The sequence below is a fragment of the Achromobacter sp. ACM01 genome, assembly GCF_014851745.1.
GTDB lineage: Bacteria > Pseudomonadota > Gammaproteobacteria > Burkholderiales > Burkholderiaceae_B > Achromobacter > Achromobacter aegrifaciens.
In genome coordinates this window covers 1-54,337 of record NZ_JACVAF010000009.1, presented here as the reverse complement: position 1 = coordinate 54,337, position 54,337 = coordinate 1, and the positions used below count along the sequence as shown (strand labels likewise).

The window sequence follows — 54,337 nt, the reverse complement described above, 5'->3', positions numbered from 1 at the left end:
TGGAAGCCGCCACCGGCAATGCCGTGATCTGCCTGGACGCCGATCTGCAGCATCCCCCTGCTTTGATCGAACAGATGCTGGCGCGCTGGGCCGCCGGCGCCGAAATGGTCTACGCGGTGCGCGAGACCCGCGCCGACGAATCCTGGGCCAAGCGCACCGGCGCGCGCTGGTTCTACAAGCTGTTGAGCGGCGCGCGCGGCGTGGATGTGCCGGCGCACGCGGGCGACTTCCGCCTGATGGACCGCAGCGTGGTGGACGCGCTGATCGCGCTGCCCGAACGCACCCGTTTCATGAAGGGCCTGTACGCCTGGGTCGGCTTCAAGGGCGAGGCCCTGGCCTATACCCCCGAGGAACGCATGCACGGCGACAGCCGCTTCGGCAGCATGCGCTTATTCCGGCTGGCGCTGGATGGCCTGACCGCCTTCACCACCTGGCCGCTGCGTCTGGTCAGCCTGGTCGGCGTGGCCTTCGCCATGCTGGCGCTGAGCTACGCGGCCTATCTGGTCGGCGAGTACCTGTTCTTCGGCAACCAGGTCTCCGGTTGGACGACCATCGTGACGGCGGTGCTGTTCTTTGCCGGCGTAAATTTGATTTCCTTGGGCGTGGTGGGCGAGTACGTGTCCCGCATCTTCGATGAAGTGAAGGGACGGCCGCTCTTCGTCGTGCGCCGCCGGCAGGGCCAGGCTTCCCGGCCGGGCAAAGGCCTGGGCTGACATGTCCGCCACGACTTTCTGGCGGCGTTCCGACTGGACCCCGCCGGCAGGACGCTTCCTGCTTGCGATAGGCGCGTGGCTTGCCTTCCTGGCCTGGATCAGGCCCCTGACCCTGCCCGATGAAGGGCGCTATGCAGGCGTGGCCTGGGACATGCTGCGCAGCGGCTCGCATGCGGTGCCCTTGCTGGACGGCATGCCGTACTTCCACAAGCCGCCGCTCTATTACTGGCTGACCGAGCTGTCCTTCTCGGTGTTCGGCGTGCACCCCTGGGCGGCGCGGGTGCCTTCCTGGCTGGCCGCGTGGGGCGCCGTGGCGGCCCTGTATTGCTTCGTGCGGCGCTACCGAGATACCGAGACCGCCGCATTGACGGTGCTGGTCCTCGCCACCATGCCGTTCTTCTATGGCGGCGCGCAGTTCGCAAATCTGGACATGCTGGTTGCCGGCCTGATCACGCTATGCGTGCTGGCCGCCGTGGACACGGCGCTGCGCGTCGAGCGCGGGCAGGCATGGCGCGCGATGGCGGTGGCGGCCGGCGTGCTGGCGGCGTTGGCGGTCTTGGCCAAGGGCTTGATCGGCCTGGCGCTGCCGGGCGCGATCCTGCTGGTCTGGCTGCTGTGGGAGCGGCGCTGGCGCGGCCTGGCCGCGCTGTGCTGGCCGCCCGCGCTGCTGGCGTTCATCGCCGTGGCGGCGCCGTGGTTCTTGCTGATGCAGCTGCGCTATCCCGGTTTTTACGACTACTTCTTCGTCTATCAGCACTTCCAGCGTTTCGCGGCCAGCGGCTTCAACAATGCGCAGCCGTTCTGGTTTTATCTGCCGGTGATTGTCGGGCTCAGCCTGCCCTGGTCGCTGTGGGGCGGCGGCATATTGCGCCAGGCGTTCTGGGTGGGCCCTACCCGCAGCCTGCGGCGCCTGGCTTTGGTGTGGTTTGCCGTCGTGCTCGTGTTTTTTTCGCTGCCGCAGTCCAAGCTCGTGGGCTATGTCCTGCCGGCGCTGGCGCCGCTGGCTTTTCTGCTGGCTGAAGTGATCCAGGGGGCCAGGCGCGCCGATGCCGAGGGTGCAACTCGCCTGGTGCGCCTGAGCGCGGTCCTGGCGGCGGGCATCTGCGTCATCGCGGTGGGCATTGCGGCGAACAACGCGCGCGGCAGCGCGGAGCCGCTGGCCAGGGTGGTGCGGGAACAGGCGCGGCCGGACGATACGTTCGTCTCGCTGCACACCTATCCCTTCGATCTGGCGCTCTACGCAAGGGCGGCGCGTCCTGCGTGGGTGGTGGACGACTGGCGCAACCCGGAGGTCCCCGTGCGCGACAACTGGCGCAAGGAGTTGTACGACGCCGCCCAGTTCGATCCCGAGACGGGCGGAGAGGTATTGCTCAGTCCCGCGGAGTTCACCGCGCGTCTGTGCCAGGCGGAGCAAGGCGCGCGTTTCTGGGTGTGGGGCACTGCGGCCGACAACCCCACCTATCCGCCGCTGCAGGGGCTGGCGCCGGTGGTGAGCAGCGTGAAGTACGTGATGTGGCGCGTCGACGTGGGCGCGGCGTTCAGGCAGCGGGTTTGTGGCGGAATGCCCAGAACCGGCTGACGATGAAAGTCGCCACGGCAAGCCCGAGCAGGATCAGCGCCAGCAGGATGTCGTAGCGGATGGCAGTGTTGTGCAGTAGCCAGGCGTAGGTGGCTTCGTTGATGAGAAAGCCTGCGGCTGACACAAAGAAGAAACGGCGCGCTGCTACCGTCCAGGGAGTTTTGGAATGTCGGAATGTAAGCCGGTAATGGCCGGCGAAGGACACTGCGAAGGCGATCAGCCAGCCCACGAGGTTGGCGGCCAGGGGCGGCAGGCGGAAGAGTTCGACGCAGCCCACGGCGACAGCCCAATGGGTGGCTGCGGCCGCGCATCCGACAGCAATGAAAGTGCTTACTTGTTGCAGCAGGGCGCGCATGAAAGCCGTGAAGATAAGGAAGTCAGAGGTATAGCGATGAGCAAACGTATCGTTGTCTGCGGGGACGATTTTGGCATGAATGCCGACATCGATGAAGGCATGATTGCGCTGGCCGGCATGGGCCGCCTGAGCGCGGTCAGCTGCCTCGCGCTGGGCCCTTCGTTTGCGGTCAATGCGAGGCGGCTGGCGCCGCTGAACGTGGATATCGGCCTGCATGTGAACTTCACCGAATCGCTCATGCCCGGCGCCGAGCCCATGCCGACGCTGAGCCGGCTGATCCTCAATGCCTACACGGGCAGGCTGGACGGAGAGTGGATCGAGGCGCAGCTGGAGCGTCAGTTCGACGCCTTCGAGGCCGCGTTCGGCCGCGCGCCCGACTATGTCGACGGTCACCAGCACGTGCATCAACTGCCCGGCATTCGCGAGCGCCTGCTGCAACTGCTCAAGCGCCGTTACGGCACCCGTATGCCATGGCTGCGCCAGACGGCGCCGGGCATGCAGTTCGGCATTCCCATGAAGGAGGCCATCAAGGCGCGTGTCATCGGCGCGCTGGGCGCCGCGGCGTTGGCGCGCCAAGCGCGCCAGGATGGCATGCGCACCAACCGCCGGCTGCTGGGCGTCTATGGTTTCGCAGGCGGCAAGCGCCGCTATGCGGATCTGCTGCAGAACTGGCTGTTCAATGCGCGCGACTGCGACCTGCTCATGTGCCATCCGGCCATGGGCAACCAGGACGGCTGCGCCATGTCACGCCAGCGCCGCGCGGAATTCGACGTGCTGGCCAGCCCCAAGCTGGGCGACTGGCTCAACGCCAACGGGGTGCATATCTCGCGCTTGCCGGCCACGGCGCGCTGATCGGCTGCAAGGTCGTTGCGGCGCGGGCTGGCTCTAGCCGCCCGTCAGGCTCTGCAGCAGCCAGGCGCCCGCAGGTCCCAGCGCGCGCCGCCGTGACCAGACCGCATCGACGCGGATGTGGCGCGGCCAGCCCGGCGACTTCAACTCCACCAGCTGATCCTGGCCGAAGCGCTGGATCATCCAGCGCGGCAGCTCGGTCCAGCCGAATCCGCGGCTGGCCATTTCCAGCAGCATCAGATAGCCGGGCGCCGACCAGGTCGCATAGGCAGGCTCGGCGTCCTTGTCGCCCAGCTCGTAAGTGCTCAGGCGTAGCGCGCGTTCGGACTTCAGCTGGTCTTGCGTGACCTGCGGCAGCTGGGCTAGCGGATGCCCGCGGCCCACGCACAGGACGATCTCAGACAGCTCCGCCAGCGTCGCGTGCGCCACGTCGGGCGGGTAGCTGTCCTGGGCGGCCATCAGTCCCAGGTGCGCGCGGCCCTGCTGCACCAGCGCCACCACGTCCTCGTATTCCGCGATCAGGCATTCGAAGCGCAGCGCCGGATAGCGCTGATCGATCTGGCTGAGCATGGTGTCGAAGGTCTCGGACTGGAATGTGTCGGACAGCACCACAGTCAGCCGGGGCTCCAGGCCCTCGGCCAGCTGGCTGGCGCTGCGGTTCAGCCGATCATTGGCAGCCAGCACTTGCAGGGCCTGGCCCAGCAGGACCTGGCCGGCTTCGGTCAGCGCGGGCTGGCGCTGGCTGCGGTCGAACAATGTCACGTTCAGGTCCACTTCCAGGTTGGCGATGGTTTCACTGACCGTGGACTGGCTTTTCCCGAGCTTGCGGGCGGCAGCCGAAAACGTGCCTTCGGAGGCGACCTGGGCGAACGCCGCCAGGGATTCCAGGGAGTGGCGCATGGGTGGGATGTCCGGTGTTATCGGTTTTTCCGATGAAATCTATCTTTATGGTAACGGAAATATCGTCGAGAATCCCTGCCACTGAGTATCAACCGACCGCAGGTGGGTCATGACGCAAGCCAAGAAATCCATTAAAGAACGTTTCCTCCACGCCTTTCTGTTCGAAATCATCGCCATCGGCCTGTGCGCCCCGGCGGCCGCCTGGGCCATGGGCAAGTCCCTGTTCGAAATGGGCGTGCTGACGGCAGTGATCGCCTGGATCGCGCTGGTCTGGAACATGATCTACAACGCCGGCTTTGACCGCATCGAGAACCGCATGGGCTGGACCCGCACGCTGCGGCTGCGCGTGGTGCATGCTTTCGGCTTCGAGCTGGGCCTGATCCTGATCGTGATCCCGCTGGCGGCCTGGTGGCTAGACATCAGCCTGTGGCAGGCCTTTGTGCTGGATATCGCGCTGGTGCTGTTCTATCTGCCCTACGCCTTCCTCTACAACCTGGCCTATGACCGCTCGCGGCCACGGGTCCTGCAGTGGCTGGCCCGCCGCAAAGGGCAGGCCGCGCCGGCCGTCACGCGTCAATCACCTTGCGCGTGAACATCTCCAGGTAGTCCATCAGCGAGTCCGCGCCCTTGATGGCCGCGGACTCGTTGCCGGTGGCAATGCCCTCGGCCATCAGCATGTGGCGGCGAGCGCCCTCGGCGATGTCGCCCTCGTGCTGGTAGGCGTACCAGAAGCGGCGGCACTGGATGATCAAAGGGGCCACCGCATTCACGGCCGAGGCGTTGCGGCAGGCCTGGTGGCAGACGTGGTCCAGCATCTGGTCGGCATGCATGTAGTTGTCGAGATTGCCGCCTTCCGCCGCCTGGATCATCTGCGCCGCGCAATCCACGATCTGGCTGCGCTGCGCCGGGGTGGCGCGGCGCGCGGCGCTGGCCGCGATCAGCTGCTCCAGCGCCCGGCGGGTCTGGATCAGATCCATGTGATCCGCCAGCTGGATCATGGACACGCGCAGGCCGCGCCGCGGTTCCTGGCGTATCAGCCCGGCGGCCACCATGCGCAGCAGCGCCTCGCGCAGCGGCGTGCGTCCCAGACCGGTCATTTCCACCAGATCCGCTTCTACGACCGCGCTGCCCGGCTGCAATTGCAGCGTGGCGATCATGCTTTCGATCTGGTCGTAGGCGACATCGGCGGCGCGCCGTTTGGATTCTGCTGCTGCCATCAACTGTTGTTTTCCTTCGTTTTGCGCCACTGCGTGTAGGCCAGCCATTCGCCGACGAATCCGCGCCGGAAGAACGACACGCACAACACGAAAATCAGTCCGATGACGATGGTGACGATGTCGCCCAGGGTGGCAAGATAGTTCTGCAAGCTGACGACCAGCGTCGCGCCCACCACCGGCCCCCATACCGTGCCGATGCCGCCCAGGAGCGTCATCAGCAGCACCTCGGTGGAGGTGGCGAGCGAAACGTCGTTCAATGCAACCAGCTGGAGCACCAGCGCCTTCAGCGAACCGGCCAGGCCGGCGACCGAGGCCGACAGCACGAAGGCCAGCAGCTTGCACCGGTCTGTATCGTAACCTAGCGATATGGCGCGCGGCGCGTTGTCCCGGATGGTCTTGAGCACCTGGCCGAAGGGCGAATGGATCACCCGGTAGACGAACAGAAAGCCCAGCAGGAAGACCCCAAGCGTGAAGTAATACATGTTGGCGTCCACGCTCAGGTCCACCAGGCCCAGGAACTTTCCGCGCGGGATGCCCTGCATGCCGTCCTCGCCGCGCGTCCAGCCCACCTGCACCGCCATGAAGTACGCCACTTGCGACAGCGCCAGCGTGATCATCGCGAAATAGATGCCGGTGCGCCGGATCGCCAGCCAGCCGATGGCCCAGCCGATGGCCGCGGCCATGGCCACGCCGCAAGCGATGGCGATTTCGGGCGGCAGGCCGCGGGCGCCGAACAGGATCATCATTTCGCCGGCCGCGTAGCCGGCCCAGCCGAAGAACGCGGCATGGCCGAACGACACCAGGCCGGTAAAACCGGTCAGCAGGTTGAAGGCCAGCGCGAACAGCGCAAAGCACAGCACCTTCATGACGAACACGGGATAGACGATCTGCGGGAAAAGCGGCACCAGCAGGGCCGGCACCAGCAGCAGCGCCAGGATGCGGATCGAGGAGGGTATGCGCTGCACCTTATTTCTCCTTGCCGAACAGGCCGGCGGGGCGCGTCAGCAGAACGATCGCCATGACGATGAAGACGACCACCGTCGAGGCTTCGGGATAGAACACTTTGGTCAGCCCTTCCAGCAGGCCCAGCGTCAGCCCGGTGACGATGGCGCCCATGATGGAGCCCAGCCCGCCGATCACGACCACGGCGAACACGATGTTCAACAGGTTCGAGCCCATCAGCGGGTTGATCTGCATGACGGGTGCGGCCAGCACCCCGGCCACGCCGGCCAGCGCCACGCCGAAGCCGTAGGTCAGGGTGATCATCACTGGCACGTTCACGCCGAAAGCCTGCAGCAGCCTGGGGTTCTCGGTGCCGGCGCGCAGCATGGCGCCCAGGCGGGTGCGTTCGAACAGATACCAGGTGGCCAGGCACAGCACCAGGGACGCCACCACCACGAACGCGCGATAGGCCGGCAGGAACATGAAGCCCAGGTCGAAGCCGCCCTGCAGAACCTCGGGCGGCTCATAGCCCACCCCTGAAATGCCGTAGAAGTAGCGAAAGCCGCCTTCCATCATCAGCGCGATGCCGAAGGTCAGCAAGAGGCCGTACAGGTGGTCCAGGTGGTACAGGCGCTTGAGCAGCGTCTTCTCGATCACGACCCCCACCAGCCCCACCAGCAGGGGAGCCAGGATCAGCGCGGCCCAGAAGTTGATCTGCACGCCCGGCCCAAGCAACTGCGGCAGCTGCGTGAAGCCGATCCAGGCCAGGAACGCCGCCATCATGAACTGGGCGCCGTGCGTGAAATTGACGATGTTGAGCAGGCCGAAGATGATGGCCAGCCCCATGCTGAGGATGGCGTAGAAGCAGCCGTTGATCAGGCCCACCAGCAGTTGGGCGAGCAAGGCGGAAAGCGAGATGTCGAACATGGTAGGCGGCGGGCGGAAAGGTGTCGCGTCGATTTCCGGGAAGCGCGCGGCGGTGCGCCGCGGCCATGGCAGCCGGCGCCGCACGCTGTGCGTGCGGCGCGTGGCGGCATCAGGTCTTGTTCAACGAGCACGCGGCCTGGGGCTTGGGGAACACGTCCTCGCCCTTGAGCACCGACTTCACGTTGTAGTAGTCCCACGGCGCCTTGGACTCCTTGGGCGTCTTGACCTGCAGCAGCAGCATGTCGTGCACCAGCGCGCCGTCGGCGCGCAGCTTGCCGTTGCGGATCACGGCGTCGTTGATGGTCATTTCGCGCAGCTTGGCCATCACGGCGGGTGCGTCGTCGGTGCCGGCGGCTTCGATCGCCTTCAGGTACGACAGCGTGGCCGAATACACGCCGGCCTGCGAGGCGGTCGGCATCTTCTTGGCCTTTTCAAAGAACTTCTGGGCCCAGGCGCGCGAAGCGTCGTCATAGTCCCAATAGAAGGCTTCGGTCAGGTACATGCCCTGCGCCTTGGCCAGGCCCATGCTGTGCACGTCCGAGATGTAGGTGAGCAGCGGCGCCACGATCTGCTTCTTGTTGATGCCGAACTCGTTGGCCTGCTTGACCGCGTTGACCGTGTCGTTGCCGGCGTTGGCCAGCGCGATCACGTCGGCCTTGGAGGCCTGCGCCTTCAGCAGGAACGAAGAGAAGTCGTTGCCGGGAAAGGGATGGCGCGACACGCCCACCACATTGCCGCCGTTCTCCTGGATGACTTCGGTGCCGTCCTTTTCGAGCGAGTGGCCGAAGGTGTAGTCGGCGGTGATGAAGTACCAGCTCTTCTTGCCTTCCTTGACCAGCGCGCGCGCGGTGCCGGCGGCCAGGGCGTAGGTGTTGGTGGTCCATTGGGCGTTCAACGGCGAGCACTTTTCGCCCAGGATCGCGGTGGACAGGCCCGCCGACGGCATGGTCACGCGGTTCTTCTGCTTGGCGATTTCCATCACCGCCAGCGCGGTGGACGCGGTGGGGAAGTCGGTGATCATGTCGACCTTGCCCTGGTCGAACCATTCGCGGGCCAGGTTGGCCGCGACGTCGGGCTTGTTCTGGTGGTCGGCGGAAACCACTTCCACCGGCTTGCCCAGCACCTTGTTGCCCATTTCCTCGGCGGCCATGCGGGCCGCGATCACAGAGCCGTTGCCGGCCAGGTCGGAATAGACGCCGGACAGGTCGGTCAGGACGCCGATCTTGACCACGTCATCGCTGACCTTGGTCTGGGCCTGGGCGGCGCCGATCATGCCGATGGCGAACAGCGCTGCTGAGATTCGATTCAATTTCATCTGACTACGCTCCGTGTAGGAAGGGGACTGCGGTCGGAAGGAATGCGTCTGGAAAACTCAAATGCCGAGCAGGGCGTTCAACCTGTCCTGCGATTGCTGGACTTCGGCGCGGCCTATCACCGCAACCACCTGGCCGTGCTCGATGACGTAATGGCGGTCGGCCAGGTGCTGGGCAAAGCGGAAGTTCTGCTCGACCAGCACGGTGGTGTAGCCGCGCTCTTTCAATTGCCGGATCACGCGACCCAGGGACTGCACGATGACGGGGGCCAGGCCTTCCGTGATTTCATCCAGCAATAGCAGGCGGGCGCCGGTGCGCAGGATGCGCGCCATCGCCAGCATCTGCTGTTCGCCGCCCGACAGGCGCGTGCCGGGGCTGTGCGCGCGTTCTTTCAGGTTGGGGAACATGTCGTAGATCTCTGCCACCGACATGCCGTCCGGCCCCACCGAGGGCAGCAGCATGAGGTTTTCCTCGGCGGTCAAGGATGCATAGATGCCGCGCTCTTCAGGGCAATAGCCGATGCCGCGGCGCGCGATCTTGTGGGGCGGCAGGCCGACGGTCTCCTGGCCCTGGATCCTGATCGAGCCGCTGCGCCGGCCCACCAGGCCCAGGATGGACTTCAGCGTGGAGCTGCGGCCCGCGCCGTTCCTGCCCAGCAGGGTCACGCATTCGCCGGGCTTCACGTCCAGATCGATGCCGTGCAGGATGTGCGATTCGCCGTACCAGGCGTGCAGGTTGCGGATCTCCAGCATGCTGGAGGCTGCGGCGGCTTCATTCATCTTCGGCTCCCATGTAGGCTTCGCGCACCGCCGGGTTTTCCGATACGGTCGCGTAGGGGCCTTCGGCCAGGATCTCGCCCCGCTGCAGCACGGTGATGGTGTCGGAGATGTCCGCCACCACTTTCATGTTGTGTTCGACCATGAGGATGGTGCGGCCCGCGCTGACCTGCTTGATCAGATGCTTGACCCGGTCCACGTCCTCGTGGCCCATGCCTTGCGTTGGTTCGTCCAGCAGCAGCAGCTCGGGTTCGAGCGCCAGGGTGGTCGCGATTTCCAGCGTGCGCTTGCGGCCATAGGGCAGGTCGCCCGCGGCCACGTCCAGGTGCGTGCGCAGGCCGACCTGATCCAGCAGTTCCTCGACGCGGTGGTGCAGGCTTTCCAGCGTGCGTTCCGACCGCCAGAAGCAATAGTCCACGCCCAGCTTGCGCTGCAGGGCCACGCGCACGTTCTCGCGCACCGACAGCTGCGGAAAGACGGCGGAAATCTGGAACGAGCGTACGATGCCTCGACGCGCGGTCTGCGCGGGGCGTTCCTGCGTGATGTCCACGCCGTCGTACAGGATCTCGCCGCGCGTCGGGATGTGGAACTTGGTCAGCAGATTGAAGAAGGTGGTCTTGCCCGCGCCGTTGGGGCCGATGAGCGCGTGGATGGCGCCGCGGCGCACGCTCATGTCGACGTTGTTGACGGCCACGAAGCCGCGGAATTCCTTGCTCAGGCCCCGTGTCTGAAGAATGATGTCGCTTTGCATGATGTCCGTTGGGCTTGCTGGGGACAGGCCCTGGCGCGTCGCGGTCCCGCCACGCGCCAGGAGGTTCGTGCTTCTTCCGGAGCCCGGCCTTACTTCGACTGGTACTGCGCGGGGCGCTTGGCCAGAGAGGCCTGGATGATGGCGGCGCAGCGTTCGCGTTCGGCGCCGGCCAGCGGCAGGCGCGGGCGGCGCACGTGCTCATTGCCCACGCCGGCCAGGGTCTCGGCCAGCTTGATGTTCTGCACCAGCTTGGTCGAGACATCCAGGTGCAACAGCGGCGTGAACCACTGGTACAGCACCAGCGCTTCCTGCCACTTGCCGGCCTTCATCAGGTCGTACAGGGCCACGGTTTCGCGCGGGAAGGCGGTGACCAGCCCGGCGAGCAGGCCGTCCGCGCCCAGCGCCAGCGCCTCGAACGACAGGTCGTCCACGCCGATGAACAGCTGATAGCGCGTGCCTAGCGCGTTGCGCAGGTCGGTCAGGCGGCGCACGTCGTCGCTGCTTTCCTTGATGGCGACCAGCCACTTGCAGTCGGCCAGTTCGGCCATGTGCTCGGGCTTGAGATCCACGCGGTACGCGACCGGGTTGTTGTAGATCATGCAGGGCTTCTGCGCGGCCTCGGCCATCGTGCGGATGCTCTGCATCGCTTCGCGCGAGTCCGCCACGTAGATCAGCGAGGGCATCAGCATGAAGCCGTCCACGCCCAGTTCCACGGCGGCCTTGATGAAGCGCAGCGCTTCGCGGGTACTGGTCTCGGACACGTTGGCCAGGACCGGAATGCGGCCGGCGCTGACTTCCACCGCGCAGCGCGTCACTTCCAGCTTTTCTTCCAGGGTCAGGGTGCTGGCTTCGCCCAGCGAACCGCAGGTGACCAGGCCGTGTACGCCGTTGTCGATCAGGAAGCCGAAGTGCTTGCGCATCGCCTCGAAGTCGAGGGTCTCGTCGGCATGGAACTTACTCGTTACGGCAGGGAAGACGCCCTGCCAATGCACGTTACTCAACTGGCTTCTCCTCAAGATGCCGTCGCTTCAATGGCGGAGCGGCGAGCAGGTGCAAAGTCTAATATCTGATAAATATATTTAGAAGATATTTTGATTCGGGGATTTCCCGGGGCGGGTCAACCCGGGGGGATTTCCCAAGAGGGCATTGCTTTCGGCGTGGGGCCAGCGCGGCGCGTGTCTTTCCGCGGGGCGGGTCACGAAAGGGAAGCGCGCTAAGGAGGCATGGGCAGGCAGTCCGAGCCTGCCGCGTCGACGCGGAGGGCTGTCAGCCTGCCTTGCGCGGATACGCGCGGCTCGCGTCCTGCATGAAAGTCTTCACCGCGGTTTCATACTGCGCGCCGCTGCGGAAGGCGCCGGAATGCGAGGCGCCTTCGATCTTGACCAAGCGCTTGAGCTCGGGCGCGACGTTGCTGGCGGCGGCGTAGAGCTCGTCGCTCATGGTGTGCGGCACCACGCGGTCGGCGGTGCCGTGCATGAACAGCATGGGCGTGTGCATGCGCGCAAGCTTTTCCACCGAGGCGAACGGCTGCGTGACCAGCAGGCTGGCGCCGGGCACCTTGCCCCAGCGCAGCGTGGCAAGCATCGCGCCGATGCTGGTGAAGCTGGATTCCACGATCAGGCCGGCGAACGCCGGTTGTTCGGGGCGCGCGGCCAGGTCGATCGCGATCGCGCCGCCCAGGCTGTGGCCGTAGATGAAACGGCGCGCCGGATCGGGCTGGATGCGGGCCAGCTCCTTCAACCCGGCCATTGCGTCTTCCAGTGCGCTTTCCTCGGACGGCAGGCGCGGGGTCGAGGCGCCGAAGCCGCGGTAGTCGATAGCCAGCACGGAATAGCCCATGCGCGTCCAGCCGTCGATGCGGAAGGCGCTGCCGTTCAGGTTCCAGCGTGCGCCATGCAGGTACAGCACGGTGGGCGCGCCGGCTTGGGGACTTTGCCAGTACCAGGCGCGCACCTTGTCGCCGCCGGCCAGCGTCAGGTCGTAAACCTGGGTGCCGGCGGCGGGCTCGCGCCACCACGTTTGCGGTTCGGACTGGGGGGAGAAAATGGTCTGCCGCTGCCAGGAATCGAGCTGGGTGCAGCCGACGACGCTGGCGCCGGCCAAGAGGGCAACGGCGAACAGGCGGCGGGGAGAGAGGCGGGGGAAGGCTGGCATGGATTATCTGACCCGGGCGAGGCGGCTGGGTTCCGGCATCAGCATACTTCGGGATGGACTTCGCGGGTCAGGGCCAGCCAGGCCTGGGCGGCATGCGACAGGTAACCGCCGCGCCGCCACACCTGCACCATCTCCCAGTCCGTGCCGGCATCGCGCAGCGGCACCCGCGCCACGCCGGCGTGCAGCTCTTCGCGGGCCTTCAGGCGCGGCAGGAAGGCCACCCCCATGCCGGCCGCCACCAGCGCCGCGATGAAATCGATCTGGCCGCTGCGCGCGGCAACGGCAGGGGCGAAGCCGGCGCGCTGGCAGGCGTCGTGGATGATGCGGTTCAGGGCGAAGCCCGTCTCGAACAGAATGAAAGGCGTGTCCCGCAAGTCGCTCAGCCCGACAGTTTCAGCATGCGCCTTGGGGTGGTCGGCCGGCATTAGCGCCACCAGCGGCTCGCGCGCCACGGGCTGCCATTCGAAGATGTCGGGCACCGGTTTGAGCGAGGCGGCCAGTTCGATCTCGCCGGCCATCACCATTTCCTCCAGCCGGCGGCTGCCGTGTTCCACCAGACTGATTTCAATCTGCGGATAGCGGCTGCGAAAGCGCGCAAACATGGGTGCGAACAGCGTGCTGCTGCCCAGCGGCGGCAGGCCCAGGCGCAGCACGCCGCGCTTGAGCCCCTTCAGTTCGTCCAGCTCGGCGTGCAGATCGTCGCGCTGCGCCAGCATGGCGACGGCTCGGCGGTAGACGATTTCGCCGGCGGCGGTCAGCCGCGGCGGCTGGGCGTGGCGGTCCAGCAACGGCATGCCCAGTTCGTCTTCCAGTTGCCGCACGGCTTTGCTCACGGTGGGCTGGGTCGCGAAGATGGTCTTGGCGGCCTGGGAGAAACCGCCCTGGCGGACCACTTCGACCAAGGCGCGCAGGGGACGCAGTTCCATATTTATGCCTTATTGGAATGGCCTGAATTCAACGAATTCATTTTATCTATGGTCGGCGCGGGCGTAAAACATCTGCTTGCCGCAGGAACTTCGTCTCATGTCTCGCCCACGCCTCGCCATTCTTCTACGCAGCAAGCTGCGCCGCAGCCGCGTGCTGCAAATCTGCCTGCTGGTCCTCTTCTCCCTGCTGGGTCAGGCGTTGGCTCAGTTGCTGGGGCTACCCGTGCCGGGCGGCGTCATCGGCATGGCGCTGGTGCTGTTGCTGCTGGCCACGCGCCGCCTGCGGGTGCGCAACGTGCATCGCGGCGCCAGCTGGCTGCTGGGCGAGATGCTGCTGTTCTTCGTGCCGGCCGTCATGTCGCTGCTGGACCACCGCGAATTCCTGGGCGTGCTGGGCCTGAAGCTGCTGGCCGTTATCCTGCTGGGTACGGCCCTGGTGATGACGGGCACGGCCTTGACCATCGATCTCTGCTACCGCTGGATGAACCGCCATGCCAGCTGATTTCAACTTGTTGTTCTGGCCCGCCGCGACGGTGCTGGCCTATGTCTGCGCGCGCCTGTTCTACCGGCGCTACGCCTACTGGTGCACGTCGACCCTGGTGGTGGCGCCCGCGCTGTTGCTGGCGCTTGCGCTTGCGCTGCACACCGGCTACCGGGACTACATGGCGGGGTCGCACTGGCTGATGGCGATGCTGGGGCCGGTCATCGTCGCCTTCGCGCTGCCCTTGTATGAACAGCGCGCGCTGATCCGCCGTTACTGGCCCGTGCTGGTGGCGGGCGTGGCGGTGGGCAGCCTGATCGCAGGCGCCAGCGCCTGGATGCTGGGCAGCTTGCTGGGCCTGTCGCCGGACCTGCGCCTGAGCCTGCTGCCGCGTTCGGTGGCCACGCCGTTCGCGGTGGCCGTGTCGTCGCACGTGGGCGGCGTGCCGGACCTGACCGCCGTCTTCGTGATCGTTACGGGCGTGTTCGGCGCGGCCATGGGCCAGTTGATGCGGCGCTGGCTGCCGCTGCGCTCGGCGCTGGCGCGCGGCGCGTTGTTCGGCATGGGTGCGCATGGCGCCGGAACGGCCAAGGCCCGCGAGCTGGCGGCCGATGAGGGCGCCGTCGCGGGCCTGGTGATGGTGATGGCGGGCCTGTTCAATGTGCTGGTCACGCCCGCCGTGGTTGTGGGATTGCTGGCCTGAGGGCCGTGTCAGTGCAGCATTTCCAGCGCCACCGGATACAGCGACGCTACCAGCAGCAGCGCCATGCCCACATTGAAGGCGCGGATCGCCCAGGGCTTGTGCAGCACGCGGCGCAGCGCCGTGCCGAAGGTCACCCAGATGCCGATGCTGGGCAGGTTGACGATGCCGCAGACTACGGTGGCGATGACCAGATTGGCGAAGAAACCGTTCTGCGGCGTGTAGGTGGCGATCACGCCCACGGCCATGACCCAGGCCTTGGGGTTGACCCACTGGAAGGCGGCGGCCTGCAGGAAGGTGAACGGCTTGCCGCGCGTCTCGCCGTCGTCCATTTCACCTGAATTCGCGATCTTCCACGCCAGGTACAGCAGATAGGCCGCGCCCGCGTACTTCAGCACGGTGTACAACTGCGGCACCTGCTGGAACACCGAGCCCAGTCCGATGCCCACCAGGAAGATCATGAAGGTGAAGCCCAGGTTCACGCCCAGCAGATGCGGCACGCTGCGGCGGAAGCCGAAATTCAGGCCGGACGAGGCCAGCATTACGTTGTTGGGTCCGGGCGTAATGGAGCTGACCAGCGCGAACATGGCCAGGGGGCCCAGCAAGGACAGGGACATCAGAGGCACGTCGGCCCAGTTGGAGGGGAGCAGATTCATTCTTTGGTCCTGACGATGGCGCGGCGTCCGCCGGCGATGACGGCGATCACGGCAGCGGCGAAGACATACGTCGCCGGTTCCACCGATTCGCCAAACAACAATGCGGCCGCCACCACCGTCAGGAACGGTTGCAGCAACTGCACCTGGCCGACCCGGGCGATGCCGCCCACGGCCAGGCCGCGATACCAGGCAAAAAAGCCCAGGAACATCGATCCCAGCGCCAGATAGGCGCTGGCGTAGATCACCGGGGCGCTGGGCCAGCTGGCCTGCTGCGCCGCCATCCAGCCGACTGGCGCGGCCACCACGGGGGCGCTGATCACCAGGGCCCAGCAGATGGTGCGCCCGCCGCCCAGCGTGCGGGAAGCGCGCGCGCCTTCGGCATAGCCCATGCCGCCCAGCAACACGGCCAGCAGCAGCCACAGATAGCCCGTCTGCAGGGCGCCTTCGCCTTGGCGCAGCGCATAGGCCGTCACCAGCGCGGCGCCCAGCACGGCCCAGGCCCAGAAGGCGGGCGAGGGGCGCTCACCGCTGCGCAGCGCGGCAAAGGCCGCGGTCGACAGGGGCAGCAGCCCATTGAAGACGGCGCCCTGCGATGCGGGCACGGTTTGCATGGCGAGCGAGGACGCCAGCGGCCAGCCCACCACGATGCCCAGGGCGGCCAGGATCACGCCGGGCCATTCCTCGCGGTTGGGCCGGCGGGCGCGCGTCAGCCAGAGCACGGCAATCGCCGGCACGGCCGCCAGCAGCGCGCGGCCCAGTCCCACCAGTAGCGGCGCCAGCTCGCCGACCGCCAGGCGCGTCATGGGCAGCGTCAGGGAAAAGACCAGCACTCCCAGAAAACCATAGCCGTACCCCTCCCATAGCCCAGCGGGGGCGCCAGGCGCAGCCTGGGAGGTCGGATAGAAAGCGGGACGGGTCATCGCAGCCACCAAGGTAGGGGAACGCCGCGGGCATCGCGCCCATCCGCTATTGCGGGTTTTCGGCATTGCTGTCACTCTACGCATAGTTGTCGGTACAGTACCGGTACACTTTTGCATATCACTTTAATCACTGGCCTGGTGAAATCCCCATGACAGTTGCTTCCGCCGCGACCGCCTCCATGCCTTGGCAGCCCGTGCGCCAGGCCGACGCCACCCTGGTGGCGCAATTGGCCGATGGGCTGGCGCGCCGCATCGATGAACAGGGCCTGCGGCCCGGCACCCGCCTGCCGTCGATCCGCAAGATGGCCGAACAGTCGGGCGTCAGCCGCTTCACCGTGGTCGAGGCCTACGACCGCCTGGTGGCCCGCGGCCTGGTGCAGTCGCGGCGCGGCGCGGGATTCTTCGTACGGGCGCGCAGCGGGCAACTGGCCGCCGTGGCCAGCGCGGCGCCCGCGGCGTTCACGCCGCCTGCGCGGATCGACGTCGCCTGGCTGCTGCGCAGCATGTTCCGCGACACCAATCCTTCAGGCATGCCCGGCGGCGCGGGACTGCTGCCCGCGGACTGGCTGGACCCCGAGATGGTGGCAGGCGCGGTGCGCGCCGTGGGCCGCTCCGTACGCGGCCATCTGGTCAGCTATGGGCATCCCCAGGGCTTCGGCCCCTTGCGCCAGCAGATCGCCGCCTTCCTGCAGAACGACGGCGTGCCTGCGCATCCGGAACTCAATCTGCTCACGACCAACGGCGTCACGCACGGGCTGGACCTGATCGCGCGGCACCTGGTCAAACCGGGCGACACCGTACTGGTCGAAGACCCGGCATGGTTCGTCATCTTCGGCCGGCTGGCCGCCTTCGGCGCGCGCCTGATCGGCGTGCCGCGCGGCCCGGACGGCCCCGACACGGCGCTGCTCGAACAGCTGGCGGCCCAGCACAAGCCCAAGCTCTTCATCATCAACGGTTCGGTGCACAACCCCACCGGCCACACGCTGTCGGCCGGCGCCGCCTACGACATCCTGCGCATCGCCGAACGCCACGATTTCCTGGTGGTCGAGGACGACACCTACGGCGAACTGCATCCAGGCGGCGCCATGAAGCTGGCCGCGCTGGACCGCCTGAAGCGGGTGATCCTGGTGGGCGGCTATTCCAAGATGCTGGCGGCCAGCCTGCGGGTGGGCTATCTGGCCGCGAATCCCGAGATCCTGCAGAAGCTCGCCGACCTGAAGATGCTGGCCGGCCTGACCTCGCCAGAACTCGGCGAGCGGGTGATCCACCGGGTGCTGATGGAAGGGCAGTACCGCCGCCACATCGAGCGCGTGCGCCTGCGGGTGGACGATGCCCGCCAGCGGTGCCTGAAAGGACTGCTGAAACTGGGCCTGACGGTGCATCACGAGCCGCACGCCGGCATGTTCGTCTGGGCCGACTACGGTCGCGATACCGAGGCGCTGGCGCGCGTGGCGGCCGACCACGGCATGCTGCTGGCGCCGGGCACGCTGTTTTCCCCGTCCCAGGCGCCGTCGACGATGCTGCGCTTTTCGGTCACGATCGCCGATCATCGGGGCGTCTGGACCGATCTGGAAAAAATCTTCGCGCAAAACGTCTCCAGCAATCAATAATAGAAAGCTGTCTCTTTGAAGCCATTGAAGGAACCGCCATGTCCGCACCCATCAAACCCCTGACCCAGAATTTCGCCGTCGCGCCCCAGCTCGGCCCGGACGACATGGCGGACGTCGCCGCCGCCGGCTACAAGAGCGTGATCATCAACCGTCCCGATTTCGAAGGCGGCCCGGACCAGCCCACCGCCGCAGACGTGTCCAAGGCCGCCCTGGCCGCCGGCCTGCAGATCGAATACCAGCCCGTCGTGGGCAGCGCCATGACCGCCGCCGACGTGGTGCGTTTCGCCGAGCTGTTGCGCACGCTGCCCGGCCCGGTCCTGGCGTACTGCCGCACCGGCACCCGCTGCACCAATCTGTTCGCCGCCGCCCAGCAGCTGGGTTGAACGCAGGCTTGACGCGCGTCAAGGCGCGCCGGGTTCGGTTGATGTGAACCTGGCGCGTTTCCGGTAGCATGGAGGTACCTCACAAACAGGAGCAGGCAAGATGTTCAAGAAGATCCTGATTCCCACCGACGGTTCTCCGCTCTCGGCCCAAGCCGCCAATGCCGGCATTTGCTTTGCGCGTTCCGTGGGCGCTGAAGTCGTCGCGCTCTACGTGACCCAGCCTTTCGCGGCAACGATCGGTTTTGACGGCATGGCTGCCGCTTACGCCATCACCGACGAAGACTACGAAAAGGCCTCCGCCGAGCAGGCCGACAAGTACCTCAAGCAGATCACCGACCGCGCCGACACCGCTGGCGTGAAGTCCGAGTCGCGCGCCGTGTCGAACTTCAACGTTGCCGACGGCATCGTGCAAGCCGCCGCCGACGCCGGCTGCGACCTGATCTTCATCGGCAGCCACGGCCGCAGCGGCCTGTCGCGCCTGCTGCTGGGCAGCGTCACCGCCAAGGTCCTGTCGCTGGCCAGCACGGCAGTGCTGGTGTATCGCGTCAAGGAAGAAAAGAAGTAGCCTGCCGCATCGACCGCCGCGGAATGCTCTACGGAGCTGCCCCAGGCTGGTGCATGGCTACGGAGCCCCTCCCGCTGGAGGGGCTTTTTTTATCCTTGGCCTTTGCAGGGACTAGGCTTGTTTCCTGGCGCGCCGCGCGTAATATTTACGCATCAGTGCGGGCGCGGTTCCGCGATTCTCAAGCACCCTACGCGGCATGGCGCCCGCCGCGGCAAGGCCCGGTCGGGCTTGCCGTCTTCGCCCGGTAGTTCACTGCAAGGGAAGAGGCCATGACTCGCAAGACGCGTATCGAGCTTTACCGCAATATCGGCATCAGCGCCCACATCGACGCGGGCAAGACGACGACCACCGAGCGCATCCTCTTCTATACCGGCATCACCCACAAGATTGGCGAGGTGCACGACGGCGCCGCCGTGATGGACTGGATGGAGCAGGAACAAGAGCGCGGCATCACCATCACGTCGGCCGCTACCACCGCCTTCTGGAAGGGCATGGCGGGTAATTATCCCGAACACCGCATCAACATCATCGACACGCCGGGCCACGTCGATTTCACCATCGAGGTCGAACGCTCCATGCGCGTGCTGGATGGCGCGGTCATGGTCTACGACGCCGTGGGCGGCGTGCAGCCGCAGTCGGAAACCGTCTGGCGCCAGGCCAACAAGTACAAGGTGCCGAGGCTGGCCTTCGTCAACAAGATGGACCGGGTCGGCGCGGACTTCCTGCGCGTGCAGCGCCAGATCGCCGAGCGCCTGAAGGGCGACGCCGTGCCCATCCAGCTGCCGGTGGGCGCCGAGGACCATTTCGAAGGCGTGATCGACCTGGTCAAGATGAAGGCCATCATCTGGGACGAGGCCAGCCAGGGCGTGCGCTTCGAGTACCGCGACATTCCCGCCGCAATGCAGGCGCAGGCCCAGGAATGGCACGACAAGATGGTGGAGAAGGCGGCCGAAGCCAACGAAACCCTGCTGGAAAAATACCTGTCGGGCGAACCCTTGACCGAAGACGAGATCAAGCAGGGTCTGCGCATGCGCACCATCGCCAACGAAATCGTCCCCATGCTCTGTGGCAGCGCGTTCAAGAACAAGGGCGTGCAGGCCATGCTGGATGCGGTCATCGACTACATGCCTTCGCCGGTGGACGTACCCGCGATCAAGGGCCATGACCAGCGCGACCACGAAATCGAACGGCATCCCACCGACAACGAACCGTTCTCGGCGCTGGCCTTCAAGATCATGACCGACCCCTTCGTCGGCCAGCTGGTGTTCTTCCGCGTCTATTCCGGCGTGGTGAAGTCGGGCGACTCCGTTTTCAATCCCATCAAGGAAAAGCGGGAACGCCTGGGGCGCATCCTGCAGATGCACGCCAATGAACGGCGCGAAATCACCGAGGTCTACGCGGGCGACATCGCCGCGGCGGTGGGCATCAAGGACGTCACTACTGGCGACACGCTGACCGACCCGGCCCACATCATCATCCTGGAGCGCATGGTCTTTCCCGAGCCCGTCATTTCGCAGGCGGTGGAGCCCAAGACCAAGGCAGACCAGGAAAAAATGGGCATCGCGCTGGGCCGCCTGGCGCAGGAGGATCCGTCCTTCCGCGTGCGCACGGATGAAGAGTCCGGACAGACCATCATTTCCGGCATGGGCGAGCTGCACCTGGAGATCCTGGTCGATCGCATGAAGCGCGAGTTCGGCGTCGAGGCCACGGTGGGCAAGCCCCAGGTCGCGTACCGCGAAACCATACGCAAGACCTGCAACGAGGTCGAAGGCAAGTTCGTCAAGCAGTCGGGCGGCCGCGGTCAGTACGGTCATGTGGTGCTCAAGCTTGAGCCGCAGGAGCCCGGCAAGGGCTATGAATTCGTCGACGCCATCAAGGGCGGCGTGGTGCCGCGCGAGTTCATTCCGGCGGTCGACAAGGGCATACGCGAAGCGCTGAACGCCGGCATATTGGCGGGCTACCCCGTGGTGGATGTGAAGGCGACGCTGTTCTTCGGTTCGTACCACGACGTGGACTCGAACGAGAACGCCTTCAAGATGGCGGGCTCGATGGCCTTCAAGGAAGGCATGCGCCGCGCCGATCCGGTGCTGCTGGAACCCATGATGCAGGTCGAGGTGGAAACGCCCGAAGACTTCACCGGCAACGTCATGGGCGACTTGTCCTCGCGGCGCGGCATGGTGCAGGGCATGGAGGACATCGCGGGTGGCGGCGGCAAGCTGGTGCGCGCCGAAGTGCCGCTGGCCGAGATGTTCGGGTACTCCACCTCGCTGCGGTCGCTGACCCAGGGGCGCGCGACCTACAGCATGGAGTTCAAGCACTATGCCGAGGCGCCGCGCCAGGTGGCGCAGGAAGTGATGGCGGCCCAGGGCTCGGGCCGCTGAGTCAGCGTCAGGCGGGGGCGGCGGCCGTGGCCGCCGCCGTGCGCATGCGCGACGAGGCCAATTTCACGCCCAGCAGAATCATCACGAAGCCATAGGCATGGAACAGCTGCGGGGCCTCGCCCAGCAGCGGCCAGGCCAGCAGCGCGGCATAGACCGGCACCAGGAACATCGACAGCCCCGCCGTGGCTGGCCCCGCCTGGCTGATCAGGCGGCCGTACACGTAGTACGCGCCCAGGCTGGGCACCACCGCCAGGAACAGCAGCATCGCGGCCAGCCGCGGATCGCCCCAGGGCGGCGTGGCGCCGGCCGCGGCCTCGATCGCGGCAAAGGGCGCCAGGGCCAGCACGCCGCCCAGCATCATGGCCGCCAGCCGGGCGCTGTCCGGCACCGCGGGCAGACTCAGCCGCTTTTGCAGCACGGTGTAGAAGGCCCAGCCGGTGGCGGCCAGCAGCACCCAGAGGTCGCCCTGGCCGAAATCCAGGCGGGCCAGCGTCTGCGCATCGCCGCGCGCCAGCACCACCAGCACGCCGCCCAGGGCCAGCGCCAGGCCCGCGCCGCGCAGGGCGGACAGCGGCTTGCGCCAGATGATGGCTTCCAGCAGCGCCACCAGGATAGGGCTGCACGAAAAGATCAGGGCGATATTGGTCGCGCTGGTGTTCTGGGCGCCGATGTACTGCGGTGCCACGGCCACGCCCATGCCCAGCACTGCCAGCGGCGCCAGCGACGGCAGGGCGCGCCACAAGGTCTTGCGGTGCGCGCGCAGGGCGGGCGCGGCAAGCGGCAGCAGGATCAGCAGGGCGATCAGCCAGCGGCCGAAGGCCAGAAAAACAGGAGGGAGGTTGGCATCATGGGCCCAGCGGGCCGCCACCATGTTGGAGGCGAATAGCGCCGGAGCGGCGAAAAGCATGGCGGTGCCGGACAGGCCCAGGCCGGATCTTGCGGGTGCTGCTGCTGCGAGAGACATGGTTTCCTGCCGCGCGGATCGGCGCGCGGCGTGCTGCGTTGATACTGCCGGCGCCTGCGCCGGGTTATGCCGCAGCGTGGACGCCGAAATCGGACGGGCGGGATAGGTGACCGTCTTGCAGGAGAGTCTACGGGCAGGAGGGCAAAATAGGTTTCCTGATTCACGCCATATTTGGGGAATCTGGAGAATAGTTGTCTTGTAGAATTAGTTTTTGCAGGGAAAATATCTTCGTTATCCGTCCATCATGCCCGCATCGCCCAAAATCGACGAAACCGACCGCAAGATCCTGCGCGCGCTACGCGCCGACGGACGCCTCACCAACCTGAAGCTGGCCGAGCAGGTGGGGCTGTCGCCCACGCCCTGCTGGAACCGGGTCAAGGCTCTGGAAGAGGCGGGCGTGATCGAAGGCTACGCGGCCCTCTTGAACCAGAAAGCGCTGGGCCTGCCGGACACCGTCATGATCGAGGTGACGCTGGAACATCACGACGACGACACGCTGGCGCGCTTTGGCGAAGAGATCACGCGGCTGCCGGAAGTGGTCGAGGCCTTTCTCGTGACGGGCGAGTACGACTATCTGATCAAGGTGGCAGTGGCGGGGACCGAAGGCTACGAGGAATTCCTGCGCAAGCGGCTCTACAAGCTGCGCGGCGTGCGGCACAGCCGATCCACCTTTGTGTTGCGGCGCTTGAAGCACACGCCTTCGGTCGAACCCTGAGGCGCGCGCTGCGGCCGGGCAGATCCGGCGTCAGCCGTTGATGAAGGCTTCGATGGCGCCGTTGAAGGCGCGCGGATTGCCCAAGTTCATGCCATGCGACGATCCCGTGATCGTCACCCGCTGCGCCTGCGGCAGCCATTGCGACAACGCGTCCAGCACGGCCGGGTAGGGGGCAGGGCTGAGCGCGCCGCCAATCAGCAGGGTCGGCAGCTTCAGCGTGCCGATCTGCGCCGGCGTCAGCGCTTCGGGCTTCTCCTCGGCCTGTCCGAACAGCGTGCCGACGTTGTCGCGCACCATCTCCTTGAACCACGGCACCATGCGTTGCCAGGTGTCGGGGCCCGTCACGGTATCCACGAACAGCGCCAGGCCGTCTTCGATCTCGCCGTCGCGGATGAGCGCCAGCGCGCGCTGGCGAAAACCGCCGCGCAGGTCGTCGTCACCAGGCAAGGGCAGGCCCGGGTCGGCCAGGGTCAGGCTGCGCAGCGCGCCGGGCTGCTGCAGCGCCGCTTCCAGCGCTACGCGGCCGCCGCGGGAATGCCCCACCAGATGGGCCGGTTCGCCCGCCACGGTATCGATGAACTCCAGCACGTCGCTGGCATGCTGTTCGATCGAAAAGCCATCACCCTCGCCATCCCAGGTCTCGGGCCAGTAGCGGCGCAGGCATACCGCCAGCACGCGGAACGACTTGCCCAACGGCGCCATCTGCGACTTCCAGTAGCGGCAGTCGGACAGGGAACCGTGCACCAGCACCAGAGGCGCGCCGCTGCCATACTCGGTGTAGGACAAGGCGTAGCCGCCGATCAGGGCGGTTTGCAGGGGCAGGACGGGTTCGGAACGCATGGGTGTCGGATGGGAAAGCCAGGAGCGCATTCTAGCCCGCAGGCGCCGGGCACCGGGCGCCGGCGCTGATAAACTCGTTTTCCGATCCCTCGGCGCGCTGGTCGCGCTGATTTCCCAACTCCACGGAGCCGCCCCGATGTCGCCTGAGTCCCTTGCCGCCTTGCCCGAATCCGCCCAGCGCGTCGCGCGCCTGCTGCTGGAGCTGGGCCATGACAAGCCCGTGGTCGTCCTGCCGCAAACCGGCAAGACCTCGGCGGAAGCGGCGGCGGGGCTAGGCTGCGAGGTTGCGCAGATCGCCAAGTCCATCATCTTCCGGCGCGCCTCGGATGACGCGCCGGTGCTGGTCATCGCCAGCGGCGCGAACCGCGTGGACGAGGCCAAGGTGGCCTCGCAGGTGGGCGGGCTGGCCAAGGCGGACGCGAAGTTCGTACGCGACATGACCGGCTACGCGATCGGCGGCGTGTGCCCCATCGGCCATGCGGTCAAGCCGGTGATGCTGTTGGACGCGGATCTCTTCAACTACGACAGCCTGTGGGCCGCCGCCGGGCATCCGCACGCGGTGTTCAACCTGACGCCGCGGCAGTTGGCGGACATGACCGGCGCGCCGGTCGTGGACGTGGCGCTGCGCGCCTGACATCGCGCCGTCTCGCGCTCAGTGCGGGTGTGCTTGCAGCCCGTCGATCAGCACCTGCCGCAGGCCGCGCGAGCAGGCCTCCACCCGTCCTTCCACCCCGTAGACCGCCGCCAGCGATGCCGGCGTGATCACATCCGCCGGCAGCCCCTCGGCGTGCACCCGGCCATCATGGATCATGACGGCCCGGTCGGCGTGCTGCAGCGCCACGTTCAGGTCATGCAGCACGATGACGCTGATCAGGCCGTGCTCCTGGGTTTCCTGCCGCAGCAGTCGCATGACGTGGAACTGGTAGTTCAGGTCCAGCGCCGAAAGCGGCTCGTCCAGCAGCAGTACGCGCGGATGGCGGATCAAGGCCTGCGCCAGTCCCACCAGTTGCTTCTGTCCGCCGGACAGCGAATCCAGGTACTGCAAGGCCAGATGGGCAATGCCCAGGCGCTCCAGCAGCCGGTCTATGGCGTGCATGTCCACCGGCGTACCCAGGCCGTCGCCGGCCTTGGCCGCCACCAGCACGGATTCGAACACCCGCAGGTGCACGGCGGCGGGCAGGCCCTGGGGCAGGTAGACCACGTGCCGCGCGCGTTCGCCGAAGCTTTGTCGCAGCAGGTCGCGGCCGTCCAGCGTGACGTTGCCGGCGCGCACGCGGACCAGGCCCGCCAGTGCCTTGAGCAGGGTGGATTTGCCGCTGCCATTGGGGCCGAGCAGGGCGGTCACCTGGCCGGCGGCCAACTCGGGTATCGACAGCGCATGCAGCACGTCCGTGCGTCCGTAGCCAGCGGTGAGGCCGCGCACGGATAGCGTCGTTGCAGAAGCGGTGCGCGGCGCGGTCATGGCATCTGCCGGCGCAGCACCACCGACGCAAAAAAGGGTATGCCGACCAGTGCCGTCACGATGCCTACCGGCACGATCACGCCCGGCATGAGGTTCTTGGAGGCGATCGACGCCAGCGACAGGATCACCGCGCCCACCAGCGCGCTGCCCGGCAGGAAGAACCGGTGGTCCTCGCCAAACAGCCGCCGCGCAATGTGCGGCGCGACCAGCCCGATGAAGCCTATCGTGCCGACAAAAGCCACGGCCAGCGCCGACAGCAGGCTGACCCGGGCCAGCGCCGCGACGCGCACGCGGCGCACGTCCACGCCGAAGCTGGCGGCGCGGTCTTCACCCAGGCGCAGCGCGGTCAGCTTCCAGGATTGGCGCATGGCCAGCGGCAGCGCCACGGCAAAGGCCGCAGCCAGCACGCCGACCGTGGTCCAGCTGGAACGCGACAGGCTGCCCATGGTCCAGAACACCAGGTTCTGCAGCGCCTCGGCGCTGGCCATGAACTGCACCAGCGACACCAGGGCATTGAAGGTAAACAGCATGGCAATGCCGAACAGCACCACGCCCGAGGTATTCATGCCGCCCCAGCGGGTCACGGCGTCCAGCATCAGCGCCGCCAGCAGCGCAAACAGGAAGGCGTTGCCCGCCACCAGCCAGCCGGCGGGGACGCCGGGCAGGCCCAGCTGCAGCACGATGGCCAGCGAGGCGCCAAAGGCCGCAGCGGACGACACGCCCAGCGTGAACGGGCTGGCGAGCGGGTTGTTCAGGATGGTCTGCATTTCCGCACCCGCCATTCCCAGCGCCATGCCGACCAGAGCCGCCATCAGCGCCGATGGCAGGCGGATCTCCCACACGATCACGCGTGTGGTTGGATCGGCCGCGGCGGGAGCCGTGAGCGTCTGCCACAGTTCGCCCCAGGGCAGGCCCGAAGGGCCGACCGTGAAGTCGGCCAGCAGCGCAATGAAAAGCGCCGCCAGCAGCAGGGCGATAAGCCCTGCCCGGCGGCGCAGGATGTGCTGGTAAGCGGCAACCGCGCTCGCGGCAGGCGGCATTACTGCAGCAGCTGCAGACGGCTCTTGGCCGTGTTGGCGGCCGGCGTGGTCGGGTAGTCGCGCACGATGCGCTGCAGCGTGGTCTTGGCGCCGGCGCGGTTGTTCATTTCGATCTGGCTGCCGGCGATGACCAGCAGGGCGTCCGGTGCGCGCGCGTTGTCCGGGGCCTTCTGCACCATGGCGTTCAACTGCTCGATGGCGCCCTTGAAGTCCTTCAGCGCATAGCGGCTGCTGCCCAGGTAGAACTGGGCGCTGGGCGCGAGCTGGCTGGCGGGGTACAGGGCGGTGAAGGCGGCCAGCGATTCGGACGCTTCTTTGTACTGGCCCTTGCGGAACAGATCGATCGCGCCGTCATAGGCGGCCTGTTCCTGGGGATCGCCAGCGGAGGCCCCCGGCGGATTGGCGCTGCCCGCCGCGCCGCCCGGCTTGGCCGAGGGCTGCTGGCGCGACACCAGTTCGAGTTGGTCGCGCAGTTGGGCGACTTCCTGCTGCAAGGCCTGGATCTGGTCGGCCAATTGCAGCTTGGCGCGCTGGCTTTGTTCGTTCTGCTGCTGCACCTGTTGGCGCAAGTCCAGGATGGCCCGGCGGGCTTCATCGTCGGAAAAAGCGTGGGCGGGCGCCGCAAGGGCGGCAAGCACCAGGCCGGTGGCCGCAATCAGAGGACGCAGGGACAGAACGTTATCGCGCATGAAAATTCCCGGTATAAAAACAAACGTCGGGACGGCCGGTTGACCGTCCCGACGCGTGGTAGGGCTCTAGACTATACGAAAAAGCTTAGCGGCGATAAACGATATCGGCGCGGCGGTTTTCCGCGAAGTCGGCTTCCGACGTGCCAGTCGCCTTCGGCTTTTCTTTACCGAAGCTGATGGTTTCGATCTGGTTGTCGCTGACGCCCAGCAGGGTCATCATGCGGCGCACAGCGTCGGCACGGCGCTGGCCCAGGGCCAGGTTGTATTCAGCGCCGCCGCGTTCGTCGGTGTTGCCTTCGATCTTGATGGTCTGCTGCTGATGCGAGGCCAGGTACTTGGCGTGGGTTTCGACCAAGCTGCGGTACTGGTCCGACACCGTGTAGCTGTCGAAGTCAAAGTACACCGAGCGCTGTTGCGCCAGGATGCTTTGGGGGTTGAAGGGATCAAGGATCTGGCCAGAGGCCGAGGATCCTTGGCCAGCGCCTCCGCCCTGACCCGCTTTATCGTCGAGAGGGACGGAGCTGCAAGCTGCCAGGGCGGCAGCCAGAGCGGCGATGGTTAGGCTTTTGGCAATGCGCGACTTCATGATAGTTCCTTTGCAAAGAGAGTCACACGTGTTATCGGGTAAATGGGCCCCAAGTCGGTTCACGTATTTCCCCATTCAGTACCGAAAGCGTCTGCCGTACGCGGCCATCGCTCGAGACACCAGCAAGCACGCTACGGCCATTTTGGATAGCTGCGTAGAGGACTTGCATTCCATTCGGCGCAAAACTCGGGGACTGATCGTCACGACCATCAGTCAACAAGGTCTCGGAGCCTGAGGACAGGTTCAACGATGCGATTCGAAACGCGCCGTCGCGTCTTGCAACGTACAGCAGCGTCGATCCATCGGGGGAAATTCGGGGTGATATGTTGTAACCACCATTAAACGTGAGGCGGCGTGCTTCGCCACCACTCGAGCCGGTCTGGTAGATCTGCGGCCCGCCGCTGCGGTCACTCGTAAAGATAATGGAAGCACCGTCTGGCGTAAAGCTCGGTTCGGTGTCAATCCCGGGAGAACGCGTAACTCGGGTCGGATTCGAGCCGTCGGTCGCGCCAACGATGTAAATTTGCGACAAACCATCGCGGGTCAGAGCCACCGCCAGCTTGCTGCCATCGGGCGACCAGCCGGGCGCACTGTTGTTGCCCTTGAAGTTGGCGACAGGCGAGCGGGCGCTGGTTGCCAGATTGTGCACGTAGACGACAGGTTTGCCGGATTCGAAGCTCACATAGGCGAGCTTGGAGCCATCGGGCGACCAGGACGGCGAAATGATGGGCTCGCGCGAACGCAGGGCGACCTGCGGGTTCTGTCCGTCGGCGTCCGCCACCTGCAGTTCGTAGGTGGCGCCCTTCTTCAGCACGTACGCGATACGGGTCGAGAAAACGCCCTTAACGCCGGTGATCTTCTCGTAAATGCGGTCGGCGATCTGGTGCGCCACGCGACGCAGTTCCTGCTCGGTGCCCGAGAACGCCACGCCGTCCAGCTGACTCTTCTTGACCGTGTCGGCCAGGCGGTAGCGCACGTCGTAGCGGCCGTCGGCGCCGCGCACGATGCTGCCGTAGGCGATGAAATCGGCGCCCTTGCCGCGCCAGTCGTCATGGGCGATGGGGGAGTCCACGTTCAGGCCGGAACCGGCGGCGTTGATCAGGCGGAACTGGCCCGTGCGGGTCAGGTCGGCGCGGATGACTTCGGCCAGGGCGCGGCCATGGGTGTCGTCGACTGCAAAATCGGCGATGGCCACGGGGTATTGGGTGGCGCCGGTACCGGAAATATCGACGCGCAGCTGCGCATGGGCGGGCTTGATGGCCATCAGGCAGGCCAGGGCCAGCATCAGCAGCCCGAGTCCATACGATCGCCAGAGAGCGAGGGGGGGTACTCGTCGGCTATAAGCGGGAGTCATATTCATCAATCTCCTGTCAATCATACATTCTGTACACAACGTCAATAATGGGTTCGTAGCGGCCCGTCGAGGGCTTCGGGAAGGGGTTGCAACGGCGGATGCCCGTCTCGACCGCACGGTCGAAGCCGGCATTGCCCGAAGAACTGGTCAAGGTGACGCCGTTGACCTTCCCGTCGGAACCTAACTGTACCCGGTATTGTGCCGTGGGATTTTCCGATCCGCTGCGGGGCGGGGGCGGATAAGCCACCCCGGGTTGCACGCAGGCGCGGACCTTGGCTCCATAGCCGCTGTCGCGTCCGCCGCCCGCCTGATTGCGGTCGGCCGTGCCGCCGGGGATGCCGGCGGCGCCCAGGGCGTCGTTGCGGAAGGCATCCTTCAGCGCCTTGTCGGCGGCGGCCTTCTTGGCGGCTTCTTCCTTGGCCTTCTTCTCGGCCGCGGCTTTCTTCTCGGCGGCAGCCTTCTCGGCAGCCGCCTTTTCAGCCTTTTCTTCCGCAGCCTTCTCGACAGCGGCCTTTTCGGCGGCAGCCTTTTCCGCCGCGGCCTTCTTGGCAGCGTCGTCCTTGGCCTTCTTCTCGGCGGCAGCCTTGTCGGCGGCGGCTTTCTCGGCGGCCTTTTCGGCAGCAGCCTTTTCAGCGGCCTGGCGTTCCTGCTCCAGGCGCTTCTTTTCCTTCAGTTCGGCCTGCTTGCGTTCTTCGTCGAGGCGCGCCTTTTCCTTGGCGGCTTCGGCGGCCTGGCGTGCCTTTTCCTCTTGCTCGCGCTTTTTCTTGGCTTCCTGCAGCGCGATCTCGGGATCGACTTCCTCGGTCTTGGGCTGGGCCTCGGGCTCAGGCTTGGGAGGAGGGGGCGGCGGCGGGGGAGGCTCGGGCGCCTTTTCAGGCTCGGGCTTCGGTTCCGGCTTGGGCTGCGGCTTCGGGGGTTCGGGTTGCGGCGTGGGCGGCGGGGAGTCGGGCGAGTTGCCGTCTGCCCAGAGCTGTACCTGCACGGGGCCGGGGCTCTCGGAGCGCCAGTTCACGCCAAAGATCAAGACGATCAGCAGCAGCACGTGCACGGCCACGGCCAGGATCAATGCCTTCCGGTTGTCGTGGTTGGGCGGGGTGGCCGGGGGGCCGCTGCGGTGTCGGATTATGGGTGGCGTCATGAGCGTTGCATGCCGGCGGCGCCGGCGGAAGGCGTCGCGTTAGCGTTTTTTCGCGGGAGCAGGCTGGGATGCGCCGGCGGACTGGTCCACCAGCAGACCCAGGCGGGTGATGCCGCTGGTGCGAAGTTCATCCATGACCTTCACGACCGTCTCGTAGGGCACCTTGCCGTCGGCGGCGATGACCACCGGGGTTTCCGCGGTAATTCGCGAACGCACTTGCGCCACCAGTTCGGGGCGCGCGATGTCCTGCATGGTGGCGCCGGGTTCGCGCACGCGCAGGGCGATCTTGCCGTCTTCCGAAATCTGGACTTCCAGCGGCTTGACCGGCACGTCCGAGGCCGCGCCAACGGAGGGCAACTGGATCAGGCCGGGCGTGATGAGAGGGGCGGTCACCATGAAGATGACCAGCAGCACCAGCATCACGTCAATGTACGGCACCACATTGATGTCGGCCTTCATGCGGCGGCCGGACCTGCCGCGTGAGCTTACCGAGGGCATTAGCGCACCTGCCGTTGCAGAATGTTCAGGAATTCATCGACGAAGCTGTCGAAACGGATCGAGATGCGATCGATGTCGTTCGTGAAGCGGTTGTAGGCGACCACGGCGGGAATGGCCGCGAACAGGCCGATGGCGGTGGCGATCAGCGCTTCCGCGATGCCGGGAGCCACCGAGGCCAGGGTGGCCTGCTGCATGTTCGACAGGCCGATGAAGGCGTGCATGATCCCCCAGACCGTACCCAGCAGGCCGATGTAAGGGGACACGGAGCCGGCCGAAGCCAGGAAGTTCAGGTGCGATTCCAGCGAATCCATCTCGCGCTGGTAGGCGGCGCGCATGGCGCGGCGCGGGCCGTCCAGCAGGGCGGTGGCGTCGCCGGAGGCATTGCCGCGGCGGGCTTTCAGGAATTCGGTCATGCCGGCATCGAAGATGCGAGCCAGCGCGCCTTGCTCGTCGCGGCGCGAGGCCACGGCCTGCTGCAACATGGACAGGTCGCCGCCCGACCAGAAATCGTCTTCGAAGCGGCGGGTCTGGGCATGGGCCCGCTTGATCGCCAGCCGCTTGGCGAAGATATAGGTCCAGGACATGATCGAAATGCCCAACAGCATCAGCATGATCAGCTGGACCGGCACGCTGGCGTGCGAAATCAGCGAAAGCAACGACATGTCGTTGGTGACTTGCATGGTTATTCCTGAATGAATTCCAGTTTGGCGCGAACGTCAGCCGGCAACTCCGCCGGCCGCATGTGAACGGCATCGACGCAGCAGACTTGGATGTTGCCTTCGGCAAGCAGTTCCCCGTCGCGTTCCGCGCGTTGCGCGAAGTGTATCGAAGCGCGGCCCAGTCGTGTGACCCGGCTGCGTATCGTCAGTAAATCGTCCAGCCTGGCCGGCTTGCGGTAGGACATGTCCAGGGAGCGGACAACGAATAGACGTTGCTCGCTGACCGCCAGGTTGGACTGGTTGACCCCCAGGTCGCGCAGCCACTCGGTGCGTGCGCGCTCCAGGAATTTCAAGTAGTTGGCGTAGAAAACCACTCCGCCTGCATCCGTGTCCTCGTAATAGACACGGACCTGCAGGACGGATTCGGCGGACTTCGGATCGGTCACGATGGATAGGAAAGGGCAGTCGGGACGCGGAAAGTCCGTAGTTACTATAAAGTTTACAGCGTGTCGAGTTTCGTCAGCACGGCTTCAAGCGCGGACTCTACCGGAATCTTGGCCGCTTCGGTTTCCCGACGGGCCTGCAATTCCACCACACCATCGTTCAGCCCGCGTTCTCCAACTGTTACACGCAGCGGCGCGCCGATCAGCTCCCATTCAGCAAACATCACGCCCGGGCGGGCATCGCGGTCGTCCAGGATGACGTCCACGCCGCGCGCCAGCAGGGATTCATAGAGCTTTTGCGCGGTGTCACGCACGGTTTCACTTTTGCCCCAGCCGACCGGGCAGATTACCACTTCGAAGGGGGCGATCGCGCGCGGCCAGATGATGCCGCGGGCGTCGTGGTTCTGCTCGATGGCCGCGCCCACGATGCGGGTCACGCCGATGCCGTAGCAGCCCATTTCCAGGACGGCGGGCTTGCCGGTTTCGTCCAGGAAGGTGGCCTTGAGGGCTTCCGAGTACTTCTTGCCCAGGTAGAACACGTGGCCGACTTCGATGCCGCGCTGGATCGACAGGGTGCCCTTGCCGTCCGGCGAGGGGTCGCCGGCAACCACGTTGCGCAGGTCCGCCACCAGTTCGGGCTCGGGCAGGTCACGGCCCCAGTTCACGCCTTGGATGTGGAAGTCTTCCTTGTTCGCGCCGCAGACGAAATCGGCCATGTTGGCCACGGTGCGGTCGGCAATGACGTGCACGGGGCGGACGGTCTTGACCGGGCCCAGGTAGCCCGGCTTGCAGCCGAAGGTTTCGACGATCTCGGTTTCCGTGGCGAAACGGAAGCCCGCCAGGCCGGGCAGCTTGCCTGCCTTGATTTCATTGAGTTCGTGGTCGCCGCGCAGCAGCAGCAGCCAGATGTCGGCGCCTTTCTCGCCGTCGGTGGCCAGCACGATGGACTTGATCGTGCGCTCCAGCGGCAGGCCCAGCAGCTTGGCCACGTCTTCGCACTTGGCGGCGCCCGGCGTGGGCACTTCGGCCATGGCCTGGGCGGGTTCGGCGCGGGTGGGGTACAGGCCGGGGGCCTCGGCCAGTTCCATGTTGGCGGCGTAGTCCGAGTCGGCGTTGTAGACCAGCAGGTCTTCGCCGGTGTCGGCGATCACCTGGAATTCGTGGCTGCGGGTGCCGCCGATCGAGCCCGTGTCAGCGGCCACGGCGCGGAATTCCAGGCCCAGACGGCCGAAAATCCGCATGTAGGCGTTGAACATGGTGTCGTAGCTGGCCTGCGCGCCGGCTTCGTCGCGGTCGAACGAATAGGCGTCCTTCATGGTGAATTCGCGGCCGCGCATCAGGCCGAAGCGCGGGCGGCGCTCGTCCCGGAACTTGGTCTGGATGTGATAGAAGTTCACCGGCAGCTGGCGATAGCTGTGGATTTCATTGCGCGCGATGTCCGTGATGACTTCCTCGGACGTGGGCTGCAGCACGAAATCGCGCTGGTGCCGGTCCTTGATGCGCAGCAGCTCGGCGCCGTATTGCTCCCAGCGGCCCGACTCCTGCCAGAGCTCGGCCGGCTGCACCACCGGCATCAGCAGCTCGATCGCACCCGCGGCGTTCATTTCTTCGCGGACGATGGCCTCGACCTTGCGAATGACTTTCAGCCCCAGGGGCATGTAGGTGTAGATGCCGCCCGCGAGCTTGCGGATCATCCCTGCCCGGGTCATCAGCTGATGGCTGGCGACTTCGGCTTCGGAAGGGGCTTCTTTGAGGGTGTTGATGTGGTAGTTGGATGCGCGCATGTTTAAAGGTGGCTGCAGATACGTATAATCGATCGTAATTGTATTGAATTCGGTGGGGGTGGCCCATGCTTGACCGCGAAGGCTACCGCCCCAATGTCGGCATCATTCTCGTCAACGGTAGAAACGAGGTCTTTTGGGGCAAGCGTATCAGGGAACATGCCTGGCAGTTCCCCCAAGGCGGCATCAAGTATGGCGAAAGCCCGGTGCAGGCCATGTATCGCGAACTCCATGAAGAGGTGGGCTTGAAGCCCGAGCATGTCCGTATTTTGGGGCGTACACGCGATTGGTTACGTTATAACGTGCCCGATCACTTCGTCCGGCGTGAGTGGCGTGGCCACTATAAAGGACAAAAACAGATTTGGTTCTTGTTGCGCCTGGTAGGACGTGACAGTGACGTGTGCTTGCGCGCGACGCAGCATCCGGAATTCGATGCCTGGCGCTGGAGCCAGTATTGGGTGCCCCTGGATGCCGTGATCGAGTTCAAGCGCGACGTCTACACCCAGGCGCTGAACGAGCTGTCGGCTATCCTCTTCCGGCGCCATCACGAAACCCGCTACTTGCGCCAGCGGGTGCACGGGCAACGGGCGGCAGAGAATCTGCCCGAAGGAACGGACGGTCATGCGCATATTGTTGGTTGAAGACGAACGGGACATGGCGTCCTGGTTGATGCGCGCGCTCGCCCAGAGCGGGTTCGTGCCGGACCACGCGGCCGACGCCCGCACCGCCGAAGCCTTCATGGCCGGTACCGAATACGACGCCATCGTCATGGACTTGCGCCTGCCCGACAAGCACGGCCTGGTGGTGCTGCGTGAAATGCGCAACCGCGACGACCGCACCCCCGTGCTCCTGCTGACCGCCCAGGGCGCCTTGCAGGACCGCGTGCGTGGCCTGAACCTGGGCGCGGACGATTTCCTCACCAAGCCTTTCGCGCTCGAGGAACTGGAAGCGCGCCTGACGGCGCTGGTGCGCCGCAGCCGCGGCCGCCAGCATCCGCGCCTGCAATGCGGTTCGCTGTCCTACGACAGCGAAAGCCGCGCCTTCACCCTGGACGGCTCGCTGCTGTTCCTGACCCCGCGCGAGCATGCCGCCCTGGCTGCCTTGCTCACGCGCAGCGGCTATCCGGTGGACAAATCCCAGCTGTTCGGCAAGGTCTTCACGCACGACAGCGAAGCCAATCCCGACGCCATCGAGGTGGTGCTGCATCGGCTGCGCAAGAAGCTGGCTGGCAGCGACGTGCGCATCGTCACCGTGCGCGGGCTGGGCTACATGCTGGAAAGCGTCGCCAGCGAGTCCGCGGAATCCTGAGTGAGGCTGCGGCTATCCGAGCTGCCGCGCGTGGGCATCCGCGCGCTGCTGATCATTCTGCTGCTGCCGGGCGTGATCATGCTGCTGGTCGTGGACAGCGTGAACGACTACCGCACGCTGGCCGAGATCACCAACGAAGCCTACGACAGCGCCCTGGTCGAGCCGGCCCGGGTGCTGGAAAGCAGCCTGGAATTCACTGCTGACGGCAACCTGCAGGTCGCTACGCCGCTGTACGCGCAGGTGATGCTCGAGTCCCGCGCTGGCCTGCGCAAGTATTTCCGCATCGAAGAGATCGATCCGCCGCTGCCGGACGGCGCCGCCGTGCCCACCGAGCCCGGCAAGACTTTGCTCGGCATGCCGGAAATGCCGCGTCCGCCCACCTGGCCGCGTTCCAACAGCCAGCCGATTTTCTACGACAGCGTCTATCGCAACGATCCCGTGCGCGTCGTGGCCGTCGTGCGCGACCTGTACTACCAGGGTCAGCACCGCCAGGTGCTGGTCGTGGTGGCTGAAAGCACAGGCAAGCGCATCGAGGCCGAGAACAATGCCCGGCGCCAGGAAATCCTGCGCGACACCCGCATGCTGGCGCTGGTCGCGCTGCTGGTGTGGTGGGGCGTGTCGTGGGCGCTGAAGCCGCTGCGCCGCCTGCGTAACGACATCCGCGCGCGCCGCCCCGACGACCTGACGCCCCTGGACGCCTCGCGCGTGCCCAGCGAAGTGGCGCCGCTGGTCGACGCGGTCAATCACCATATCGCCCGCTACCGCCGCGTCCTCGACGAGCAGTCGCAGTTCCTGGCCGATGCTTCGCATCAATTGCGCACGCCGCTGGCCATCATGCTGACGCAGGCGCAGTATGCGCTGCGCGAACGCGATCCGGCGCGGGCGCAGGAGGGCCTGCGCGGCATCGTCGACCAGCTGGGTCGCACACGTCGCCTGACTGAACAGCTGCTGTCGCTGGCTCACGCCAACCAGGCCGACCAGTTGCCGCGGCAACTGCTGGACATGAACGCCGTCTCGCGCGAGGTGGTGCTGCAATATCTGCCGCTGGCGCACGAAAAACAGCAGGACCTGGGCTGGGTACAGGCGGGTTCGGAAGAGGGCCAGGAAATCCCCGCGCCGGTGTCGGGCAACGAGGCCGAACTGCACGAAGCCTTGTCGAACCTGGTGCACAACGCCATCCATTACGCGCCCGCGGGCGCACGCATCACCGTGTCGGTCTGCTGCCACGACAACCGCGCCGAGGTCGCTGTTTCCGACAACGGGCCGGGGCTGGACCCGATACTGCGCCAGCGCGCTTTCGCGCGTTTCGAGCGGGTCGGCACGGACAAGCCGGTCGCCTCGTCGGGCTCGGGCCTGGGCTTGGCGATTGCCCGCGCCTACGCGCGCCGCAACGACGGTGACATCGAACTGCGCGACGGCGAACCGAACGCGCAAGGCGGCGTTGGCCTGGCCTCCGTGCTGTGGCTGCCGTTGGCGTCCACGGTCTCCCAATATCCTCGTCCGCTCGATGTCGAGCTCAAGGGCGATCAGTAACTTCTCCCCATTTCCGCAGTCATGCGCGGCTTCCGTTCAGGGATAACCCCTGAATTCAGGAACGCGACAGCGCACAGAAAGCGGATTAGCAGCTTCCTTCCGTAATCTGCGTCCGGGCCTGTCGCCAGGCACCGGATGGCGCTCGTTTCGCGGGTGCGTCCCGGCCAGGCACACGGCCGCACCACGAAGGAGGATGAAGTGCAAAAGACAATCAATAGAAAGGACTATTACGGCGGAGCGCTGATGGTCCTCATCGGGCTGGGGGCGATCTACGGTGGCACCGACTATCACATCGGCACCCTGAGTCACATGGGGCCGGGCTTTTTTCCCGCGGCGCTCGGCGGCCTGTTGGCGCTGACCGGCGTGCTGATCGCCATCTCGGCGCGCTCGGGTGAATCGTCCGCGCCTGCGCCCGGCGACGGCCATGCCCACGGCCTGCCGGACTTCCGCGGCGGCGCCTGCATCCTGCTGGGCATCCTGGCTTTCCTGCTGCTGGGCCATTACGGCGGTTTGCTGCCTGCCACGTTCGCCATCGTTTTCATTTCGGCGCTGGGCGACCGCAACAACACGATCAAGCAGGCTCTGCTGCTTTCGATCGCCATGACCGTCATCGCGGTCGTCGTCTTCTGGTGGGCGCTGCAGCTGCAGCTTCCGCTGTTTCGCTGGGGTTGAAGCGCCATGATTTCGCAATCCTTGATGGACCTCTGGTACGGCTTCGGCGTCGCCTTCCAGTGGCATAACCTGATGTGGTCGTTCTTCGGCGTGCTGGTGGGCAACCTCATCGGCGTGCTGCCCGGCATGGGCGCGCTGTCGGCCATTTCCATTCTGCTGCCGCTCACCTACGTGATGCATCCGGTGCCGGCCATCCTGATGCTGGCCGGCATCTTCTACGGTTCGCAGTACGGCGGCGCCATCGGCGCGATCCTGCTGAATCTGCCTTCGCATCCGCCGCACGCGGTCACCTGCCTGGACGGTTATCCGCTGACCAAACAAGGCAAGGGCGGAACGGCGCTCGGCATCACGATGATCTGTTCGTTCTTCGCCGCGTCGGTGGGGATCATCGTCATGATCTTCGCGTCTCCGCTGCTGGTCGAAGTCGCGTTCAAGTTCGGTCCCACCGAGATCTTCTCGATTATGTTGCTGGGCCTTTTGGCCGGCGCCACCATGTCGCGCGGCTCGCCGCTCAAGGGCGTGGCGATGACCTTGTTCGGCCTGATGTGCGGCGTGGTGGGTACGGACGTGAATACCGGCACCATCCGCTTTTCGTTCGGGCTGCTGGACCTGTCCGACGGCCTGGAGCTGGTGGCGATTTCCATGGGCCTGTTCGGCGTTGCCGACTTCCTCATGAGCGTCAACCGCATGACCATCATCGGCAGCGGCGCCAAGCTGCGCCTGCGCGACATGCGGCCCAGCAAGCAGGAGCTCAAGACCGCCTTCTGGCCTATGGTGCGCGGCACGGCGGTAGGCACGCTGTTTGGCGCCATGCCCGGCACCGGTCCTACCATCACCACCTTCGTGGCCTATGCGCTGGAGCGCAAGATCTCCAAGACGCCCGAGAAATTCGGCACCGGCATGATCGCCGGCGTGGCGTCGCCGGAAGCGTCCTCGCACTCCAAGACGCAGGTCGACTTCATCCCCACGATGAGCCTGGGCATCCCCGGCGACGCCGTGATGGCGCTGATCCTGGGCGCGCTGCTGATCCAGGGCATCCAGCCCGGCCCGCAACTGATCACCGAGCATCCGGACATCTTCTGGGGCCTTATCGCCAGCTTCTGGGTGGGTAATGTGCTGCTCATGGTGCTGAACGTGCCGCTGATCGGCGTGTGGGTGAAACTGCTGCAGGTACCGTACCGCTATCTGTTCCCGTCGGCGCTGTTCTTCATCGCGGTGGGCGTGTTCAGTACCCAGAACAGTCTCTTCCAGATCTGGGAAGTGCTGGCTTTCGGTGTGATCGGCGCCATCCTCATGACGCTGGAATTCTCGGTTGCGCCCATCCTGCTCGGCTTCGTGCTCGGCCCCATGGTCGAAGAGAACTTCCGCCGGGCGTTGCTGCTGTCGCGCGGCGATCTGGCGGTGTTTGTGGAGCGCCCGATCAGCGCGTGGTTCATCGGTGCGAGCGCCTTGCTGGTCCTCCTGCAGGTGTGGGCCTTCCTGCGCCGCAACAAGAACAAGGGCAAAGGCAAGCCCGAGGTGCCGCAGGCGGCCTGAGCGCTTTTCCGTTTGCCTGCACGCGGCCCGGCTACATGCCGGGCCGTTTGATTTGTGCGGCGGCATCCCTCATGCTTGAGGCTTCCCCAGTCTGCACACAGAGCCACCATGCACATACTCTTTGCCTGTCCCCACCATGATCCCGCCGCCTGGGTTCCGCTGCTGGAAGCCGCCATGCCCGGATGCCGCATTTCCGTGTGGAACCCGGACGGCCCGCCTTCGGGCGCGCAGGCGGCTCTGGTGTGGCGTCCGCCGGCCGAACTCTTCAAGCACGAGACCGGCCTCACCACGCTGTTCAACCTGGGCGCGGGCGTCGACGCCTTGCTGAAGATGCCCGAGATCCCGCCGCAGGTGCGCATCGTCCGTCTGGAAGACGCGGGCATGTCGGTGCAGATGGCGGAATACGCGCTGTACGCGTTGCTGCGCGTCGCGCGCGATTTCGAAGCTTTCGATCATGCGCAGGCGCGGCAACACTGGGATACCCGCGAAGGCTCGCGGCAGGCGGACTGGCCGGTGGGCGTGCTGGGCCTGGGGCAGGTGGGCGCCAGAGTCGCTCAGACGCTGGCCGAATTCGGCTATCCCGTGGCGGGCTGGTCGCGCACGCCGCGCGAGATTCCCGGCGTCGAGACCTTTGCGGGCGCGGCCGCCTTGCCGGCGTTCCTGGCCCGCACGCGCTTCCTGGTGAACGTGCTGCCGCTCACGCCGGACACCGTTGGCATCCTCAACCGCGAAACGCTGTCGCAGTTGCTGCCCCATGCGCATCTGGTCAACGTGGGCCGGGGCGAACACCTGGTCGAGGATGACCTGGTGCAGATGCTCGAAGAAGGCGAAATCGACGGCGCCACGCTGGATGTGTTCCACACCGAACCCTTGCCCAAGGACCACGCGTTCTGGCGCGATGCGCGGGTGCACGTGACTCCGCACATCGCGGCGCGCACCTTGCGCGATGAGAGCATTCGCCAGATCGCAGGCAAGGTCGCGCAGTTGCAGCGCGGCGAAGCCATCACCGGCGTGGTCGACCGCTCGCGCGGCTACTGAGCCGGCGGCAGCGGGGCTTTTTCCAGCCGCTGGTACATGGCGGGCAGGCGCTCCGACAGGAAATCGAGCAGGGCGCGCACGGCGGGCATCATGCCCCGCCGCGACGGATAGATGCAATGCACGATGCCCTCGGGTGACTGCCATTGCGGCAAGACCTGCACCAGCTGGCCGCGCCGTAGCTGTTCATGCGTGGCGATCGAGGGCAGCAGGGCGATGCCGCGGCCCCGCACTGCGGCTTCGGTCAGCACGATGAAGTCGTTGCATGACAGCTGCGGTTTCAATTCCACATGCACTTCCTCGCCCTTGTCGTTGCGCAGGGGCCAGCGCACTTCGTTTTGCGGATCACTGAAGCTCAGTGTGGTGTGCGTGGCGAGGTCCTGCGGCGTGTCGGGCGTGCCATGGCGCTGCAGGTAGCTGGGGCTGGCGACCAGCGTGCCGCGCGCGGTGCCGAAGTGGCGCACGACCAGTTCGGCGTCGGTATCCAGCTTGGTGCGCACGCGCAGCGCCAGGTCCACGCCCTCGCGGATCAGGTCCACGCGGCGGTTGGTCACAAGCAACTGCACCGACACGGCGGGCCAGGCGTCCAGGAACTCGGGCAGCAGCGGCGACAGCACGTCCTGCGCGATGGATACGGGGCAGCTCACGATCACGGGGCCGGTGGGTTCGGCCTGCAACTGCCGCATGGCGTCGTCCGCCGCGCGCGCCGATGCGGCCATTTCGCGGCAATAGTGCAGATAACGTTCGCCCGCCGAGGTCAGGCGCAAGCGGCGCGTCGTGCGTTGCAGAAGGCGCACGCCCAGGCTTTCCTCCAGGTGCGAGATTCGGCGCGACAAGCGGGATTTCGGAATGTCCAGCACCCTGGCGGCGGCGCTGAACCCTCCCTGTTCGACTACCTGGGAAAAGTAGTAGAGGTCGTTGAGATCTTGCATGATTGTTCTATTCCTGGAACGAATAGTTCATCATAACCGGATTTATGTGAACAATTAACCCGTCTACAGTGACGCCATGCACTCGGGATCTGATCAAAGCCTACGGATCCTGACCGCCCGCAGCGAGCGGGCCCTCACTGGAGAAATTTGCAATGAAGACCCTGGTTATCCTTTCCTCTATTCTCGGCGATCGTTCCAACAGCAAGCAATTGGCCGATCACCTGATCAACCGCGTCAAGGCGTCTAATCCGGCCGCGGCCATCAAGGTCCGCGACATCGGCGCCCAGCCCATCCCTTACTTCGACGGCAACACCGCCGGCGCCCTGTTCACTCCGGCCGATGCCCGCAACGTGGACCAGCAACGCCTGGTTGAGATGAGCGACGCGCTGGTAGCCGAATTGATGGATGCCGATCGCATCGTCTTCGCCGTTCCGGTCTACAACTTCAATATGCCCGCTCAGTTCAAGAGCTATCTCGATCATCTCGCCCGCGCTGGCGTCACCTTCCGCTATACCCCCGAAGGCGTGCCGGAAGGCCTGGTCAAGGGCAAGCAGGTGTTCGTGCTGACCGCCCGCGGCGGCAAGGCCGAAGGCACGCCTTCGGACACGATGACGCCTTACCTGCGCCAGATGCTGGCTTTCCTGGGCATGACCGACGTCACCTTCATCGCCGCCGAAGGCATGGCCATGGGTGAAGTGGCCGCGCTGGAAGGCATGGCGCAGGCCAAGCAGCGCATCGACGCGCTGCTGCCCGCTGCGCAGCAGGACAGCCTGGCCGCGTAAGCGCAGGCGTCCAAAGCAAAAGGCGAGCCTTGCGGCTCGCCTTTTTTCTTGCCGCGAGGGCAGGGCTCAGTCGCGCAGGCGCTTGATCAGGCTGGAGGTATCCCAGCGGCCGCCGCCCAGCTTCTGGACGTCGCCATAGAACTGGTCCACCAGGGCCGTCAGGGGCAGGCGCGCGCCATTGTGGCGGGCTTCGGCCAGCACCAGGCCCAGATCCTTGCGCATCCAGTCCACCGCGAAGCCGAAGTCGAACTTGTCGTCGACCATGGTGCCGCCGCGATTCTCCATTTGCCAGCTCTGCGCCGCGCCCTTGCTGATCACGTCCAGCACCAGCTTCATGTCCAGGTCGGCAGCCTGGCCGAAAGCGATCGCCTCGGACAGGCCCTGCACGACGCCTGCGATGCAGATCTGGTTGACCATCTTGGCCAGTTGGCCGGCTCCGGGCGGGCCCACCAGCGTGACCGCGCGGCCGAAGCTCTGCGCCACGGGCTTGATCGCATCGAACACGGCTTGTTCGCCGCCGCACATGATGGTCAACACGCCGTTGACCGCGCCTGCCTGTCCGCCGGATACCGGCGCGTCGACGAAATTCAGGCCCAGCTCCTTGGCCTGCGCGTAGAGTTCGCGCGCCACGTCGGCGGATGCGGTGGTGTGGTCGACGAAGACCGCGCCGGGCGTCATGCCGGCGAAAGCGCCGTCGGGGCCCAGCACGACGCTGCGCAGGTCATCGTCATTGCCGACGCAGGCGAACACGATCTGCGCGCCGGCCACGGCTTCGCGCGGCGTGGCTGCGCTCTTGCCGCCGAATTCGGCGACCCAGGCCTGGGCCTTGGCGGGCGAGCGGTTGTAGACCGTGACGTCGTGTCCTGCGCGCGCCAGGTGGCCGGCCATGGGCAGGCCCATCACGCCCAATCCGAGGAAAGTGACTTTCTGGGCTACGACAGCGTCGTAGCTCTTGGTACCGATCGTTGCCATGCAGGGGACTCCGCTTTATGTGATTGGGGCCGTCAGGCGTTGACGCCTGTAAACAGGCCCTAACCTTAACGCAATCAAAAGCCCGCGGCGAGTCCATCGCGCCGGCTGTCGCTGGCGCTGACATATCCGTCCACGGCCGGGTCGCCCAGGCGCCAGATGAACTGCCCCGATCCGAAGTCCATGTAGGGATCCGCCATGCTTTCGAGCACATGGCCGCGGGCGCGCAGTCCCTCGGCAACGGCCGCGGGCAGGCCGGCCTCCGCGTCCAGCGACAGTCCATGGTTCCATTTCCAGCGAGGCGCGTCGCAGGCGGCCTGCGGCTGCTGGCCATAGTCCAGCATCCGGACCAGCGTCTGCACCTGCCCCTGGGGCTGCATATTGCCTCCCATGACCCCGAAACTCATGACGGGTGCGCCATTGCGCATCAGGAAGCCGGGGATGATGGTGTGGAAGGGGCGCTTGCCGCCCGCCACCGCATTGGGGTGGCCAGGGTCGGTGTTGAAGCAATGGCCGCGGTTCTGCAGGCTGACGCCGGTGCCCGGCACCACCACGCCGGAGCCGAAGCCCATGTAGTTCGACTGGATGAAGCTGACCATCATGCCGCACTTGTCTGCGGCAGTCAGGTAGACGGTGCCGCCGCGCGGCGCATGGCCGCTGGCGTGGGCCTGCGCCGCATCGGGGTCGATCAGGCGCGCGCGCTGCGCCAGATAGTCCGCGGCCAGCATCTGTTCGGGCGTGACCTGCATGTGCTGCGAGTCGGCCACGTGCGCGTAGACATCGGCAAAGGCCAGCTTCATCGCCTCGATCAGCAGGTGCTGCGTTGCAGGGTGATCCACCGGGCGTGCCGCCACGTCGAAGTTCTGCAGGATGCCCAGGGCGATCAGGGCGGCGATGCCTTGGCCGTTGGGCGGAATCTGATGCAGCGTGTGGCCGCGGTAGCTTTGGCTGATCGGGGTCACCCACTGCGGCGCGTAATCGCGCAGATCCGCCAGCGTCAGCGCGGCGTCGTGGGCTTGGGCATGCGCCACCAGCTTGTGGGCGGTCTCGCCTTCGTAGAAGTCCCGGCCGCCGCTGGCCGCAATGCGCTTGAGCGTGGCGGCCGCGCCTTGAAGCACGAAGTGCTCGCCGACCTGCGGCGCGCGTCCGCGAGGTAGGAAATGCTCGGCGAAGCCCGGCTGCGGTTGCAGGAGGTCGGCTTGCGCCGCCCACTTTTCCTGCACGATGGGCGACACGGCAAAGCCGCGCTCGGCGTATTCGATGGCGGGTGCAAGCACGTCGGCAAAGGACAACCGGCCCAGCTTTTCGTGCAGGGCGGCCCAGCCCGCCACGCAGCCCGGCACCGTCACGCTGTCCCAGCCGCGCATCGGGATGGCGCCCTGGTGCTTGCGCCGGAAATAATCCATGTTCCAGGCTGCCGGCGCCGTTCCCGAGGCATTCAGTCCATGCAGCTTGGACCCGTCCCAGATGATGGCGAAACAATCCGATCCCAGCCCGTTGCTGACCGGCTCCGTCAGGGCCAGCGTGGCGGCCGCGGCGATCGCCGCGTCGACAGCGTTGCCGCCTTGCGCCAGGATCCGCAAGCCTGCCTGGGCGGCCAGCGGTTGTGACGTGGCGACCACGTTGCGTGCGAACACGGGGCGGCGGGTGGTGGGATAGGGGTTGTTCCAGTTGAAATTCATCTCGAATCATCGCGTGGGGTAAACCCCTAGCTTACCGTACGCGAACTGCGTTTGAACATAACCCGTATTGAGTTGTATTGATTCGTAGCGTTTATCGGACTGGATGCCGGACGCGCAAAGAAAAACCCCCGGGCGGAACCCGGGGGTTTTCAGGGCGAGACTGCCGCAGCGGGGCGGCAGGCTGGCTTTAGTCTTCTTCGACGAAGGTCTCTTCGCGCTTCTTGCGGATCGCCGGCAGGGCCACCAGGATCACCAGGAAGACGGCGACGGCCAGCAGCGAAGCCGACAGCGGACGCGTCACGAAGGTCGTGAAGTCGCCGCGCGACAGCAGCAGGGCGCGACGGAAGTTCTCTTCCATCATGGGACCCAGCACCAGGCCCAGCAGCAGCGGTGCGCCTTCGCACTTCAGCTTGGACCACACGTAGCCGATGATGCCGAAGATGGCGGTGGTGAAGATGTCGAACGTGTTGTAGTTCAACGAGTACACGCCGATCGTGCAGAACACCAGAATCGCCGGGAACAGGATGCGGTAGGGCACCTTCAGCAGCTTGACCCACAGGCCGATCAGCGGCAGGTTCAGCACGACCAGCATCAGGTTGCCGATCCACATCGAGGCGATCAGGCCCCAGAACAGCTCCGGGTGGCTCGTCATGACTTGCGGGCCGGGCTGGATGTTGTGGATGGTCATCGCGCCGACCATCAGCGCCATCACGGCGTTACCCGGGATGCCCAGGGTCAGCAGCGGGATGAACGAGGTCTGGGCAGCAGCGTTGTTCGCCGATTCCGGGCCAGCCAGGCCGGCCGGGTGGCCCTTGCCGAAGCGTTCCGGATTGCGCGAGATCTTCTTTTCCAGCGTGTAGGAGGCGAACGACGACAACACGGCGCCACCGCCAGGCAGGATGCCCAGGGCCGAACCCAGAGCCGTGCCGCGCAGCACAGCGGGGGCGGCTTCCTTGAATTCCTGCTTGTTGGGGTACAGCGAGCCGATCTTGTCGGTGATGTCGACGCGGTTTTCCTTCTGCTCGAGGTTGGTCATGATTTCGGCGAAGCCGAACACGCCCATGGCCACGATGGCGAAGTCGATGCCGTCTTGCAGTTCGGGGATGCCGAAGTCGAAGCGGGCGACGCCCGAGTTCACGTCGGTGCCCACCATGCCCAGCAGCAGACCCAGCAGGATCATCGCGATGGCCTTCGGCAGCGAACCCGAAGCCAGCACCACGGCGCCGACCAGGCCCAGGCACATCAGCGAGAAGTACTCGGCCGGGCCGAACTTGAACGCGACTTCAGCCAGCGGGGGCGCGAAGGCGGCCAGCAGCAGCGTGGCCACGCAGCCTGCGAAGAACGAACCCAGCGCAGCGATTGCCAGCGCGGCGCCAGCGCGGCCGTTGCGGGCCATCTGGTGGCCGTCCAGCACGGTCACCACCGCGGACGTTTCCCCTGGCAAGGCCACGAGAATTGCCGTTGTGGAGCCGCCGTATTGGGCGCCGTAGTAGATGCCTGCCAGCATGATCAGGCCGGCCACCGGGGGCAGCACGTACGTGATCGGCAGCAGCATTGCGATGGTCGGGACAGGGCCGATGCCCGGCAGCACGCCGATCAGCGTGCCCAGGATGCAGCCCAGCAGGGCATAGGCCAGGTTCTCGGGCGTGAACGCCACCGAGAAGCCCAGCATGAGGTTGTCAAACAATTCCATGGCCGAAGGCTCCTTAGTTCATGCCCAGAAACGACGGCCACAGCGGGAAAATCAGCCCCAGCCCCTTGACGAATGCCAGATACGAGAACACCACCAGGAAGATCGCGTTGGCAACGGCGACCTTCAGGCTGAACTCATGGCTGGCCAGGCTGCTGACGACAACCAGAACGAACACCGAGATGTAGATGCCCAGCAGCTTGAGGATGAAGCCGTAGAGCACGACCGATCCGACCACCAGGAACACGATGCGCCAGTCGAACTTGTCGACGTGGGTTTCGTGCGCCTTCTTGGACATCGAGCCAAGCAGCACGATGGCGCCCAGCAATGCCAGAACAATGCCTAGCCAGAAAGGAAAATACCCTGGGCCCATTCGGGCGGCAGTACCCATTTGGTAGCTGCTGGCCTGCCAGGCGAATCCCAGTCCAAGGGCGATGAACATCACCCCCGACCAGAAGTCCTGTCGATTGCGTAGCTGCATGATTGGTTGGCTCCTGTTTACAGCATGTAGATAAAAAGGTCTGTGGCCAATCCCGCCGACAGGCGAGTGACAGGCACAAAAAAGGCACTTCAGGGTGCCATTTGTTCTTATGAAAGGTAAGGCTGGGATTCTTGAAAGGGCGAATGGTAATGGACGCCCGCCACGCTGCAAACCCTGTAAGGTCGGTGAAAGGCTGGGGTTTTCCCTAGAATTCGGGAACTCCCGACCCCGAGTTGTAACGGGTCAGGAAGTTTGAGGGCTTTTTGAAAGCTAAGTGAAAGTTTATAGAAAGAAAGACGAAAGCAGGATCGGCCGGATGCGTGGCTTTCGAATGAGGCAGGAATAAATCCTACTGAATATTGCCGGGTTTCTCACCTTGCGTGAAGAGACCCCGTTCAACTCAGGATGGTTTACGATAGCGCCCATGCTGCAAGATCTAGACCAACTCGCCGCCCGCATAGGGCAACTGGTGCAACGCACCCGGCAACTCCACGCAGAGCGTGACGCGTTGCGCCAACGCCTGAACGAAACCGAAGCTGAGCAGCGTGTGCTCAAGCAGCGCGCCGCCGAGCGCGAGGCCGAAATCGTCACGCTCCAGAGCAAGCTTCAGGATCACGACGGCGCGGTCACCTCCATGCTCGAGCAAGCCCAGCAGGCCGAGGCCGCGCTGCGCGAGCAACTGGCCCGCGAAACCTCCGAGCGCCAGTCTCTCGAATCGCGTTTCGCCGCCCGTGAAACCGAATTGCAAGGCAGCTTGCAGACCCGCGACACCGAATTACAGCGCTTGCGCGTGGCCGCCGCATCGGCCCGCGAGCGCATTGACGCCGTGCTGGCCCGCTTGCCGGGCGCACCGTCTGGAGAGCAACACTGATGGAACGCGTAGATGTCACCATACTGGGGCGCGACTATTCTTTGGCGTGTTCCGCCGAAGAGAAGCCGACGCTGCTGGCCGCCGTGCGCCACGTGGACCAACTGATGCTGCGCATCCAGGGCACGGGCAAGGTCTCCAGCAATGAACGCATCGCCGTGATGGCCGCGCTGCAAGTCGCGGGCGAGCTGCTCGCCATGAAAGCGCCCGATGGTCCGCTGGGCGGTTTGGCGGTCGGCGACTTCAAGCGTAGAATCGAGGACATGAACGCAGTACTCGATGACGCCTTGTCGGGTCAGGAAAAGCTGCTCTGACAGTTCATATAGCAGTACTCAAGTATTTTCAGTTTGTCCCTGCCGTGTTCGTGACTAGGCCATACATTCTCTGAACCTATGTCTTATGGCATATTGGTTGCGGGAGTGCAGAGCTGGAGTGATCGTCTCCTGTAGACGAACCCGACGCTCTTCGGAACGCGACCACCTTGAACCTCAGGGTTCGAGATGCCGGCCTTGACGGCACAGGCGGGGCATCTATCCCAGCGGGCCTGCCATAAGAGCAGGTCCGCCTCGGGCGCCTCACCACTCCCCTTCGTCCTCCCTCTAGGACCAGTCCATGTTCAAACACCCTGTTTTCTCGCTGACCAAACTCGGCGCAGCGTGCGCAGCCGTGGCCGCTCTGAGCGCCGCGCCGCTTGCCCATGCGCAGACCCAGGCGCCCGCCGCCGCGACGGAAGCGTCGGCCAGCCGCGCGCCCGAACTGACTCTGCAGGCCAATGCGTCTTCTGAAGTCAAGCAGGACACGGTCCGCATTTCCTTGTCCGCCGAAGTCGAGGCGCCCGACCAGCCCGCCGCAGGCAAGAAGCTGAGCGCGGCCTTGGACGACGTGGTCAAGCGTGCGCGCGACGTCAAAGGAGTGGAAGTGCGCACTGGCGGCTACAACGTCTGGCCGAACACTTCCAGCAAGGGCAAGATCGGTTCCTGGCGCGGCCAGGGCGAAGTGATCCTGGAATCCAAGGACTTCGAAGCCGCGGCGGCGTTGGCGTCCAAGCTGTCGGACAAGACCGCCATCTCGAATATCAGCTTCCTGCTGTCGCGCGAAGTGCGCGAGGCCGAAGAGCGCAAGCTGCTCAAGGAAGCCGCGCAAGCCTTCAAGGACCGCGCGCTGGCCGCAGCCAACGCCTTCGGTTTCTCGGGCTACCGCCTGTCCAAGCTGGAACTGGGCGGCTCGGGCGGCCCCGTGCCGATGCCGCGCATGATGGGCGCCGCGGCCATGGCCAAGGACGCCTCGGGCGGCTATAGCCCGGACGTCCCGCTGGAAGCGGGCAACGTCACGGTCAGCATCGCGGTCAACGGGACGATCGTTTTGCAGTAAGGCTGAACATGATGGCGCCCAGGGCGACCATCGGCACGGACAGCCACTGTCCCATGCTCAACCCGCCCGCGAGCAGGCCCAGGAAGTTGTCCGGCTCGCGGGTGAATTCCACCAGGAAGCGGAACGTTCCGTAACCCATCAGGAAGAGCCCGCTCACCTGGCCCAGCGGGCGCGGCTTGCTCGAAAACCACCACAGCAGCGCGAACAGCACGATGCCTTCCAGGCCTAGCTCATAGAGTTGCGAGGGGTGGCGTGCCAAGCCGTCGCCGCTGCCCGGAAACACCATGGCCCACGGCACATCGGTGGGCCGGCCCCAGAGTTCGCCATTGATGAAGTTGCCCAGGCGGCCAAAGCCCAGCCCCAGCGGAATCAGCGGCGCGATGAAATCGCTGACCGCGAAGAATGGCAGCTTCTTCTTGCGTGCGAACAGCAGCATCACCACGATCACGCCGATCAGCCCGCCATGGAACGACATGCCGCCCTGCCACAGGTACAGCACTTCCAGCGGATGGGACAGGTAGTAAGAGGGCTTGTAGAACAGCACATAACCCAGCCGTCCGCCCAGCACCACGCCCAGCACGCTATAGAAGATCAGGTCTTCCAGATCCTTCACGTTCAGTGACGTGGTGTGGCCGGAGGTGATGCGGCGGCGTCCCAGCAGGTACACCAGGGCGAAGCCCACCAGGTACATCAGTCCGTACCAGTGGATGGCAAGCGGCCCGATCTGCAGGGCGACGGGGTCAAATTGGGGATATTGCAGCATGTTCTGCCCGACACAATAAAGTTGAATGATAATAACCGGCGAACATTGAAGATTCGCGCGCAAGCGAGCCAGTTCCCCCGGGGCGGTTGCCATGTCCGAGCCCCGGCGGCCGACAGGAGACAGACCATGCCGCACAACGATCGTTCCCGCCACATCACCCACGGTGTCGCGCGCGCGCCCAACCGCGCCATGTATTACGCGCTGGGCTATCAGGAAGCCGACTTCGAAGATCCCATGATCGGCGTGGCCAACGGCCATTCGACGATCACGCCATGCAATAGCGGCCTGCAGCGCCTGGCCGATGCGGCCATCGATGCGATCCGCGCGTCACGGGCCAATCCCCAGGTATTCGGCACGCCCACCATTTCAGACGGCATGTCCATGGGCACCGAGGGCATGAAGTACTCGCTGGTCTCCCGCGAGGTCATCGCCGACTGCATCGAGACCGCGGCGCAAGGGCAGTGGATGGACGGCGTGGTGGTGATAGGCGGGTGCGACAAGAACATGCCTGGCGGCATGATCGCACTGGCGCGCACCAATGTGCCCGGCATCTACGTCTATGGCGGCACCATCAAGCCCGGCCACTACAAGGGCAACGATCTCACCATCGTATCCGTCTTCGAGGCCGTGGGCGAATACACCATGGGCCGCATGCCCGAAGAAGATTTCAAGCAGATAGAAAAGTGCGCGATTCCCGGCTCCGGGTCCTGCGGCGGCATGTACACCGCCAACACCATGAGCTCCGCGTTCGAAGCCATGGGCATGAGCCTGCCGTACTCGAGCACCATGGCCAACGAGGACGAAGAAAAGGTCACTTCCGCCGCGGAGTCTGCGCGCGTGCTTGTCGAGGCGGTCAGGAAGGGTTTGCGCCCGCGCGACATCATCACGCGCGAATCCATCGAAAACGCGGTGTCCGTCATCATGGCCACGGGCGGCTCCACCAACGCCGTGCTGCATTTCCTGGCAATCGCGCATGCGGCGGAAGTGCCGTGGACCATCGACGACTTTGAACGCATCCGCAAGCGCGTGCCTGTCCTGTGCGACCTGAAACCGTCCGGCAAATATGTCGCCACCGACCTGCATCGCGCCGGCGGCATTCCGCAGGTCATGAAGCTGCTGCTCAACGCCGGCCTGTTGCACGGCGACTGCATCACCATCACCGGCAAGACCATCGCCGAGACCCTGGCTGATGTGCCCGACGCTCCCAGGGCGGACCAGGATGTCATCATGCCGCTGGATCGCGCGCTGTACCCGCAAGGCCATCTTGCCATCCTGAAAGGCAATCTCTCTCCCGAAGGCTGTGTCGCCAAGATCACTGGCCTGAAGAATCCCGTCATCACGGGCCCGGCGCGCGTCTTCGATTCCGAGGATGACGCCATGACCGCCATCATGGCGCGCGAGATCCGCGATGGCGACGTGGTGGTCATCCGCTACGAAGGGCCGAAGGGCGGTCCCGGCATGCGTGAGATGCTTGCGCCGACCTCCGCGCTGGTCGGCCAGGGACTGGGCGAAACGGTGGGTCTCATCACCGACGGCCGTTTTTCCGGTGGCACCTGGGGGATGGTCGTGGGCCATGTCGCGCCTGAGGCTTTCGTGGGCGGCCCCATCGCGCTGATCCGCGAGGGCGATTCGGTTACCATCGATGCCCACAAGCTGCTATTGCAGCTCAATATCAGCGACGAAGAAATGGCGGCTCGTCGCCAGGCCTGGGTTCAGCCCCGGCCGCGTTATACACGCGGTGTGCTTGCCAAATTCGGCAAGCTCGCCAGCACCGCGAGCCGTGGGGCAGTTACCGATGCATTTGAAGAGTAGTCTGTTGTTGGCCGCCGCCTGCGTCCTGGGCGCGGGGGCGGCGCAAGCGCAAACCACCGGGTTGGACCTGGCCAAGAACAAGGCCTGTATGGCCTGCCACCAGGTCGAAGCCAAGCGTGTCGGCCCGCCGCTCAAGAGCGTGGCTGAACGCTATGCGGGGCAGGGCGACGCCATGGTCGATTACCTGGCAGGCAAGATCCGCGGCGGCGGTCGCGGCGCCTGGGGTGCCGTGCCCATGCCCGCGCAGACTCAGGTCAGCCCGGACGACGCCCGCGCGCTCGCCGAATGGATCTTGTCGCTGGCTCCGCCCAAGCAGTAGTCTTATTCTCTCGCGTTCCGCGCACGAAAGCCGGGACGCCAGGCCGTATTCCGCGGCCCTTTATCAGGAAGGAATCGTCATGGCAGAACAACCCTCTCCGGGCAATGAGGTCGCGGTACTTGGCGGCGGCTGCTTCTGGTGCGTTGAAGCGGTGTTCACCGAGCTGCGCGGGGTCAAGAGCGTGCTGCCCGGTTATAGCGGCGGGCATGTGGACAATCCCAGCTACGAGCAGGTCTGCGGCAAGGCCACGGGCCACATTGAAGTGGCCCGCATCGAGTTCGATCCCGCTGAACTGTCCTACAGTGACTTGTTGCGCGTATTCTTCGCGACCCACGACCCCACCACACCGGGCCGCCAGGGCAATGACGTCGGTCCGCAATACGAATCCGCCATCTTCTGGCAGAACGAGGGGCAGCGCGAGCAGGCCCAAGCCGTCATCGCCGAGGTCAATGCACAGCAGATCTACGATGCGCCCATCGTGACGCACGTGCTGCCGCCCGCCAAGTTCTGGCAGGCCGAGGACTACCACAGCAACTACTTCGCCCTGCATCCCGAGCAAGGCTATTGCCAATTCGTGATCGCGCCCAAGGTCGCCAAGTTCCGCAAGCAGTTCCAGGAGCGGCTGCAAAAGTAGCAGGCAAAAAAAACCTCACCACAAGGTGAGGTTTCAAAGCCAGCGCCGATGCCCGAGCACCGGGCGCTGGCGGGGGAAGACTTTATTCGACGGTCTTCACCACGCCGCGGCGCATCTGGTCCAGTTCGATCGACTCGAACAGGGCCTTGAAGTTACCTTCGCCGAAGCCATCGTTGCCCTTGCGCTGGATGATCTCGAAGAAGATCGGGCCGATCTGGTTTTCGGTGAAGATCTGCAGCAGCAGGCCGCCGCCGGGGGCGCCGTCCAACAGGATGCGGTTCTTTTGCAGGCGCGCTACGTCTTCGCCGTGGTTCGGCAGACGCCGGTCCAGCAGCTCGTAGTAGGTTTCCGGCGTGTCCAGGAACACTACACCGTTCTGGCGCAGCGCTTCGATGGTGGCGTAGATATCTTCGGTGGCCATGGCGATGTGCTGGATGCCTTCGCCACGGTACAGGTCCAGGTATTCCTGGATCTGGCCCTTTTCTTCCGTGCCTTCCTCGTTGATCGGAATGCGGATGTTGCCGCAAGGCGAGGTCATGGCCTTGGACTTCACGCCCGTCACCTTGCCCTCGATGTCGAAGTAGCGGACTTCGCGGAAATTGAAGAGGCGTTCGTAGAACTCTGCCCACTCGGCCATGCGGCCCTTGTGCACGTTGTGCGTCAGGTGGTCCACCAGCGTCAAGCCGGCGCCGCGGTGATTCAGGTCGGCCTGGGCGTTTTGCGGATCCACGGGAACGAAGTCCACGTCATAGATGCTGATGTCGCCAATACCGCCATGGCCGTCCTTGCCAGCCCAGCGGTCCACCAGGTAGATCAGCGAATCGCCGATTCCCTTGATCGCCGGAATGTTCAATTCCATCGGGCCGCTGTGCGAATCGAAGCCCCACGCGCCCAGTTCCAGCGCGCGCTTGTAGGCGGCGTTGGCATCTTGCACACGAAAGCCGATCGCACAGATCGACGGGCCGTGCAGGCGCGCGAAACGCTGGGCGAAGGAATCCGGTTCTGCGTTGATCAGGAAGTTGACGCCGCCCTGGCGGTACAGGGTCACGTCCTTGTGGCGGTGCTTGGCGATGGCCTTGAAGCCCAGCAGTTCGAACACCTTGCGCAGCGCGGCGGGGTCCGGCGCGGCATATTCAATGAATTCGAACCCGGCGGTGCCCATCGGGTTGTCCCAGGGTTGGAAAGCGCTGCTCATAAGTCTGCTCCCTTGCATCGTTTTTAAGGACGACTTGTTCTTCAAGTCTAGACGGAGATTGTAGGAAGGAACGACGGGCAGACAATTGCAAACATGTCGCGAAAGCCAGTAGGTTGAGCAATAATATTGCCGGATAGAAAATATTAAGGGCTGAAAATGTCTGACATTGAGCTGGATAGGACAGATATACGGATTCTGGCCGAATTGCAGCGCGACGGCCGCCTCAGCAACCAGGAGCTGGCCGATCGTGTGTCGCTGTCGCCCAGTCCCTGCCTGCGGCGGGTCCGCAGACTGGAAGAGAAGGGCTTCATCAAGAAGTACGTCGCCCTGATCGACGCGAAGAAGGTCGGCCTGGGGCTGCTCGCCTACGTAAACATCCGTCTGAACAAGCACAGCGGATCCAGTCATGCTCCCATGAGCGACTTCGCACGCGACGTGCAACTATGGCCGGAGGTCGTGGAGTGCTATGCCATGTCCGGAGACATGGACTACCTGTTGCGTATACAGGTCGCCGACCTGGCGCATTTCTCCCGGTTCGCCATGGATACGCTGATGCGCCACCCTGCAGTGGTGGACATGCGTTCATTCTTCGCCCTGCAGCAGATCAAGGAAACCACAGAGCTCAGGCTCTAGCTATGGCTTTTCAGCCCCTCTCTATATATAGGTACCGCCATCAGACGTTTGTCGTGGGGTGTCCAGGGCGAATGGTGCGTCCCCGTAAAGGATGCATCTTTTAAAAAAAGGGTGTCACCTTCGTAGTCCCGCCAAAATTCCGTGCTATAGTCTCGCTCCTTCGCGATTCGGGCAGTTTTGAAGCGTGAAGCCAAGCAGGCACACGGGTTGGCTAAGGGAAACCTAGCCGGCCTGCCGCAAGGTCAGCAGCGATGTTGGCAGCGGTTATTGCAAGGGTTGCAGCAAATTAGGCAGAAGCCAGTTGCGTAATCTGCAAAAATCGTGCTATAGTCTTGGGCTTGGCTCGTGATGATTATTAAGGGTTTACCCTTATATCGCTGGCCATCCAGGCGGTAACCGATCTCAGATTCAAAGCGAAAGCGGCGGCGATGGGGTTGCTAGATAAGGTGCAAATTAGGCAAAAGCCGGTTGCACAATCTGCAAAAATCGTGTTATAGTCTCGGGCTTGGCAGTTGCCGAAAACTTAGGGTTAACCCTGATATTTCGATAGCTGCTAAGAGAGGTGGACCTGAAGAGGTCGCAAGCAAGAAAGCGAAACGCAGTATGTGACGCCGGCTTGACAAGCGAAAAAAACTTCTTCATAATCTCGTTTCTCTGCTGCAAACAACGCGGCGCCAGCGAAAGCGGCGTAGCAAAGCGAGCAGGCAGTAAGTAGTACAGAATTTAGCAGTACCGCTCTTTAACAATTAAACAACCGATAAGTGTGGGCGCTTGATGCGAGTGCATAGTGACTTCGGTCACAAGCACAATGAAATCAAGTGCTCACTAGAAGTGAAGTACCTTAGATGTCAAGTC

General features: G+C 65.1%; 58 protein-coding genes and 1 other RNA gene (1 of these 59 cut by a window edge). 27 read left to right on the top strand and 32 right to left on the bottom strand.

Annotated features, from left to right (window positions below):
* Positions 1-713, top strand: the 3' portion of a protein-coding gene (locus IB268_RS28695; protein ID WP_119450685.1) for a glycosyltransferase family 2 protein. The gene continues 340 nt to the left of window position 1, outside the view; 713 of the gene's 1,053 nt are visible here — the last part of the coding sequence; its start codon lies off the left edge, out of view; it ends in the stop codon at positions 711-713.
* A gap of 1 nt (position 714) precedes the next feature.
* Positions 715-2,292 carry a glycosyltransferase family 39 protein gene (locus tag IB268_RS28690; protein WP_192355185.1) on the top strand — a complete coding sequence of 526 codons (1,578 nt, stop codon included), beginning with the start codon at positions 715-717 and terminating at the stop codon, positions 2,290-2,292.
* Here IB268_RS28690 and IB268_RS28685 read toward each other — a convergent pair.
* On the bottom strand, positions 2,252-2,647 hold the full coding sequence (locus IB268_RS28685) for a GtrA family protein (RefSeq protein ID WP_082401333.1): 396 nt from the start codon (positions 2,645-2,647) through the stop codon (positions 2,252-2,254). The genes IB268_RS28690 and IB268_RS28685 overlap by 41 nt on opposite strands.
* 36 nt (positions 2,648-2,683) lie before the next feature.
* Between IB268_RS28685 and IB268_RS28680 the strand changes: the two genes are divergently transcribed.
* Positions 2,684-3,499: a ChbG/HpnK family deacetylase gene (locus tag IB268_RS28680; protein WP_192355184.1), complete on the top strand. Its 816-nt coding sequence runs from the start codon at positions 2,684-2,686 to the stop codon at positions 3,497-3,499.
* Between the two features lie 33 nt (positions 3,500-3,532).
* Here IB268_RS28680 and IB268_RS28675 read toward each other — a convergent pair whose 3' ends face one another.
* Positions 3,533-4,396: a LysR family transcriptional regulator gene (locus tag IB268_RS28675; RefSeq protein WP_054458464.1), complete on the bottom strand. Its 864-nt coding sequence runs from the start codon at positions 4,394-4,396 to the stop codon at positions 3,533-3,535.
* Between the two features lie 109 nt (positions 4,397-4,505).
* Here IB268_RS28675 and IB268_RS28670 point away from each other — a divergent pair, with 109 nt between their 5' ends.
* The gene (locus IB268_RS28670; protein ID WP_054458466.1) at positions 4,506-4,988 is read left to right on the top strand and encodes a multidrug/biocide efflux PACE transporter; all 483 of its coding nucleotides are present in this window, start codon (positions 4,506-4,508) and stop codon (positions 4,986-4,988) included.
* Here IB268_RS28670 and IB268_RS28665 read toward each other — a convergent pair.
* From IB268_RS28665 to IB268_RS28625, 9 genes are all read right to left on the bottom strand, one after another.
* Positions 4,963-5,613: a GntR family transcriptional regulator gene (locus tag IB268_RS28665; RefSeq protein ID WP_054458468.1), complete on the bottom strand. Its 651-nt coding sequence runs from the start codon at positions 5,611-5,613 to the stop codon at positions 4,963-4,965. The genes IB268_RS28670 and IB268_RS28665 overlap by 26 nt on opposite strands.
* The gene (locus IB268_RS28660; RefSeq protein ID WP_119450682.1) at positions 5,613-6,578 is read right to left on the bottom strand and encodes a branched-chain amino acid ABC transporter permease; all 966 of its coding nucleotides are present in this window, start codon (positions 6,576-6,578) and stop codon (positions 5,613-5,615) included. Before IB268_RS28660 ends, IB268_RS28665 begins: the two co-directional genes overlap by 1 nt.
* Before the next feature lies 1 nt (position 6,579).
* A complete protein-coding gene (locus IB268_RS28655; RefSeq protein WP_054458471.1) occupies positions 6,580-7,482 on the bottom strand; it encodes a branched-chain amino acid ABC transporter permease in 903 nt (300 codons plus the stop codon).
* A 109-nt stretch (positions 7,483-7,591) separates the two neighbouring features.
* Positions 7,592-8,797, bottom strand: a complete 1,206-nt coding sequence (locus IB268_RS28650) for an ABC transporter substrate-binding protein (protein WP_054458472.1) — start codon at positions 8,795-8,797, stop codon at positions 7,592-7,594.
* A gap of 57 nt (positions 8,798-8,854) precedes the next feature.
* On the bottom strand, positions 8,855-9,574 hold the full coding sequence (locus tag IB268_RS28645; RefSeq protein WP_125472391.1) for an ABC transporter ATP-binding protein: 720 nt from the start codon (positions 9,572-9,574) through the stop codon (positions 8,855-8,857).
* Positions 9,567-10,322 (bottom strand): ABC transporter ATP-binding protein, encoded by a 756-nt coding sequence (locus tag IB268_RS28640; RefSeq protein ID WP_082401334.1) that lies wholly within the window; start codon positions 10,320-10,322, stop codon positions 9,567-9,569. The genes IB268_RS28645 and IB268_RS28640 overlap by 8 nt, the downstream gene beginning before the upstream one ends.
* An 89-nt stretch (positions 10,323-10,411) precedes the next feature.
* Positions 10,412-11,323, bottom strand: coding sequence for a dihydrodipicolinate synthase family protein (locus IB268_RS28635; RefSeq protein ID WP_192355183.1), 912 nt, complete (start codon positions 11,321-11,323; stop codon positions 10,412-10,414).
* A 265-nt stretch (positions 11,324-11,588) separates the two neighbouring features.
* Entirely contained in the window at positions 11,589-12,476 is an 888-nt protein-coding gene (locus tag IB268_RS28630) for an alpha/beta hydrolase (RefSeq protein ID WP_119450679.1), read from the bottom strand.
* A gap of 38 nt (positions 12,477-12,514) precedes the next feature.
* A complete protein-coding gene (locus tag IB268_RS28625) occupies positions 12,515-13,402 on the bottom strand; it encodes a LysR family transcriptional regulator (protein ID WP_175161278.1) in 888 nt (295 codons plus the stop codon).
* A gap of 97 nt (positions 13,403-13,499) precedes the next feature.
* Between IB268_RS28625 and IB268_RS28620 the strand changes: the two genes are divergently transcribed.
* Both IB268_RS28620 and IB268_RS28615 read left to right on the top strand, forming a co-directional pair.
* Positions 13,500-13,904 (top strand): CidA/LrgA family protein, encoded by a 405-nt coding sequence (locus IB268_RS28620; protein WP_054458484.1) that lies wholly within the window; start codon positions 13,500-13,502, stop codon positions 13,902-13,904.
* Positions 13,894-14,586, top strand: a complete 693-nt coding sequence (locus IB268_RS28615) for an LrgB family protein (RefSeq protein ID WP_054458486.1) — start codon at positions 13,894-13,896, stop codon at positions 14,584-14,586. Before IB268_RS28620 ends, IB268_RS28615 begins: the two co-directional genes overlap by 11 nt.
* Positions 14,587-14,594: 8 nt before the next feature.
* On the opposite strand, the gene IB268_RS28610 is transcribed toward IB268_RS28615, so the two are convergent.
* Together IB268_RS28610 and IB268_RS28605 are read right to left on the bottom strand one after the other, a co-directional pair.
* Positions 14,595-15,239: a LysE family translocator gene (locus IB268_RS28610; RefSeq protein WP_054458487.1), complete on the bottom strand. Its 645-nt coding sequence runs from the start codon at positions 15,237-15,239 to the stop codon at positions 14,595-14,597.
* Positions 15,236-16,159, bottom strand: a complete 924-nt coding sequence (locus tag IB268_RS28605) for a DMT family transporter (RefSeq protein ID WP_175181732.1) — start codon at positions 16,157-16,159, stop codon at positions 15,236-15,238. The genes IB268_RS28610 and IB268_RS28605 overlap by 4 nt, the downstream gene beginning before the upstream one ends.
* A gap of 149 nt (positions 16,160-16,308) precedes the next feature.
* On the opposite strand from IB268_RS28605, the gene IB268_RS28600 reads away from it, so the two are divergent.
* The 4 genes from IB268_RS28600 to fusA all read left to right on the top strand — a co-directional run bounded on the left by IB268_RS28600 (position 16,309) and on the right by fusA (position 21,098).
* Positions 16,309-17,769 carry a PLP-dependent aminotransferase family protein gene (locus IB268_RS28600; RefSeq protein WP_054458490.1) on the top strand — a complete coding sequence of 487 codons (1,461 nt, stop codon included), beginning with the start codon at positions 16,309-16,311 and terminating at the stop codon, positions 17,767-17,769.
* A 38-nt stretch (positions 17,770-17,807) separates the two neighbouring features.
* Positions 17,808-18,152: a TIGR01244 family sulfur transferase gene (locus IB268_RS28595; protein ID WP_042796377.1), complete on the top strand. Its 345-nt coding sequence runs from the start codon at positions 17,808-17,810 to the stop codon at positions 18,150-18,152.
* Positions 18,153-18,252: 100 nt separating this feature from the next.
* A complete protein-coding gene (locus IB268_RS28590; protein ID WP_013391481.1) occupies positions 18,253-18,717 on the top strand; it encodes a universal stress protein in 465 nt (154 codons plus the stop codon).
* A 269-nt stretch (positions 18,718-18,986) separates the two neighbouring features.
* On the top strand, positions 18,987-21,098 hold the full coding sequence (fusA, locus tag IB268_RS28585; protein WP_054458492.1) for an elongation factor G: 2,112 nt from the start codon (positions 18,987-18,989) through the stop codon (positions 21,096-21,098).
* A 7-nt stretch (positions 21,099-21,105) separates the two neighbouring features.
* Here fusA and IB268_RS28580 read toward each other — a convergent pair whose 3' ends face one another.
* Entirely contained in the window at positions 21,106-22,062 is a 957-nt protein-coding gene (locus tag IB268_RS28580; protein ID WP_225591521.1) for a DMT family transporter, read from the bottom strand.
* Between the two features lie 244 nt (positions 22,063-22,306).
* Between IB268_RS28580 and IB268_RS28575 the strand changes: the two genes are divergently transcribed.
* Entirely contained in the window at positions 22,307-22,777 is a 471-nt protein-coding gene (locus IB268_RS28575; protein WP_054458496.1) for an Lrp/AsnC family transcriptional regulator, read from the top strand.
* Positions 22,778-22,807: 30 nt separating this feature from the next.
* Here IB268_RS28575 and IB268_RS28570 read toward each other — a convergent pair whose 3' ends face one another.
* The gene (locus IB268_RS28570) at positions 22,808-23,617 is read right to left on the bottom strand and encodes an alpha/beta fold hydrolase (RefSeq protein ID WP_054458499.1); all 810 of its coding nucleotides are present in this window, start codon (positions 23,615-23,617) and stop codon (positions 22,808-22,810) included.
* A gap of 136 nt (positions 23,618-23,753) precedes the next feature.
* On the opposite strand from IB268_RS28570, the gene IB268_RS28565 reads away from it, so the two are divergent.
* On the top strand, positions 23,754-24,251 hold the full coding sequence (locus tag IB268_RS28565; protein WP_054458501.1) for a YbaK/EbsC family protein: 498 nt from the start codon (positions 23,754-23,756) through the stop codon (positions 24,249-24,251).
* Positions 24,252-24,269: 18 nt separating this feature from the next.
* Here the strand turns inward: IB268_RS28565 and IB268_RS28560 are convergent, their stop codons facing one another.
* The 10 genes from IB268_RS28560 to IB268_RS28515 all read right to left on the bottom strand — a co-directional run bounded on the left by IB268_RS28560 (position 24,270) and on the right by IB268_RS28515 (position 33,270).
* Entirely contained in the window at positions 24,270-25,079 is an 810-nt protein-coding gene (locus IB268_RS28560; RefSeq protein ID WP_192355182.1) for an ABC transporter ATP-binding protein, read from the bottom strand.
* Entirely contained in the window at positions 25,076-26,119 is a 1,044-nt protein-coding gene (locus tag IB268_RS28555) for an iron ABC transporter permease (protein ID WP_175161283.1), read from the bottom strand. Before IB268_RS28555 ends, IB268_RS28560 begins: the two co-directional genes overlap by 4 nt.
* Positions 26,119-26,808 carry a tol-pal system protein YbgF gene (ybgF, locus tag IB268_RS28550; protein ID WP_054458506.1) on the bottom strand — a complete coding sequence of 230 codons (690 nt, stop codon included), beginning with the start codon at positions 26,806-26,808 and terminating at the stop codon, positions 26,119-26,121. The genes IB268_RS28555 and ybgF overlap by 1 nt, the downstream gene beginning before the upstream one ends.
* 85 nt (positions 26,809-26,893) lie before the next feature.
* On the bottom strand, positions 26,894-27,394 hold the full coding sequence (pal, locus tag IB268_RS28545; RefSeq protein ID WP_042796384.1) for a peptidoglycan-associated lipoprotein Pal: 501 nt from the start codon (positions 27,392-27,394) through the stop codon (positions 26,894-26,896).
* Positions 27,395-27,425: 31 nt separating this feature from the next.
* Entirely contained in the window at positions 27,426-28,748 is a 1,323-nt protein-coding gene (gene tolB, locus IB268_RS28540; protein WP_054458554.1) for a Tol-Pal system beta propeller repeat protein TolB, read from the bottom strand.
* A gap of 16 nt (positions 28,749-28,764) precedes the next feature.
* Positions 28,765-29,886 (bottom strand): cell envelope integrity protein TolA, encoded by a 1,122-nt coding sequence (gene tolA, locus IB268_RS28535; protein WP_192355181.1) that lies wholly within the window; start codon positions 29,884-29,886, stop codon positions 28,765-28,767.
* A gap of 39 nt (positions 29,887-29,925) precedes the next feature.
* Positions 29,926-30,384 carry an ExbD/TolR family protein gene (locus IB268_RS28530; protein ID WP_054458509.1) on the bottom strand — a complete coding sequence of 153 codons (459 nt, stop codon included), beginning with the start codon at positions 30,382-30,384 and terminating at the stop codon, positions 29,926-29,928.
* Positions 30,384-31,064 (bottom strand): protein TolQ, encoded by a 681-nt coding sequence (tolQ, locus tag IB268_RS28525; protein WP_054458511.1) that lies wholly within the window; start codon positions 31,062-31,064, stop codon positions 30,384-30,386. The genes IB268_RS28530 and tolQ overlap by 1 nt, the downstream gene beginning before the upstream one ends.
* Before the next feature lie 2 nt (positions 31,065-31,066).
* Entirely contained in the window at positions 31,067-31,489 is a 423-nt protein-coding gene (gene ybgC / locus IB268_RS28520) for a tol-pal system-associated acyl-CoA thioesterase (RefSeq protein ID WP_054458513.1), read from the bottom strand.
* A 53-nt stretch (positions 31,490-31,542) separates the two neighbouring features.
* Entirely contained in the window at positions 31,543-33,270 is a 1,728-nt protein-coding gene (locus IB268_RS28515) for a proline--tRNA ligase (RefSeq protein ID WP_054458515.1), read from the bottom strand.
* 65 nt (positions 33,271-33,335) lie between these two features.
* Here IB268_RS28515 and IB268_RS28510 point away from each other — a divergent pair, with 65 nt between their 5' ends.
* The 6 genes from IB268_RS28510 (at position 33,336) to IB268_RS28485 (ending at position 39,354) form a co-directional block, all read left to right on the top strand.
* Entirely contained in the window at positions 33,336-33,908 is a 573-nt protein-coding gene (locus tag IB268_RS28510) for an RNA pyrophosphohydrolase (RefSeq protein ID WP_042796390.1), read from the top strand.
* On the top strand, positions 33,889-34,575 hold the full coding sequence (locus IB268_RS28505) for a response regulator (RefSeq protein WP_008157866.1): 687 nt from the start codon (positions 33,889-33,891) through the stop codon (positions 34,573-34,575). Before IB268_RS28510 ends, IB268_RS28505 begins: the two co-directional genes overlap by 20 nt.
* Before the next feature lie 30 nt (positions 34,576-34,605).
* Complete coding sequence (locus IB268_RS28500; protein WP_119449443.1) at positions 34,606-36,108, top strand: sensor histidine kinase; 1,503 nt, start codon at positions 34,606-34,608, stop codon at positions 36,106-36,108.
* Between the two features lie 243 nt (positions 36,109-36,351).
* Positions 36,352-36,780, top strand: coding sequence for a tripartite tricarboxylate transporter TctB family protein (locus IB268_RS28495; protein WP_054458558.1), 429 nt, complete (start codon positions 36,352-36,354; stop codon positions 36,778-36,780).
* Positions 36,781-36,786: 6 nt separating this feature from the next.
* The gene (locus tag IB268_RS28490; protein ID WP_042796392.1) at positions 36,787-38,316 is read left to right on the top strand and encodes a tripartite tricarboxylate transporter permease; all 1,530 of its coding nucleotides are present in this window, start codon (positions 36,787-36,789) and stop codon (positions 38,314-38,316) included.
* A gap of 108 nt (positions 38,317-38,424) precedes the next feature.
* Complete coding sequence (locus IB268_RS28485) at positions 38,425-39,354, top strand: glyoxylate/hydroxypyruvate reductase A (RefSeq protein ID WP_119449438.1); 930 nt, start codon at positions 38,425-38,427, stop codon at positions 39,352-39,354.
* Here IB268_RS28485 and IB268_RS28480 read toward each other — a convergent pair.
* The gene (locus IB268_RS28480; RefSeq protein WP_054458519.1) at positions 39,348-40,283 is read right to left on the bottom strand and encodes a LysR family transcriptional regulator; all 936 of its coding nucleotides are present in this window, start codon (positions 40,281-40,283) and stop codon (positions 39,348-39,350) included. The genes IB268_RS28485 and IB268_RS28480 overlap by 7 nt on opposite strands.
* Positions 40,284-40,435: 152 nt before the next feature.
* Here IB268_RS28480 and IB268_RS28475 point away from each other — a divergent pair, with 152 nt between their 5' ends.
* A complete protein-coding gene (locus tag IB268_RS28475) occupies positions 40,436-41,065 on the top strand; it encodes an FMN-dependent NADH-azoreductase (RefSeq protein ID WP_175181728.1) in 630 nt (209 codons plus the stop codon).
* A 66-nt stretch (positions 41,066-41,131) separates the two neighbouring features.
* On the opposite strand, the gene IB268_RS28470 is transcribed toward IB268_RS28475, so the two are convergent.
* The 4 genes from IB268_RS28470 to IB268_RS28455 all read right to left on the bottom strand — a co-directional run bounded on the left by IB268_RS28470 (position 41,132) and on the right by IB268_RS28455 (position 45,887).
* Positions 41,132-42,037 carry an NAD(P)-dependent oxidoreductase gene (locus IB268_RS28470; protein ID WP_119449440.1) on the bottom strand — a complete coding sequence of 302 codons (906 nt, stop codon included), beginning with the start codon at positions 42,035-42,037 and terminating at the stop codon, positions 41,132-41,134.
* 74 nt (positions 42,038-42,111) lie between these two features.
* Positions 42,112-43,716, bottom strand: coding sequence for a gamma-glutamyltransferase family protein (locus IB268_RS28465; RefSeq protein ID WP_192355180.1), 1,605 nt, complete (start codon positions 43,714-43,716; stop codon positions 42,112-42,114).
* A 187-nt stretch (positions 43,717-43,903) separates the two neighbouring features.
* Entirely contained in the window at positions 43,904-45,409 is a 1,506-nt protein-coding gene (locus IB268_RS28460; protein ID WP_054458528.1) for a tripartite tricarboxylate transporter permease, read from the bottom strand.
* Positions 45,410-45,422: 13 nt separating this feature from the next.
* On the bottom strand, positions 45,423-45,887 hold the full coding sequence (locus IB268_RS28455) for a tripartite tricarboxylate transporter TctB family protein (protein ID WP_054458530.1): 465 nt from the start codon (positions 45,885-45,887) through the stop codon (positions 45,423-45,425).
* Between the two features lie 424 nt (positions 45,888-46,311).
* Here IB268_RS28455 and IB268_RS28450 point away from each other — a divergent pair, with 424 nt between their 5' ends.
* The 4 genes from IB268_RS28450 (at position 46,312) to IB268_RS28435 (ending at position 48,126) form a co-directional block, all read left to right on the top strand.
* Entirely contained in the window at positions 46,312-46,758 is a 447-nt protein-coding gene (locus IB268_RS28450) for a hypothetical protein (protein WP_175161289.1), read from the top strand.
* Positions 46,758-47,069 carry a cell division protein ZapA gene (locus IB268_RS28445; protein WP_006388757.1) on the top strand — a complete coding sequence of 104 codons (312 nt, stop codon included), beginning with the start codon at positions 46,758-46,760 and terminating at the stop codon, positions 47,067-47,069. The genes IB268_RS28450 and IB268_RS28445 overlap by 1 nt, the downstream gene beginning before the upstream one ends.
* Before the next feature lie 33 nt (positions 47,070-47,102).
* Positions 47,103-47,287, top strand: a non-coding RNA gene (gene ssrS, locus IB268_RS28440) — 6S RNA.
* Between the two features lie 80 nt (positions 47,288-47,367).
* Positions 47,368-48,126, top strand: coding sequence for an SIMPL domain-containing protein (locus IB268_RS28435; RefSeq protein WP_054458533.1), 759 nt, complete (start codon positions 47,368-47,370; stop codon positions 48,124-48,126).
* Here IB268_RS28435 and lgt read toward each other — a convergent pair.
* Complete coding sequence (gene lgt, locus IB268_RS28430; protein ID WP_054458535.1) at positions 48,101-48,889, bottom strand: prolipoprotein diacylglyceryl transferase; 789 nt, start codon at positions 48,887-48,889, stop codon at positions 48,101-48,103. The two genes, IB268_RS28435 and lgt, sit on opposite strands and share 26 nt — an antisense overlap.
* Positions 48,890-49,015: 126 nt before the next feature.
* Between lgt and ilvD the strand changes: the two genes are divergently transcribed.
* From ilvD to msrA, 3 genes are all read left to right on the top strand, one after another.
* A complete protein-coding gene (ilvD, locus tag IB268_RS28425) occupies positions 49,016-50,701 on the top strand; it encodes a dihydroxy-acid dehydratase (RefSeq protein ID WP_192355179.1) in 1,686 nt (561 codons plus the stop codon).
* Positions 50,685-51,020 carry a c-type cytochrome gene (locus IB268_RS28420; protein ID WP_054458538.1) on the top strand — a complete coding sequence of 112 codons (336 nt, stop codon included), beginning with the start codon at positions 50,685-50,687 and terminating at the stop codon, positions 51,018-51,020. Before ilvD ends, IB268_RS28420 begins: the two co-directional genes overlap by 17 nt.
* Positions 51,021-51,099: 79 nt before the next feature.
* The gene (gene msrA / locus IB268_RS28415; RefSeq protein ID WP_054458540.1) at positions 51,100-51,654 is read left to right on the top strand and encodes a peptide-methionine (S)-S-oxide reductase MsrA; all 555 of its coding nucleotides are present in this window, start codon (positions 51,100-51,102) and stop codon (positions 51,652-51,654) included.
* A gap of 82 nt (positions 51,655-51,736) precedes the next feature.
* Here the strand turns inward: msrA and hppD are convergent, their stop codons facing one another.
* On the bottom strand, positions 51,737-52,849 hold the full coding sequence (gene hppD, locus IB268_RS28410) for a 4-hydroxyphenylpyruvate dioxygenase (protein ID WP_054458542.1): 1,113 nt from the start codon (positions 52,847-52,849) through the stop codon (positions 51,737-51,739).
* Between the two features lie 156 nt (positions 52,850-53,005).
* Between hppD and IB268_RS28405 the strand changes: the two genes are divergently transcribed.
* A complete protein-coding gene (locus IB268_RS28405) occupies positions 53,006-53,482 on the top strand; it encodes an Lrp/AsnC family transcriptional regulator (RefSeq protein ID WP_054458545.1) in 477 nt (158 codons plus the stop codon).
* Positions 53,483-54,337 lie beyond the last annotated feature (855 nt).

What these genes read in the sequence shown, in the direction of transcription:
- IB268_RS28690 (WP_192355185.1), top strand. Translation starts at nt 715, where the DNA reads ATGTCCGCCACGACTTTCTGGCGGCGTTCCGACTGGACCCCGCCGGCA.
- IB268_RS28685 (WP_082401333.1), bottom strand. Translation starts at nt 2,647, where the DNA reads ATGCGCGCCCTGCTGCAACAAGTAAGCACTTTCATTGCTGTCGGATGC.
- IB268_RS28680 (WP_192355184.1), top strand. Translation starts at nt 2,684, where the DNA reads ATGAGCAAACGTATCGTTGTCTGCGGGGACGATTTTGGCATGAATGCC.
- IB268_RS28675 (WP_054458464.1), bottom strand. Translation starts at nt 4,396, where the DNA reads ATGCGCCACTCCCTGGAATCCCTGGCGGCGTTCGCCCAGGTCGCCTCC.
- IB268_RS28670 (WP_054458466.1), top strand. Translation starts at nt 4,506, where the DNA reads ATGACGCAAGCCAAGAAATCCATTAAAGAACGTTTCCTCCACGCCTTT.
- IB268_RS28665 (WP_054458468.1), bottom strand. Translation starts at nt 5,613, where the DNA reads ATGGCAGCAGCAGAATCCAAACGGCGCGCCGCCGATGTCGCCTACGAC.
- IB268_RS28655 (WP_054458471.1), bottom strand. Translation starts at nt 7,482, where the DNA reads ATGTTCGACATCTCGCTTTCCGCCTTGCTCGCCCAACTGCTGGTGGGC.
- IB268_RS28650 (WP_054458472.1), bottom strand. Translation starts at nt 8,797, where the DNA reads ATGAAATTGAATCGAATCTCAGCAGCGCTGTTCGCCATCGGCATGATC.
- IB268_RS28645 (WP_125472391.1), bottom strand. Translation starts at nt 9,574, where the DNA reads ATGAATGAAGCCGCCGCAGCCTCCAGCATGCTGGAGATCCGCAACCTG.
- IB268_RS28640 (WP_082401334.1), bottom strand. Translation starts at nt 10,322, where the DNA reads ATGCAAAGCGACATCATTCTTCAGACACGGGGCCTGAGCAAGGAATTC.
- IB268_RS28630 (WP_119450679.1), bottom strand. Translation starts at nt 12,476, where the DNA reads ATGCCAGCCTTCCCCCGCCTCTCTCCCCGCCGCCTGTTCGCCGTTGCC.
- IB268_RS28625 (WP_175161278.1), bottom strand. Translation starts at nt 13,402, where the DNA reads ATGGAACTGCGTCCCCTGCGCGCCTTGGTCGAAGTGGTCCGCCAGGGC.
- IB268_RS28620 (WP_054458484.1), top strand. Translation starts at nt 13,500, where the DNA reads ATGTCTCGCCCACGCCTCGCCATTCTTCTACGCAGCAAGCTGCGCCGC.
- IB268_RS28615 (WP_054458486.1), top strand. Translation starts at nt 13,894, where the DNA reads ATGCCAGCTGATTTCAACTTGTTGTTCTGGCCCGCCGCGACGGTGCTG.
- IB268_RS28610 (WP_054458487.1), bottom strand. Translation starts at nt 15,239, where the DNA reads ATGAATCTGCTCCCCTCCAACTGGGCCGACGTGCCTCTGATGTCCCTG.
- IB268_RS28605 (WP_175181732.1), bottom strand. Translation starts at nt 16,159, where the DNA reads ATGACCCGTCCCGCTTTCTATCCGACCTCCCAGGCTGCGCCTGGCGCC.
- IB268_RS28600 (WP_054458490.1), top strand. Translation starts at nt 16,309, where the DNA reads ATGACAGTTGCTTCCGCCGCGACCGCCTCCATGCCTTGGCAGCCCGTG.
- IB268_RS28595 (WP_042796377.1), top strand. Translation starts at nt 17,808, where the DNA reads ATGTCCGCACCCATCAAACCCCTGACCCAGAATTTCGCCGTCGCGCCC.
- IB268_RS28590 (WP_013391481.1), top strand. Translation starts at nt 18,253, where the DNA reads ATGTTCAAGAAGATCCTGATTCCCACCGACGGTTCTCCGCTCTCGGCC.
- fusA (WP_054458492.1), top strand. Translation starts at nt 18,987, where the DNA reads ATGACTCGCAAGACGCGTATCGAGCTTTACCGCAATATCGGCATCAGC.
- IB268_RS28580 (WP_225591521.1), bottom strand. Translation starts at nt 22,062, where the DNA reads ATGTCTCTCGCAGCAGCAGCACCCGCAAGATCCGGCCTGGGCCTGTCC.
- IB268_RS28575 (WP_054458496.1), top strand. Translation starts at nt 22,307, where the DNA reads ATGCCCGCATCGCCCAAAATCGACGAAACCGACCGCAAGATCCTGCGC.
- IB268_RS28570 (WP_054458499.1), bottom strand. Translation starts at nt 23,617, where the DNA reads ATGCGTTCCGAACCCGTCCTGCCCCTGCAAACCGCCCTGATCGGCGGC.
- IB268_RS28565 (WP_054458501.1), top strand. Translation starts at nt 23,754, where the DNA reads ATGTCGCCTGAGTCCCTTGCCGCCTTGCCCGAATCCGCCCAGCGCGTC.
- IB268_RS28560 (WP_192355182.1), bottom strand. Translation starts at nt 25,079, where the DNA reads ATGACCGCGCCGCGCACCGCTTCTGCAACGACGCTATCCGTGCGCGGC.
- IB268_RS28555 (WP_175161283.1), bottom strand. Translation starts at nt 26,119, where the DNA reads ATGCCGCCTGCCGCGAGCGCGGTTGCCGCTTACCAGCACATCCTGCGC.
- ybgF (WP_054458506.1), bottom strand. Translation starts at nt 26,808, where the DNA reads ATGCGCGATAACGTTCTGTCCCTGCGTCCTCTGATTGCGGCCACCGGC.
- pal (WP_042796384.1), bottom strand. Translation starts at nt 27,394, where the DNA reads ATGAAGTCGCGCATTGCCAAAAGCCTAACCATCGCCGCTCTGGCTGCC.
- tolB (WP_054458554.1), bottom strand. Translation starts at nt 28,748, where the DNA reads ATGACTCCCGCTTATAGCCGACGAGTACCCCCCCTCGCTCTCTGGCGA.
- tolA (WP_192355181.1), bottom strand. Translation starts at nt 29,886, where the DNA reads ATGACGCCACCCATAATCCGACACCGCAGCGGCCCCCCGGCCACCCCG.
- IB268_RS28530 (WP_054458509.1), bottom strand. Translation starts at nt 30,384, where the DNA reads ATGCCCTCGGTAAGCTCACGCGGCAGGTCCGGCCGCCGCATGAAGGCC.
- tolQ (WP_054458511.1), bottom strand. Translation starts at nt 31,064, where the DNA reads ATGCAAGTCACCAACGACATGTCGTTGCTTTCGCTGATTTCGCACGCC.
- IB268_RS28515 (WP_054458515.1), bottom strand. Translation starts at nt 33,270, where the DNA reads ATGCGCGCATCCAACTACCACATCAACACCCTCAAAGAAGCCCCTTCC.
- IB268_RS28510 (WP_042796390.1), top strand. Translation starts at nt 33,336, where the DNA reads ATGCTTGACCGCGAAGGCTACCGCCCCAATGTCGGCATCATTCTCGTC.
- IB268_RS28505 (WP_008157866.1), top strand. Translation starts at nt 33,889, where the DNA reads ATGCGCATATTGTTGGTTGAAGACGAACGGGACATGGCGTCCTGGTTG.
- IB268_RS28495 (WP_054458558.1), top strand. Translation starts at nt 36,352, where the DNA reads ATGGTCCTCATCGGGCTGGGGGCGATCTACGGTGGCACCGACTATCAC.
- IB268_RS28490 (WP_042796392.1), top strand. Translation starts at nt 36,787, where the DNA reads ATGATTTCGCAATCCTTGATGGACCTCTGGTACGGCTTCGGCGTCGCC.
- IB268_RS28485 (WP_119449438.1), top strand. Translation starts at nt 38,425, where the DNA reads ATGCACATACTCTTTGCCTGTCCCCACCATGATCCCGCCGCCTGGGTT.
- IB268_RS28480 (WP_054458519.1), bottom strand. Translation starts at nt 40,283, where the DNA reads ATGCAAGATCTCAACGACCTCTACTACTTTTCCCAGGTAGTCGAACAG.
- IB268_RS28475 (WP_175181728.1), top strand. Translation starts at nt 40,436, where the DNA reads ATGAAGACCCTGGTTATCCTTTCCTCTATTCTCGGCGATCGTTCCAAC.
- IB268_RS28470 (WP_119449440.1), bottom strand. Translation starts at nt 42,037, where the DNA reads ATGGCAACGATCGGTACCAAGAGCTACGACGCTGTCGTAGCCCAGAAA.
- IB268_RS28465 (WP_192355180.1), bottom strand. Translation starts at nt 43,716, where the DNA reads ATGAATTTCAACTGGAACAACCCCTATCCCACCACCCGCCGCCCCGTG.
- IB268_RS28460 (WP_054458528.1), bottom strand. Translation starts at nt 45,409, where the DNA reads ATGGAATTGTTTGACAACCTCATGCTGGGCTTCTCGGTGGCGTTCACG.
- IB268_RS28455 (WP_054458530.1), bottom strand. Translation starts at nt 45,887, where the DNA reads ATGCAGCTACGCAATCGACAGGACTTCTGGTCGGGGGTGATGTTCATC.
- IB268_RS28450 (WP_175161289.1), top strand. Translation starts at nt 46,312, where the DNA reads ATGCTGCAAGATCTAGACCAACTCGCCGCCCGCATAGGGCAACTGGTG.
- IB268_RS28445 (WP_006388757.1), top strand. Translation starts at nt 46,758, where the DNA reads ATGGAACGCGTAGATGTCACCATACTGGGGCGCGACTATTCTTTGGCG.
- IB268_RS28435 (WP_054458533.1), top strand. Translation starts at nt 47,368, where the DNA reads ATGTTCAAACACCCTGTTTTCTCGCTGACCAAACTCGGCGCAGCGTGC.
- lgt (WP_054458535.1), bottom strand. Translation starts at nt 48,889, where the DNA reads ATGCTGCAATATCCCCAATTTGACCCCGTCGCCCTGCAGATCGGGCCG.
- ilvD (WP_192355179.1), top strand. Translation starts at nt 49,016, where the DNA reads ATGCCGCACAACGATCGTTCCCGCCACATCACCCACGGTGTCGCGCGC.
- IB268_RS28420 (WP_054458538.1), top strand. Translation starts at nt 50,685, where the DNA reads ATGCATTTGAAGAGTAGTCTGTTGTTGGCCGCCGCCTGCGTCCTGGGC.
- msrA (WP_054458540.1), top strand. Translation starts at nt 51,100, where the DNA reads ATGGCAGAACAACCCTCTCCGGGCAATGAGGTCGCGGTACTTGGCGGC.
- hppD (WP_054458542.1), bottom strand. Translation starts at nt 52,849, where the DNA reads ATGAGCAGCGCTTTCCAACCCTGGGACAACCCGATGGGCACCGCCGGG.
- IB268_RS28405 (WP_054458545.1), top strand. Translation starts at nt 53,006, where the DNA reads ATGTCTGACATTGAGCTGGATAGGACAGATATACGGATTCTGGCCGAA.